General features: G+C 53.1%; 71 protein-coding genes and 1 pseudogene (1 of these 72 running past the window's edge). 54 read left to right on the forward strand and 18 right to left on the reverse strand.

Annotation, left to right across the window (positions count from 1 at the left end; all coding sequences use genetic code 11):
• Positions 1-207 precede the first annotated feature (207 nt).
• From ACXJJA_RS01140 to ACXJJA_RS01160, 5 genes are all read left to right on the forward strand, one after another.
• Entirely contained in the window at positions 208-618 is a 411-nt protein-coding gene (locus ACXJJA_RS01140) for an ABC transporter permease (protein ID WP_456486390.1), read from the forward strand.
• Positions 527-964: an ABC transporter permease gene (locus ACXJJA_RS01145; protein ID WP_456486391.1), complete on the forward strand. Its 438-nt coding sequence runs from the start codon at positions 527-529 to the stop codon at positions 962-964. The genes ACXJJA_RS01140 and ACXJJA_RS01145 overlap by 92 nt, the downstream gene beginning before the upstream one ends.
• Complete coding sequence (locus ACXJJA_RS01150) at positions 928-1,332, forward strand: ABC transporter permease (RefSeq protein ID WP_456486392.1); 405 nt, start codon at positions 928-930, stop codon at positions 1,330-1,332. The genes ACXJJA_RS01145 and ACXJJA_RS01150 overlap by 37 nt, the downstream gene beginning before the upstream one ends.
• Before the next feature lie 60 nt (positions 1,333-1,392).
• Positions 1,393-2,022 carry a methyl-coenzyme M reductase I operon protein C gene (mcrC, locus tag ACXJJA_RS01155; protein WP_456486393.1) on the forward strand — a complete coding sequence of 210 codons (630 nt, stop codon included), beginning with the start codon at positions 1,393-1,395 and terminating at the stop codon, positions 2,020-2,022.
• Between the two features lie 337 nt (positions 2,023-2,359).
• Positions 2,360-2,818 carry a hypothetical protein gene (locus tag ACXJJA_RS01160; protein WP_456486394.1) on the forward strand — a complete coding sequence of 153 codons (459 nt, stop codon included), beginning with the start codon at positions 2,360-2,362 and terminating at the stop codon, positions 2,816-2,818.
• Positions 2,819-2,836: 18 nt separating this feature from the next.
• On the opposite strand, the gene ACXJJA_RS01165 is transcribed toward ACXJJA_RS01160, so the two are convergent.
• Both ACXJJA_RS01165 and gyrB read right to left on the reverse strand, forming a co-directional pair.
• Positions 2,837-4,156 (reverse strand): NAD(P)-dependent malic enzyme, encoded by a 1,320-nt coding sequence (locus tag ACXJJA_RS01165; protein WP_456486395.1) that lies wholly within the window; start codon positions 4,154-4,156, stop codon positions 2,837-2,839.
• A gap of 302 nt (positions 4,157-4,458) precedes the next feature.
• Positions 4,459-6,375 carry a DNA topoisomerase (ATP-hydrolyzing) subunit B gene (gene gyrB / locus ACXJJA_RS01170; RefSeq protein ID WP_456486396.1) on the reverse strand — a complete coding sequence of 639 codons (1,917 nt, stop codon included), beginning with the start codon at positions 6,373-6,375 and terminating at the stop codon, positions 4,459-4,461.
• A 135-nt stretch (positions 6,376-6,510) separates the two neighbouring features.
• Here gyrB and ACXJJA_RS01175 point away from each other — a divergent pair, with 135 nt between their 5' ends.
• A complete protein-coding gene (locus ACXJJA_RS01175; RefSeq protein WP_456486397.1) occupies positions 6,511-7,161 on the forward strand; it encodes an acyltransferase in 651 nt (216 codons plus the stop codon).
• Here ACXJJA_RS01175 and ACXJJA_RS01180 read toward each other — a convergent pair.
• Positions 7,158-7,949 (reverse strand): LolA family protein, encoded by a 792-nt coding sequence (locus ACXJJA_RS01180; RefSeq protein ID WP_456486398.1) that lies wholly within the window; start codon positions 7,947-7,949, stop codon positions 7,158-7,160. The two genes, ACXJJA_RS01175 and ACXJJA_RS01180, sit on opposite strands and share 4 nt — an antisense overlap.
• Before the next feature lie 179 nt (positions 7,950-8,128).
• Here ACXJJA_RS01180 and ACXJJA_RS01185 point away from each other — a divergent pair, with 179 nt between their 5' ends.
• The 9 genes from ACXJJA_RS01185 (at position 8,129) to ACXJJA_RS01225 (ending at position 14,318) form a co-directional block, all read left to right on the forward strand.
• Positions 8,129-8,530: a hypothetical protein gene (locus tag ACXJJA_RS01185; RefSeq protein ID WP_456486399.1), complete on the forward strand. Its 402-nt coding sequence runs from the start codon at positions 8,129-8,131 to the stop codon at positions 8,528-8,530.
• Positions 8,527-8,802: a hypothetical protein gene (locus tag ACXJJA_RS01190; protein WP_456486400.1), complete on the forward strand. Its 276-nt coding sequence runs from the start codon at positions 8,527-8,529 to the stop codon at positions 8,800-8,802. The genes ACXJJA_RS01185 and ACXJJA_RS01190 overlap by 4 nt, the downstream gene beginning before the upstream one ends.
• 12 nt (positions 8,803-8,814) lie before the next feature.
• Complete coding sequence (locus ACXJJA_RS01195) at positions 8,815-11,316, forward strand: PKD domain-containing protein (protein WP_456486401.1); 2,502 nt, start codon at positions 8,815-8,817, stop codon at positions 11,314-11,316.
• Between the two features lie 77 nt (positions 11,317-11,393).
• Positions 11,394-12,044, forward strand: coding sequence for a DUF7287 family protein (locus tag ACXJJA_RS01200; protein WP_456486402.1), 651 nt, complete (start codon positions 11,394-11,396; stop codon positions 12,042-12,044).
• An 8-nt stretch (positions 12,045-12,052) separates the two neighbouring features.
• Complete coding sequence (locus ACXJJA_RS01205) at positions 12,053-12,556, forward strand: DUF7288 family protein (RefSeq protein ID WP_456486403.1); 504 nt, start codon at positions 12,053-12,055, stop codon at positions 12,554-12,556.
• Complete coding sequence (locus tag ACXJJA_RS01210) at positions 12,544-12,972, forward strand: hypothetical protein (protein ID WP_456486404.1); 429 nt, start codon at positions 12,544-12,546, stop codon at positions 12,970-12,972. The genes ACXJJA_RS01205 and ACXJJA_RS01210 overlap by 13 nt, the downstream gene beginning before the upstream one ends.
• Positions 12,944-13,405 carry a hypothetical protein gene (locus tag ACXJJA_RS01215; RefSeq protein ID WP_456486405.1) on the forward strand — a complete coding sequence of 154 codons (462 nt, stop codon included), beginning with the start codon at positions 12,944-12,946 and terminating at the stop codon, positions 13,403-13,405. The genes ACXJJA_RS01210 and ACXJJA_RS01215 overlap by 29 nt, the downstream gene beginning before the upstream one ends.
• A gap of 27 nt (positions 13,406-13,432) precedes the next feature.
• Positions 13,433-14,185: a DUF7289 family protein gene (locus tag ACXJJA_RS01220; RefSeq protein WP_456486406.1), complete on the forward strand. Its 753-nt coding sequence runs from the start codon at positions 13,433-13,435 to the stop codon at positions 14,183-14,185.
• A gap of 4 nt (positions 14,186-14,189) precedes the next feature.
• Entirely contained in the window at positions 14,190-14,318 is a 129-nt protein-coding gene (locus ACXJJA_RS01225) for a hypothetical protein (RefSeq protein ID WP_456486407.1), read from the forward strand.
• A gap of 101 nt (positions 14,319-14,419) precedes the next feature.
• Here ACXJJA_RS01225 and ACXJJA_RS01230 read toward each other — a convergent pair whose 3' ends face one another.
• Positions 14,420-14,956 carry a macro domain-containing protein gene (locus ACXJJA_RS01230; protein WP_456486408.1) on the reverse strand — a complete coding sequence of 179 codons (537 nt, stop codon included), beginning with the start codon at positions 14,954-14,956 and terminating at the stop codon, positions 14,420-14,422.
• 33 nt (positions 14,957-14,989) lie between these two features.
• Positions 14,990-16,195, reverse strand: coding sequence for an RNA-guided endonuclease InsQ/TnpB family protein (locus ACXJJA_RS01235; RefSeq protein ID WP_456486409.1), 1,206 nt, complete (start codon positions 16,193-16,195; stop codon positions 14,990-14,992).
• 92 nt (positions 16,196-16,287) lie between these two features.
• On the opposite strand from ACXJJA_RS01235, the pseudogene tnpA reads away from it, so the two are divergent.
• Positions 16,288-16,623, forward strand: a pseudogene (gene tnpA, locus ACXJJA_RS01240) (IS200/IS605 family transposase).
• Between the two features lie 71 nt (positions 16,624-16,694).
• On the forward strand, positions 16,695-16,940 hold the full coding sequence (locus ACXJJA_RS01245) for a hypothetical protein (protein WP_456486410.1): 246 nt from the start codon (positions 16,695-16,697) through the stop codon (positions 16,938-16,940).
• A gap of 141 nt (positions 16,941-17,081) precedes the next feature.
• Here ACXJJA_RS01245 and ACXJJA_RS01250 read toward each other — a convergent pair whose 3' ends face one another.
• The 4 genes from ACXJJA_RS01250 to ACXJJA_RS01265 form a co-directional block, all read right to left on the reverse strand.
• The gene (locus ACXJJA_RS01250; RefSeq protein WP_456486411.1) at positions 17,082-18,248 is read right to left on the reverse strand and encodes a potassium channel family protein; all 1,167 of its coding nucleotides are present in this window, start codon (positions 18,246-18,248) and stop codon (positions 17,082-17,084) included.
• Positions 18,249-18,337: 89 nt separating this feature from the next.
• On the reverse strand, positions 18,338-20,089 hold the full coding sequence (locus ACXJJA_RS01255; protein WP_456486412.1) for an ATP-dependent DNA ligase: 1,752 nt from the start codon (positions 20,087-20,089) through the stop codon (positions 18,338-18,340).
• Positions 20,090-20,103: 14 nt separating this feature from the next.
• A complete protein-coding gene (gene queC / locus ACXJJA_RS01260; protein WP_456486413.1) occupies positions 20,104-20,790 on the reverse strand; it encodes a 7-cyano-7-deazaguanine synthase QueC in 687 nt (228 codons plus the stop codon).
• Between the two features lie 5 nt (positions 20,791-20,795).
• Positions 20,796-21,629 (reverse strand): hypothetical protein, encoded by an 834-nt coding sequence (locus ACXJJA_RS01265; protein ID WP_456486414.1) that lies wholly within the window; start codon positions 21,627-21,629, stop codon positions 20,796-20,798.
• Positions 21,630-21,680: 51 nt separating this feature from the next.
• Between ACXJJA_RS01265 and ACXJJA_RS01270 the strand changes: the two genes are divergently transcribed.
• Together ACXJJA_RS01270 and ACXJJA_RS01275 are read left to right on the forward strand one after the other, a co-directional pair.
• Complete coding sequence (locus ACXJJA_RS01270) at positions 21,681-21,989, forward strand: hypothetical protein (RefSeq protein ID WP_456486415.1); 309 nt, start codon at positions 21,681-21,683, stop codon at positions 21,987-21,989.
• Complete coding sequence (locus ACXJJA_RS01275) at positions 21,898-22,356, forward strand: B3/B4 domain-containing protein (RefSeq protein WP_456486416.1); 459 nt, start codon at positions 21,898-21,900, stop codon at positions 22,354-22,356. The genes ACXJJA_RS01270 and ACXJJA_RS01275 overlap by 92 nt, the downstream gene beginning before the upstream one ends.
• A 76-nt stretch (positions 22,357-22,432) precedes the next feature.
• Here ACXJJA_RS01275 and ACXJJA_RS01280 read toward each other — a convergent pair whose 3' ends face one another.
• Together ACXJJA_RS01280 and ACXJJA_RS01285 are read right to left on the reverse strand one after the other, a co-directional pair.
• Entirely contained in the window at positions 22,433-22,684 is a 252-nt protein-coding gene (locus ACXJJA_RS01280; protein ID WP_456486417.1) for a rhodanese-like domain-containing protein, read from the reverse strand.
• A 255-nt stretch (positions 22,685-22,939) separates the two neighbouring features.
• The gene (locus ACXJJA_RS01285) at positions 22,940-23,065 is read right to left on the reverse strand and encodes a hypothetical protein (protein ID WP_456486418.1); all 126 of its coding nucleotides are present in this window, start codon (positions 23,063-23,065) and stop codon (positions 22,940-22,942) included.
• Positions 23,066-23,230: 165 nt separating this feature from the next.
• Between ACXJJA_RS01285 and ACXJJA_RS01290 the strand changes: the two genes are divergently transcribed.
• The 24 genes from ACXJJA_RS01290 to rplX all read left to right on the forward strand — a co-directional run bounded on the left by ACXJJA_RS01290 (position 23,231) and on the right by rplX (position 35,860).
• On the forward strand, positions 23,231-23,668 hold the full coding sequence (locus ACXJJA_RS01290; RefSeq protein WP_456486419.1) for a Fur family transcriptional regulator: 438 nt from the start codon (positions 23,231-23,233) through the stop codon (positions 23,666-23,668).
• 327 nt (positions 23,669-23,995) lie between these two features.
• Positions 23,996-24,643: a peroxiredoxin gene (locus ACXJJA_RS01295; RefSeq protein WP_456486420.1), complete on the forward strand. Its 648-nt coding sequence runs from the start codon at positions 23,996-23,998 to the stop codon at positions 24,641-24,643.
• A gap of 8 nt (positions 24,644-24,651) precedes the next feature.
• Positions 24,652-25,032: a desulfoferrodoxin gene (locus ACXJJA_RS01300; protein WP_456486421.1), complete on the forward strand. Its 381-nt coding sequence runs from the start codon at positions 24,652-24,654 to the stop codon at positions 25,030-25,032.
• 14 nt (positions 25,033-25,046) lie between these two features.
• Positions 25,047-25,484 carry a flavodoxin domain-containing protein gene (locus ACXJJA_RS01305; protein ID WP_456486422.1) on the forward strand — a complete coding sequence of 146 codons (438 nt, stop codon included), beginning with the start codon at positions 25,047-25,049 and terminating at the stop codon, positions 25,482-25,484.
• 7 nt (positions 25,485-25,491) lie between these two features.
• Positions 25,492-26,064: a rubrerythrin gene (gene rbr / locus ACXJJA_RS01310; protein ID WP_456486423.1), complete on the forward strand. Its 573-nt coding sequence runs from the start codon at positions 25,492-25,494 to the stop codon at positions 26,062-26,064.
• Positions 26,065-26,073: 9 nt separating this feature from the next.
• Positions 26,074-26,238 carry a rubredoxin gene (gene rd / locus ACXJJA_RS01315; protein WP_456486459.1) on the forward strand — a complete coding sequence of 55 codons (165 nt, stop codon included), beginning with the start codon at positions 26,074-26,076 and terminating at the stop codon, positions 26,236-26,238.
• Positions 26,239-26,244: 6 nt separating this feature from the next.
• The gene (locus ACXJJA_RS01320) at positions 26,245-27,435 is read left to right on the forward strand and encodes an FprA family A-type flavoprotein (RefSeq protein ID WP_456486424.1); all 1,191 of its coding nucleotides are present in this window, start codon (positions 26,245-26,247) and stop codon (positions 27,433-27,435) included.
• A complete protein-coding gene (locus ACXJJA_RS01325) occupies positions 27,432-28,016 on the forward strand; it encodes a flavodoxin family protein (protein ID WP_456486425.1) in 585 nt (194 codons plus the stop codon). Before ACXJJA_RS01320 ends, ACXJJA_RS01325 begins: the two co-directional genes overlap by 4 nt.
• Positions 28,017-28,019: 3 nt before the next feature.
• A complete protein-coding gene (gene afpA / locus ACXJJA_RS01330; protein WP_456486426.1) occupies positions 28,020-28,649 on the forward strand; it encodes an archaeoflavoprotein AfpA in 630 nt (209 codons plus the stop codon).
• 142 nt (positions 28,650-28,791) lie between these two features.
• Positions 28,792-28,938 (forward strand): hypothetical protein, encoded by a 147-nt coding sequence (locus ACXJJA_RS01335; RefSeq protein ID WP_456486427.1) that lies wholly within the window; start codon positions 28,792-28,794, stop codon positions 28,936-28,938.
• 65 nt (positions 28,939-29,003) lie between these two features.
• Entirely contained in the window at positions 29,004-29,345 is a 342-nt protein-coding gene (locus ACXJJA_RS01340) for a DUF134 domain-containing protein (protein WP_456486428.1), read from the forward strand.
• 12 nt (positions 29,346-29,357) lie between these two features.
• Positions 29,358-30,605, forward strand: a complete 1,248-nt coding sequence (locus ACXJJA_RS01345) for a P-loop NTPase (protein WP_456486460.1) — start codon at positions 29,358-29,360, stop codon at positions 30,603-30,605.
• 2 nt (positions 30,606-30,607) lie between these two features.
• Complete coding sequence (locus ACXJJA_RS01350) at positions 30,608-31,294, forward strand: MBL fold metallo-hydrolase (RefSeq protein WP_456486429.1); 687 nt, start codon at positions 30,608-30,610, stop codon at positions 31,292-31,294.
• Between the two features lie 92 nt (positions 31,295-31,386).
• Complete coding sequence (locus ACXJJA_RS01355) at positions 31,387-31,638, forward strand: 50S ribosomal protein L23 (protein WP_456486430.1); 252 nt, start codon at positions 31,387-31,389, stop codon at positions 31,636-31,638.
• Between the two features lie 9 nt (positions 31,639-31,647).
• Complete coding sequence (locus ACXJJA_RS01360; protein ID WP_456486431.1) at positions 31,648-32,367, forward strand: 50S ribosomal protein L2; 720 nt, start codon at positions 31,648-31,650, stop codon at positions 32,365-32,367.
• Positions 32,368-32,394: 27 nt separating this feature from the next.
• Positions 32,395-32,808 carry a 30S ribosomal protein S19 gene (locus ACXJJA_RS01365; protein WP_456486432.1) on the forward strand — a complete coding sequence of 138 codons (414 nt, stop codon included), beginning with the start codon at positions 32,395-32,397 and terminating at the stop codon, positions 32,806-32,808.
• A gap of 14 nt (positions 32,809-32,822) precedes the next feature.
• On the forward strand, positions 32,823-33,293 hold the full coding sequence (locus ACXJJA_RS01370) for a 50S ribosomal protein L22 (RefSeq protein ID WP_456486461.1): 471 nt from the start codon (positions 32,823-32,825) through the stop codon (positions 33,291-33,293).
• Entirely contained in the window at positions 33,290-33,925 is a 636-nt protein-coding gene (locus tag ACXJJA_RS01375) for a 30S ribosomal protein S3 (protein WP_456486433.1), read from the forward strand. The genes ACXJJA_RS01370 and ACXJJA_RS01375 overlap by 4 nt, the downstream gene beginning before the upstream one ends.
• Positions 33,926-33,931: 6 nt before the next feature.
• Positions 33,932-34,147 carry a 50S ribosomal protein L29 gene (gene rpmC, locus ACXJJA_RS01380; RefSeq protein WP_456486462.1) on the forward strand — a complete coding sequence of 72 codons (216 nt, stop codon included), beginning with the start codon at positions 33,932-33,934 and terminating at the stop codon, positions 34,145-34,147.
• Positions 34,134-34,427, forward strand: a complete 294-nt coding sequence (gene yciH / locus ACXJJA_RS01385; protein ID WP_456486434.1) for a stress response translation initiation inhibitor YciH — start codon at positions 34,134-34,136, stop codon at positions 34,425-34,427. Before rpmC ends, yciH begins: the two co-directional genes overlap by 14 nt.
• Positions 34,428-34,449: 22 nt before the next feature.
• Complete coding sequence (gene rnp1, locus ACXJJA_RS01390) at positions 34,450-34,731, forward strand: ribonuclease P protein component 1 (RefSeq protein ID WP_456486435.1); 282 nt, start codon at positions 34,450-34,452, stop codon at positions 34,729-34,731.
• Between the two features lie 5 nt (positions 34,732-34,736).
• A complete protein-coding gene (locus ACXJJA_RS01395) occupies positions 34,737-35,066 on the forward strand; it encodes a 30S ribosomal protein S17 (protein WP_456486436.1) in 330 nt (109 codons plus the stop codon).
• Positions 35,067-35,077: 11 nt separating this feature from the next.
• On the forward strand, positions 35,078-35,476 hold the full coding sequence (locus ACXJJA_RS01400; protein WP_456486437.1) for a 50S ribosomal protein L14: 399 nt from the start codon (positions 35,078-35,080) through the stop codon (positions 35,474-35,476).
• Between the two features lie 27 nt (positions 35,477-35,503).
• The gene (gene rplX, locus ACXJJA_RS01405) at positions 35,504-35,860 is read left to right on the forward strand and encodes a 50S ribosomal protein L24 (RefSeq protein ID WP_456486438.1); all 357 of its coding nucleotides are present in this window, start codon (positions 35,504-35,506) and stop codon (positions 35,858-35,860) included.
• Positions 35,861-35,985: 125 nt separating this feature from the next.
• Here the strand turns inward: rplX and ACXJJA_RS01410 are convergent, their stop codons facing one another.
• From ACXJJA_RS01410 to hypF, 4 genes are all read right to left on the reverse strand, one after another.
• Positions 35,986-36,360 carry an iron-sulfur cluster assembly scaffold protein gene (locus ACXJJA_RS01410; RefSeq protein WP_456486439.1) on the reverse strand — a complete coding sequence of 125 codons (375 nt, stop codon included), beginning with the start codon at positions 36,358-36,360 and terminating at the stop codon, positions 35,986-35,988.
• A gap of 9 nt (positions 36,361-36,369) precedes the next feature.
• Positions 36,370-37,416, reverse strand: a complete 1,047-nt coding sequence (locus ACXJJA_RS01415; protein WP_456486463.1) for a hydroxymethylglutaryl-CoA synthase — start codon at positions 37,414-37,416, stop codon at positions 36,370-36,372.
• A gap of 273 nt (positions 37,417-37,689) precedes the next feature.
• Entirely contained in the window at positions 37,690-38,754 is a 1,065-nt protein-coding gene (locus ACXJJA_RS01420) for an mRNA surveillance protein pelota (protein ID WP_456486440.1), read from the reverse strand.
• Positions 38,755-38,810: 56 nt separating this feature from the next.
• Positions 38,811-41,180: a carbamoyltransferase HypF gene (gene hypF, locus ACXJJA_RS01425; protein WP_456486441.1), complete on the reverse strand. Its 2,370-nt coding sequence runs from the start codon at positions 41,178-41,180 to the stop codon at positions 38,811-38,813.
• Between the two features lie 49 nt (positions 41,181-41,229).
• Between hypF and hisB the strand changes: the two genes are divergently transcribed.
• The 10 genes from hisB to cysC are packed head-to-tail and all read left to right on the forward strand — an operon-like array spanning position 41,230 to position 50,822.
• Positions 41,230-41,784, forward strand: coding sequence for an imidazoleglycerol-phosphate dehydratase HisB (gene hisB, locus ACXJJA_RS01430; protein ID WP_456486442.1), 555 nt, complete (start codon positions 41,230-41,232; stop codon positions 41,782-41,784).
• A 55-nt stretch (positions 41,785-41,839) separates the two neighbouring features.
• Entirely contained in the window at positions 41,840-43,006 is a 1,167-nt protein-coding gene (locus tag ACXJJA_RS01435) for an aminotransferase class I/II-fold pyridoxal phosphate-dependent enzyme (RefSeq protein WP_456486443.1), read from the forward strand.
• Positions 43,007-43,024: 18 nt separating this feature from the next.
• Complete coding sequence (locus tag ACXJJA_RS01440) at positions 43,025-43,570, forward strand: pyruvate ferredoxin oxidoreductase subunit gamma (RefSeq protein WP_456486464.1); 546 nt, start codon at positions 43,025-43,027, stop codon at positions 43,568-43,570.
• 44 nt (positions 43,571-43,614) lie between these two features.
• Positions 43,615-43,896, forward strand: a complete 282-nt coding sequence (locus tag ACXJJA_RS01445; RefSeq protein ID WP_456486444.1) for a 4Fe-4S binding protein — start codon at positions 43,615-43,617, stop codon at positions 43,894-43,896.
• A 14-nt stretch (positions 43,897-43,910) separates the two neighbouring features.
• A complete protein-coding gene (locus tag ACXJJA_RS01450; protein ID WP_456486465.1) occupies positions 43,911-45,089 on the forward strand; it encodes a transketolase C-terminal domain-containing protein in 1,179 nt (392 codons plus the stop codon).
• A gap of 15 nt (positions 45,090-45,104) precedes the next feature.
• Positions 45,105-46,055 (forward strand): pyruvate synthase subunit PorB, encoded by a 951-nt coding sequence (gene porB / locus ACXJJA_RS01455; protein ID WP_456486466.1) that lies wholly within the window; start codon positions 45,105-45,107, stop codon positions 46,053-46,055.
• Positions 46,056-46,068: 13 nt separating this feature from the next.
• Entirely contained in the window at positions 46,069-47,151 is a 1,083-nt protein-coding gene (locus ACXJJA_RS01460; RefSeq protein WP_456486445.1) for a Coenzyme F420 hydrogenase/dehydrogenase, beta subunit C-terminal domain, read from the forward strand.
• Between the two features lie 38 nt (positions 47,152-47,189).
• Positions 47,190-49,259, forward strand: a complete 2,070-nt coding sequence (locus tag ACXJJA_RS01465) for an acetate--CoA ligase family protein (RefSeq protein WP_456486446.1) — start codon at positions 47,190-47,192, stop codon at positions 49,257-49,259.
• On the forward strand, positions 49,256-50,248 hold the full coding sequence (locus tag ACXJJA_RS01470) for a DRTGG domain-containing protein (protein ID WP_456486447.1): 993 nt from the start codon (positions 49,256-49,258) through the stop codon (positions 50,246-50,248). The genes ACXJJA_RS01465 and ACXJJA_RS01470 overlap by 4 nt, the downstream gene beginning before the upstream one ends.
• Positions 50,249-50,276: 28 nt before the next feature.
• Entirely contained in the window at positions 50,277-50,822 is a 546-nt protein-coding gene (gene cysC, locus ACXJJA_RS01475; protein ID WP_456486448.1) for an adenylyl-sulfate kinase, read from the forward strand.
• Between the two features lie 57 nt (positions 50,823-50,879).
• On the opposite strand, the gene ACXJJA_RS01480 is transcribed toward cysC, so the two are convergent.
• From ACXJJA_RS01480 to ACXJJA_RS01490, 3 genes are read right to left on the reverse strand one after another with little or no spacing between them, the layout of a single operon-like run.
• Complete coding sequence (locus ACXJJA_RS01480) at positions 50,880-51,596, reverse strand: AAA family ATPase (RefSeq protein ID WP_456486449.1); 717 nt, start codon at positions 51,594-51,596, stop codon at positions 50,880-50,882.
• Positions 51,597-51,619: 23 nt separating this feature from the next.
• Positions 51,620-51,961, reverse strand: coding sequence for an ATP-binding protein (locus tag ACXJJA_RS01485; protein WP_456486450.1), 342 nt, complete (start codon positions 51,959-51,961; stop codon positions 51,620-51,622).
• Between the two features lie 19 nt (positions 51,962-51,980).
• Positions 51,981-52,904: a TIGR00269 family protein gene (locus tag ACXJJA_RS01490; protein WP_456486451.1), complete on the reverse strand. Its 924-nt coding sequence runs from the start codon at positions 52,902-52,904 to the stop codon at positions 51,981-51,983.
• 117 nt (positions 52,905-53,021) lie between these two features.
• Here ACXJJA_RS01490 and ACXJJA_RS01495 point away from each other — a divergent pair, with 117 nt between their 5' ends.
• Positions 53,022-53,243, forward strand: the 5' portion of a protein-coding gene (locus tag ACXJJA_RS01495; protein WP_456486452.1) for a DUF2325 domain-containing protein. The gene runs 108 nt beyond the window's last position; 222 of the gene's 330 nt are visible here — the first part of the coding sequence; the start codon lies at positions 53,022-53,024; the stop codon falls past the right edge of the window.

Genomic DNA, 53,243 nt, shown 5'->3' on the forward strand with positions numbered 1-53,243 from the left:
GTCGAGGGCTTCACTTCGGGTCGCCCGACCCTACGTCGATAAATAGTAAAGCGACATATATAAAACCACCCGCCTCCCCTGCTGCTACCTTTCAAAAGTAGGAATTAGCAGCAACGTCTTCTTAAAAATGCTGTCGAATCTCTTTGACTTCCTATTTTTGGCATTTCGGAACATGAGAGAGCGCAAACACGCTCAACTCTCACGATTTTGGGCATAGCCGTGGGAATTGCCGCCATCGTCTTCCTGTTAGCCGTTGGCTATGGCATGGAAGCGGCGGTGACCGGCGAGCTGAGTGAGATGGCAGACCTCATCATGGTAACTCCCGAAAAGTTTATCCCAGGGCGTGGCTATGTTGCCCTCGGCGGCTTCACCGAGCAGGACGTCAAGGACATCGAACGAATAAACGGCGTCAAGGACGTCGTCGCATTCGTCAGTGGCATTCGGGACGTGGCGTTCAGGGATGAGCGGGTTTTAGTAGAAATTGTGGGAACAGCGCCCAAGGATACAAGGGCGATGTTCGGCGAGATTGTGCGCATTCAGGAAGGGCGAGGGCTGGCTGAGGGAAGACGGCCGTGGCGTGTGCGTCGTCGGCTACCTCGTCGCCAACGAGTATTTTGACGAGCAGCTTGACGTGAACGACCGCATTGAAATAAACGGCAGCCGCTTCAGGGTCGTCGGCATAATCGAGGAGCAAGGCGGCTTCAGGGCGGAAATAGACACGCAGATTTTCGTCACCGTCCGAGATGCTAAGGACGTGCTTGGCACTGACGAGATTTCCTCGATGTTCGTGCGAGTGTATGACATTAGCAAGGCTGAAAACATCGCAGAAGAAATAGCCGAGCGAATAGACGAGAACCACAAGCTCGAAGACCTCACGCAGGCTGTTACCATGGGCAGCCTCATAGAACAGTTAGAAGACGTGTTCAAATGCTACAGGCAGTGCTCGTCGGTATTGCATCCATAGCCCTTCTTGTCGCCTCGATGGGCATAATGAACACAATGCTCATGTCCGTAATGGAAAGGACCCACGAAATAGGCGTAATGAAGGCGGTCGGCGCCACGGACGCCGCGGTCCTCCTGTTGTTCCTTTTGGAGTCCTGCGTCGTCAGTGTGCTCGGTGGCGTCCTCGGCAGCGCCATCGGCGTTCTTGGCGCAAAAGCCATAAGCGTCGGCGCTGGCGTATACTTCGGCATAGAAATCCCCGCAGTCGTGACGCTGGAAATCATTCTGGGGGGCATAGGTGTAGCCCTGCTCGTCGGCGTCCTTTCTGGGCTATACCCAGCAAGAAAAGCCTCCAAGATGAGACCGGTCGAAGCAGTCAGATATAAGTAAACTGCATGACGTAGCTACACTTTGGTTAATTATTTACGTGAGACCGCACGAAATAATGAGATGACAGTAGGAAGGAAGACGTTCGTTGTTGACTGTAGAGAAACACCCGGCATCGGGCTCGGCGGCGGGCTTGCGGCGAAGGGCACGCTTTCCGAAGCGGCGGAGCGGGACGTCATCATACTCTCAATGGGACCGCAACCGCGACACATCACAAAGCCCGTCTGCGAAATCACTTATGGACTCAGGGAAGCTGGGATAAACGCAAGCGTCCTCGTCCTCGAAGCCGGCACCGGACTCCCTTCTGAGCTCATCGAGAAGCACATGCACGGCAGAATGAGCACCTGCGGCATCAACCCGAAAGAAATCGTCCAGATGAACATGCACAAGCTCGTCCTAATCCACTCCGGCAATATCCCAGCGCACTTCATCTACAAGGTCAAAATCTTCATAAGGCATGTAGAACGCCCCGCAATTGTCGTCTGCCAGGCGCCAGTGACGCTCGAACGCTTTGCAGAGGCGGGCGTCAAGGTTAGAGGCTTCCCTAACGAAAACGCTGAGACAAAAGGCGAGGTCGTCGACATAGTAACCGGCGTCATCCGAGGGCATACTTGCCCCACGGAAAAGCTCGAGGAAATCATAGGCAAAGTTAAATACTGGCTTAACGTATATTACGGCGAGAAGAAAGGGTAGCTGGTGGGCGACATGCAGGTGACAGTCAGAATCCCCGACCACGCCTTGGAGTTTGCAGAATCGATGGAGAGGTTGCACCTTATGCTTTGGCTCCTTCCTGCAAAGGACCTTAAAGAAATTGTTGACTACCTGAGCACAAAAGGGTTGAAATTCGATCAGAGTTTGGTTAAAGCCTGTTTTGCAAGCTATGAAACAATTTGGAGGAGCTTGGTTGAGCAGCTTGGCTTAAAACGAGCTTTGGAGTTCTGCTTTTCCGAATTTGTGCGGCAGCATGACCCAGAGCGCGTAGGGCGTGTCCTTGAACTCATGAGGACGGCTGAAAGGCGTCCATTGAGCGATGCTGAGGTCAGCGAGCTGGCGGCTCTGGGAGCGACGCCCTTCGAGGGTGGGGTCGCCGGTGGAGTGCGATGTCTGGGCGTGGAAGAGCGTGACGGGCGGGCGCCTTTCGGTTTACGTCTCCTGCAAGGACTGGTGGAACAAGGCGGTAAATCGTCGGGTGATAAACGAGGAGTTCGGGCGGACGCAGAATCTCAAGGAGGTGCCGCAGCTCAAAATTCTAGTGGTGAGAAAACTTTCGGCGTCTGCGAGGGAGGTTGCGGCGGCGGACGGCTTCTTTGTTGTCGAGCTTGGCAGCCGTAACCTTGATGAGATGCGGGAGTTCATCAGGAGGACGCTCCGTGAACTTTTCACGGCAATCGCGCCGCCAGAGCTCCAGAAACTCGCATCGGAGACCAAGGAGCTAGCTGAAAAACTTAGGAACATAGCAAGCGAGCTTGAAAGGCTCGCGGCAGATTGATTGCGCACCGTAACAACATTACGGCAACCGCACGAGCCCTTCACGCATCAGCAGCTTCAAAATCTCCTGCGCTCTTTTTATCTTCGCAGCCGCCGCCTCTTCCAGTTCTTGCTTGCTGAGTTTCTTGCGGGCGACGCCCTGCTTCATCGCCTCTAAGCCCACAGCTACCGCCTCCCTTATGAAAACCTCCGTTTCCTCCAGTTTCGGAATGATGTAAGACTCGCTCAAGCCCCGCTCCTCCGCAAACTCCGCAATCGCTCTTGCTGCAGCCAAGCACATATCGTCCGTTATTTTGCGGGCGGCAACGTCCAAGGCGCCCCTGAAAACTGCGGGAAAGCCCAGTGCGTTATTTATTTGGTTTTCGAAGTCCGACCGCCCAGTTCCAACTATTTTAACGCCAGCTTCCTTTGCCTCCCATGGCCAGATTTCAGGGACGGGGTTTGCGCAGTTGAAGGAAACGGCGCCGTCGTTCATGCGGCGGAGCCACTCCTTCTTTATAACACCCGGACCTGGGCGTGCCATTGAAATACAAACGTCGGCACCCTCTAAGGCCTCGGCTATGCCGCCTGCCCCCTCAGGGCTCGTCAGCTCCGCCACTCTGCGCTTCTCGTCGCTTAAATCCTTCCTAGCGGGGTGCAAGATGCCCTTACTGTCGCACATCACGATGTTTTTGGGACGAGCGCCCGCCTTCACCACATATTTGAAACAAGAGATGCCGGCGGCGCCCGCTCCGACGAACGCAATCTTCACGTCCTTCAAGTCCTTGCCGACGACTTTCAAGGCGTTAATAAGCGCTGCGAGCGTCACTAAGGCTGTCCCCTGCTGGTCGTCGTGCCATACGGGAATCTCAAGTTTCTCCCTGAGTGTCTCCAGAATCCCAAAGCATTTCGGCGTCTCTATATCTTCGAGGTTGATGCCACCAAACGTCGGCGAGAGCCAGCGCACCGCCGAAATTATCTCGGCGGCATTCTTGGTGCCTAAGCATATCGGGATGGCGTCAACACCACCTAAATATTTGAAAAGTAATGCTTTGCCCTCCATGACAGGCAGCCCCGCCGCAGCCCCGATGTCGCCGAGCCCCAAGATTCTCGTGCCGTCAGTGACGATAGCGACGGTATTCCCTCGGTTTGTGTATTCAAAAACCGCATCTTCGTTTTCCTTAATCTCCAAGCAAGGCTCTGCGACGCCGGGCGTATACCAGATCGCAAAATCGTCGTAGCTGCGAACCGGCACTTTTAACGAAATCTCTATCTTTCCCTTGTAGAGACGGTGATATTCTTTAGCCCGCTGCTTCGGCAGCTCTGCCCGCCTTAAACGCTCGTCCTCTGAAAACTGCATAAAATCACGCCGCAGCCTACGCCGCTACAAGCCCTTTGCGCCCTTCATTATGTCGCCCATGTGCATGAACTCCTTTATTTTCGGCGTCACGTATTCCTTCTTTCCCTGACACTTCGATTTCTCCTTTTCTTCCATCATACACACCCCTATAATACGTCTCTACAACATGCCAATATCAATATCACTCTTCTCCATCATCTTTTCAAACCTTTCTCTCTCATAAATCCTTGGCGGGATGTATTTCTTCTTACCCCCGCACCTGCTTTCATCACCCATGTCTATCCCTACTTCACTTTAATATTTCATATATCTAAGTTCCTTACCTCCTTCGCATGCTCCTGTATGAACCTTCTGCGAGGCTCTACATCCTCGCCCATGAGTACCGAGAAAATCATGTTCGCCTCCTCGGCGTCTCGCAGCGTTACTTTCTTCAGGAATCTCGTCTCGGGGTTCATCGTCGTCTCCCAGAGCTGTTCGGGGTTCATTTCACCAAGACCTTTGTAGCGCTGCACTCGCACGCCGTCTTCGCCAAGAGTCTCAAGTATCCGCCTGTATTCTTCCTCAGAATATGCATACAACGTCTTCTTGCCCTTTCTCACGGCGTAGAGCGGTGGCATTGCTATGTAAACATGCCCCCCCTTGACCAAGTCCGGCATGTAGCGGTAAAAGAACGTGAGAAGCAGCGTCCGTATGTGCGCACCGTCAACGTCGGCGTCACTCATTATAATAACCTTATTATAGCGTAGCCGCTCTTTCGAGAAGTCCCCCCTTATACCAGTGCCGAGCGCCGTTATTAGCGACCGTATTTCTGCGTTTTTTAAAATCTTGTCAAGCCTCGCCTTCTCCACGTTTAGAATCTTGCCCCGAATAGGCAGAATCGCTTGGAAGTTTTTATCTCTTGCCTGTTTTGCGGAACCGCCGGCGGATTCACCTTCGACGATGTAAAGTTCTGCTTGTTCGCCATGCCTCACGCAGTCAGCAAGCTTTCCCGGCAGGAGGTCTAAGGAAGTTTCACGCCCTCTAACGAGCTCACGAGCGCGGCGTGCCGCCTCTCTGGCTCTCGCAGCCCTCACCGCCTTCTCCACTATGCGAACGGCGTCTTCGGGGTTTTCTTCGAAGAATTCCGAAACGTTCTCCCAGACGACGGACTCGACGATGCCCTTGACCTCACTGTTGCCGAGTTTTGTCTTTGTCTGCCCCTCGAACTGCGGCTCTCGGAGCATAACGCTCACGACTGCCGTTAATCCTTCACGGACATCATCGCCACTGAGCGTCATTTTTTTCAGCATTCCACGCCTCTTTCCGAAATCGTTTATCACTCTCGTGAGCGCAGACTTGAAACCGATGAGGTGCGTGCCCCCCTCTATCGTTTTTATGTTGTTTGCGAACGTGAGGATGTTCTCTTCGTAGGCAGTTGTGTATTGTATGCCTATTTCCACGATGATGCCCTCTTTTTCCCTTTTGAAGTAGATTGGCTTATGCAGAGGCGTTTTCCCCTCGCTCAGGAACTCTAAGAATGCAACGATGCCGCCGTCATATTTAAATACCTCCCGCCTACCGCTCCCCTCTTCGAATACTTCAATAGTTATGCCCCTGTTCAAGAAAGCAAGCTCCCTGAGTCTTGACACTATTATCTCGAAGTTCAAAGCGGTGGTCTGGAAGATCTCAGTGTCGGGCTTGAACCTTATCCTCGTGCCCGTCTCCGCCGGAGGCGAAACCAAAGATGAAGCGACTTCTGATATGACTTCAAGCTCGTAAACAGGCTTACCCCGCTCATACCTCTGGAAGTAACGTTTCCCGTCCCTGCGGACTTCGACTTCCAACCACTCCGAGAGCGCATTCACGACGGAAACGCCGACGCCGTGCAGCCCGCCCGCAACCTTGTATATTTTGCCGTCGAACTTCCCGCCGGCGTGCAGCTTCGTCATCACAAGCTCAAGCGCGGGCACCCCGTATCTCTCGTGTATGTCCACGGGGATGCCCCTGCCGTTATCATCGACGGTGACGCTGCCGTCCGCATGCAAGATGACGGTGATGCGGTCGCAGAAACCCGCAAGCGCCTCGTCAATGCTGTTGTCCACTACCTCAAAGACTAAATGGTGAAGCCCTCTTGGTCCAGTATCGCCAATATACATGCTGGGTCTTTTTCTGACCGCAGTTAGGTCTTCAAGCACTTGTATGTGCTCTGCGTTATACTCCACGCCCTCTTCTTCCGCCATGCTCAGAAATAAAGATACCAGCCACGATGTTATTATTTTCGGTTTTCGCCAGAAGGAATGTCAAGAAAAGAACGATGCCCCGTAGCCTACGCTGGCTGCCACAAAACTTTAAAGGCTCCCTTTAAACATTAAAAGATGATCCACGAGTCCGTAAGAATCTACGGAGACACGAAGATAGGAAAAAACGCAGTAATCCTCGAAAACGTAATAATCGGCTACCCGACGCCGAGGATATTAAAGGAAATTACTGAAAAGGGAATAAGCTTGGAAGAATACAAGTTTAGCGGCGTGAAAATCGGAGATAATGCCGTGATAAGGTCAAATACGGTGATTTACTGCGATGTGAAGATAGGTGATAATTTGCGAACTGGGCACAACGTCATGATAAGAGAGGAAACGACGATAGGGGACGACGTGCTCGTCGGCACAAACGCTGTCATCGAAGGAAAGACCCAAATCGGCAGCAACGTGAGCATACAATCCAACGTTTACATCCCCACGAACACCGTCGTCGAGAGTTTTGTGTTTTTGGGTCCGAACGTCGTGCTAACGAACGACAAGTATCCCATAAGAGAAGAATATCCCCTGAAAGGACCGATTATAAAGCGTGGCGCAACCGTGGGTTCAAACGCCGTTGTCCTTCCCGGCGTGGAAATCGGCGAGGGCGCTTTCGTCGCCGCCGGCGCCGTCGTCACGAGGGATGTCCCTGCTTGGAAGCTTGCGGTCGGCGTTCCTGCGAAGATTTTGGACCTTCCAGAGCGCCTAAAAACGCTGAATAGAATTTAATAACGCCTAACGACGAAAAGTCCTTCGGGGATCTCAAAATGTCCCGGCGGCACGCTCACGTCCTTTTCGTAGGATGTGCAGCCGAATTCAAGCGTGATGTCGGTGTTTTCGTATTTTGAGGTGACGACAACCCTAAGAGGGAGCCTGTCGGCGGCGGAGATCCATACCTTCACAACGGCTGCGGTCCGCCATGGGATAAGCGATGCCGGCAGGTCGAACTCGACAACATGTGCCTCAACAGAGTCATTCCCTATGTTTAATGGCTCGGTTCCCAAATATCTGGGATTCTCGGCAAAGCTGAAAAGTTCGGCAACGTCAAAGTGGAATATGGGCAAGAATTCGTATCTCAGCAAGCCGCTTCCAGTTTTATATTCGACGACGTGCTCCGCAACCGCAGGCGTGTATAACCAGTAATACTCTCCCTTCTCCAGAAGCCAAGCACCATCAAGCGTCTTCCCCAGTTCACCGCCCACCCTTTCCATCGTTTCTTCATTTTCTCCTTCATATTCGAACTTAAAGTCATTAAACGAAATCCTTGTGCCCAAATCGCTTGCAAACTCCACGCTAAAAACGTATTTAGCTCGCTCGTGTGCGGTGGGCGTTTTGACGTCCTTCGACGTGTAGGCTTCAGCTCTTAAAGTGTGAAGACTCTTGACGGCATCCTTTGACGAAATCAATAGCGCTTCAGCACTATTCTCCTGCTGTGACGTGAGCATAAGTATGCCTATAACCAAGATAGTGGCAATCGCTAAGCCTGCCACTGCCGCCAGCACTGTAAGCCGCCTCACATGAAGAAAATTTGGAAGCTTGAATATAAGGTTAATCATAACTTTTAACAGATTTTCAATATCCGAAAGCATATTATTTTAACATCAGATTATTTTAACATCACTTCAAAATAACAGTAATAAATTTTTATTCTTTGGAAACGGGCTTAAAATGGGCTTCTTAATATGTGAGCGAGGCTATGCGGGTGGAAACTGTAGCGGTTGTGGCGCTTGTAGTCTTTAGTTTCGGCGTTTTTGCGACGTGCAGTAGTGCAAACGATGCAGCGCTCTCGCTCATCTTCGTGGACGCCGACCACAACGGAATCCCGGACATCAAAGAGGCACAGCTTGGGAAGCTTCCAAATTTTGAGGCATCAGGGGCGGCGGCGCTGCTCACGGCTCTAACGGCTGCGGCAGTCGTCTTCCTTTTTTCTGAGGATGATGGCAAGGCGCTTACAGAGCTTAATGTCGAGCACAACCCGAAGACAGAGCTCTCGTTCAAACTCTACAAGAGCGCACGAGGTAAGAGCGGCGCATGCGGCATAGCCGATGACGTATGGCTTGTCGAACGCTTTTTAAAAACAGATGGGGGGATTTTATGAAGAAGATTTTCGCTGCGGTTTTCATTGCGGTTTTGGTGCTCTGTCTGTTCTCGCTGCTTTCAGTCTCGCTCGCTGACGAGTTTCCGGACTCGGACGGTGACGGCATCCCTGACGTCATAGACGTGGATTCCGACGGCGACGGGCTGCCTGACCTCGTGGAGTTCGTCGTCGGCACTGACCCGTTCGACGAGACAAGCGTCGTCTACATCGAAGATTTGGCGGAGTTCGTCCAGCAGATACTCGAAAACACGACGATTGAAACGACCAGTTAGAGGTGAGAAGCGATGAGAGACGCAAAGCTCTTAGCGATATTCGTCCTTGCGATACTTGTTGCGGCGACAGCGGCTACAGTGGCGCAAGGCGGCGTATATGTGATTGCTGACGCAAGCGTCAGCCCGGACGTCATACAACTCGGCGAGACCACGAGGGTAACAATCACGCTCACCGGAAACGGCACGCCTGAAATCTCGTTCCCACTCGACGTCGCTCTCGTCATGGACTGTTCTGGTTCGATGAACCGATACGGGACCATTATAACCGACCTGTCCGACGTAACGCTCACCACGAGCTACCAGAAGGTTGGAGAGTTCACCGTCTCCGAGCCAGAAGAGGTAGAAGTCATGCTTCAGACGCTCCCCGGTCGTGGCTATGGCGCCGATGTCTACTTCTATGACTATGACTACTATTACGCCTACCTAAAAAACAAAGATACAGGAGCGACAACGAGCACTAAAGGCGGATATTCGGTTGTCCGTTGGGGCGACCTACAACCGGGAACTTACGAGGTTTACGCGAAGCTCTACTATTACCACTCAGGCTACACCCAACCACAGAGGACGTTCTGTGCGGAGCTGCCACCTGTGAGAACAGAAGGAGCAAAAGACGCGGCTAATGAATTCGTTGACCTCCTGAAGAGTAATGACAGAGCGGCTCTCGTGAAATTCCATTCCAGCGGCTGGAGTTATTCCGCATACTGTACGGTCGTCCAGAGCCTGACGACGAACAAAAACGACGTCAAGAGTGCGATAAACGGGCTTTCTGCGAGCGGTGGCACACCCATGGGCGAAGGTCTTGACAGAGCGCTCGACCACCTCGAAGCTTACGGGAGAGAAGACGCCGTTAAGGCAATAATCCTGCTGACCGACGGCTGGTGGAACTTGGGCGTCAGCCCGCTCGACCAAGCTCAAAGGGCGGCTAACGACGGAATTCCGATATACGTCATTGGTTGGGGCGGCGTCAACTACGAGGAGCTGACACAGATTGCGGAAACGACAGGCGGTGTGCCCTTCTTCCCGGCAACCAGTGAAGACCTTCGCGACATCTATAGGGACTTGGCTGTCGAACTTTCCAACATTACTGCTAAAGACGTCGTCGTCACGTTCGAGCTCGCTGAAGACGTCGAATACGCCGGCGGAGCGACTGAAGAGCCGCAAATAGTGGGCAACCGGCTCGTCTGGAACGTCGGCGAGCTTTCTGCCAATGAGACTTGGAGCGTCTCCTTCGACGTTAAGCCGCTGGTTTCAGGAAGCGTCGTTCTGAATACAGGTGATTCGGAAGTAACCTACGAAGACGCTTTTGGCGAGGAACACGAAGTTCCACTGCCGCAGCTCAGCGTTGCAGTTACGGCGCCGCCCGTCGCAGTTGCGACTGCGAGCCCGAACGAGACCTACACTTATGCCGACATAACATTTGACGGTTCTGCGAGTTACGACGTTGACGGCGTCATCGTCGCTTACGAGTGGGATTTCGGCGACGGGAACACGGCAAGCGGCGGCGTCGTGACGCACCAGTATGCTGATGATGGCGTTTACACAGCGACCCTGACCGTCACCGATGACCTCGGAGCGACGAACAGCACAACCGTCACCGTGGAAATAAACAACAGAGCGCCAAGCGTGGGCATAGTTGGACCTGAGGTCACAAGCGAGGGCGATGAGGTGCAGTTCGAAGCGGATGCTTCAGACCTTGACGGCGAAATAATTGCTTACGAATGGAACTTCGGCGATGACGCTACGGGAGGTGGGCAGACGGTGACGCATACATACGCCACAGCGGGCAACTATACGGTGATTCTGACTGTCACTGACGACGACGGTGCAAAAATGAACGCAACGCATGAGATACGAGTTTTAGAGAATTTGCCGCCGGTTGCGGTGCTTCATGTGAGCAATACGACGCCACTTGCGAACCAGTCCATCACGCTCGATGCTTCCGGCAGCTACGACCCTGACGGTTACATCGCCGTTTACAGATGGGATTTCAACGGCGACGGCAATTGGGACGCAGAGGGCAACGTGGTTACGGTAAGTCACGCATACAGCCAGCCCGGAGGTTACACCGTAGTGCTTGAAGTTGAAGACAATTGCGGCAAGAGCTCTACAACCGAGAAGAATATAATCGTCAGCAGCGGCAGCAGCGCAGAGATGAGCGGCAACGTCACGTGGAACGGCGAACACGCCCTTAGCATCACTCCCGAAAGCCCGACAATAGGACAGCCTGTCACTATCGATGCATGTGCATTAACCATCAAGAACAACAAGAGCACCCCGGTTACAGTCAGAGTAAAACTCTGCGTTGACGGCATGCTCTTAGCCCAGAAGGATGCGACCTTAAATGCGGGAGAAGAGAAAGACGTAGAAATCAACGCCACATGGGTGCCGATGGCTAGCGGCATGCACGAGGTCTCGCTGCATGTGCGCGAGCTCGTCGACGGAGCGGAGGAATGGATAGGCCCAACCAACGACCCTGCCGCGGCGGTGAGAGTGCGCATAAAAGAAGTTAGTTAACATTTTTTCTTTATTTTTTATTTTTTTTCCAATTTTCCGCAATTTTTTAACTCTGCCTTCCAACTAATTTTGTAAGGATGGCAAAAGAGGCGCAGGTAAGCGTGGATTTCCTCACAGGACTTGGCGTTTTCATGCTCACATTAGTTCTCCTCATATCACTTTTACCAACACTTTTCACTCCACTTCAAACGAGAGCCACTGACCTCCAGCCCGTCGCCTTCCGCACGAGCACCGTTCTCGTCGAGGATGGCGGAATTTACGACATCGGTGGTTTCATAATTTCGGAATGGCATAAAAACCTTAATTTCAGCAACTTAACAGCGGTATGTGCGGTCTTAAATAATATCAAAAGAGTAGGGCTTGCGACAAGAGCCCCGATTTGGTCATCCTACGAGGATATAATCCCCAACAATCTTTCATGGGCGAAAATAGAGAAATTACAAGAATGGTGGAACAACCAGACTTATATCCCAGAAGAGCAGAATATACATAGAAAACTTGGACTCTTCATCGAGATGGGCGGCAGTGAGCTTGAATATAACTTCAACATCTCGCTCCTTGAATTCGGCGACTTGCCTATATTGCAAATTGGTGCCCCCGTGCCAAGCAGCGGCAACGTTAACGTTGAAAAGATAGAGCGGCTTGTTGCCATTGATGATGCGCCTCCAAACCTTGGCACTCAGCTTGGTGATGCGAAGTGCGTGAAGCTCGTCGTTTACGTATGGTAGGTGAGGACGTGGAAGAAAGATTAAGAAAACGACTGAAAAGAGGACAGATGCACACGATAGAGGCTTTGATGACAGCCTTGCTCATCATTAGCGTCGTAACCTTCGCCGCCCGCTCGGTTCCGACGACGAGCACGCAGCTCTCCGAAACCATGGCAGTCCAGCTAAAGCTTTACGCTGAAGACTTCCTCAACATCCTTGACATGGAGCGAGAAGACCACACAAGCTGGCTTTACCACCAGGTCAACGGCACCGTCAACGGCTCTTTTAACGGGGCTGACGAAATCATGGGACAATGGCTCAAAACCAACCTCTCAAACAAGGGTGTCTTCTGTAAAGTTGAAATTTTGAGGCTGAATGCCACGACGTTAACGTTCGAACGAGTCCCCAATGGCACGAACGACACTTTCGGCGAGCCGCCTGCGAACGCCGTCTCTGTTTGGAAACTTGTTACCGTATTGGATGGGGTTGTTCCTGAGGTTTATGAAGTGAGGTTGACGGCATGGCAAATTTGAGCGGCAGGGCGAGGAACAGCACAGCACGCAAAGGGCAATGGATAGTCCTCTCAGGGCTGATTCTCGCACTTGGCTTGCTCGTTGTCGTATTGCTCCTGAACCAAGCGCTTTCCGCAGGCTACCGAGTCTCGCAGGCAGAGATGCAATTCCCAAGCTACGAATTAAATGAGCTTTACGCGGAAACCGTGAGGGTCGCAAAGCTTGTTAGAACCAAAGGGGATTTCGGCGCGTTTAATGATTCAATGGCAGAGTATGCTGAGAACGTTTCAAAGATATACGCCGCTCATGGCTTTGTCGTAAATGTAAGCATGGTGAAAAAGGATGAAAAAAGTGCCAGCATCTGTATTTTGCTGTCGAACGAAAAAGTAAACTTTACGTTGGGTGTGTATGCGGAAAGAAGTATTCCTCTGGAGTGAGAAAAGCAGCATTATGAGAAGCGGTGCGGTGTCGCCAATCTCATTTATAATATTCGCAACAGCCGTTATTGTCTTCATAGCAAGCTTGTATCTCTATCATGATACGCTTCTCGCCTTCCCATCGAAAGTAACGACGGAGCAGCAGTTTAACGATTTAGGGAATGCGTTCAGCACCGAAATAATGGAGATGATAATCACGCTGCCACATGACGGTTCCGTTACCGTCACGGAGCGTTTGCCCTCGGAAATTGGTGGATATAGCTACCGTGTTTTCATCCCACCCGCCTCAGACCAGCTTCAGCTCTACTCATTCAAGGGCTTTTCCCTGAATTACACGCTTAGCGGAATGAGCGCAGAGGTCAACGCTTCTGCGAACACGACGACCGCTTACGGCGGCGTTAAGGAACTGACGTTGGGCTTTAGGAGGTGGTGAACCTTGGTTAGTAGCATTAGTAGCATTATGGACAAAAAGGGCGTATCCGAAGTTATCGGATACATTCTCACATTTTCAGCGGTCGTGACGGTCGTAACTATTGTTTATGTCGGCGGTATGCCGTTAATTAAGAGGACGCAGGAGAATTCGGTCTTCCAAAGCATGGAAACTGCTTTTTTTACTATCCAAAGCAACGTCGAAAAAGTAGCCTTGGGGCAATCCCCTGCCCGAACAGTCAAAGTTAGAGTGAGCCAAGGCTCCCTTTCCCTTTCCAACGGAAGTTGGATGAATATCTCTTGGACCGGCAATCCGCAAGGTAGGAATTTCACCTACCAGAGCCTTGTCTTCATGCTCGGCAACCGTGGAATCGCCTACGAGAACGGCGCCGTCATAGAATATTTCCCGAACAGCAGCATTATCGTTTCCAAGCCCAAAATCGTTTTCCTCAACGTCAGTGGCAAAAAATATCTGTATATTTCCATCATCAACGTCTCAGGCGCATTCTCGAAAGGTGGCAGCGTCGCCGAGCTGACAATACAACAATATCCCGACGAGATGAATGCGACATCTGTCTTAGTAGCTACTGGAAATGTAAGATACGTCAATATTTCAGTCGGCGGCTCTTACTCCCAAGCATGGATATATTATTTAGAAGAGGTCAATGCTAGTTTTAGTGACATGGACTTCTCTCCACCTTCGCCTCACAAGAATTATGTGAACGTCTCCAGTCCGTCGAATTTCACTCTCACACTTGTTGTGCATAATGTGACTATAGGGTGAGAAAATGAGCTTCGAAACCGAAGAGGGCAGAGTATTTTTCATGTGCGAGTGCGGCTATGTTTTCCAAGAAAGCCCCTACAAATTTCCGATACGCTGTCCGCAGTGCGGTAGTGAAAACGTCTCACGAACTTAGCAGAGTCCGATCTACGAGCTGCTTTGGCGGTGCTGAGCAGCTAAGCTTGTCTTGCGGGTTCAAGAGAAGGGTCGCCGCCTGTTGAGGCTCGTCCTTCACAGCTACGGCAGCAGCTCCTCAAGCGTTTTCCTGAAAGTTTCGAAGGCGTCCTTGCCGAAAAGGCAGAACACCACACGTTCGAGCTGCGTATTGCCTTGCAGGTATGAAATTGTGGCGGAGAGCATTATTTTTGCGCAGCGGTCCATGGGGAAGCCGAAAATGCCAGTGCTAATTGCTGGAAAGGCTATGCCTCTTAGCCCCCGCTCGTCCGCAAGCTTCAATGAGTTCAGGGTCGCATTCTTCAGCTTTTCATCCTCGTCGCCCTCGCCCCATTTAGGACCAACGGCATGTATTACGTATTTTGCCTTCAGCCGCCCGCCCGTTGTGATTATGGCGTCGCCGACCGGGCAATATCCAATGCGGTCGCACTCCTCTTGAATTTCGTAACCGCCTTTCCTAAGAATCGCCCCGGCTACACCGCCGCCCATCTTCAGCGAGGAATTCGCCGCATTCACAATTGCGTCGGCGTCGAGTTCCGTGATGTCGCCCTCTATAAGCTCTAAAGTGGAGTTGCCAACGCGCTTGTGCATATGCATCATGATTTTCCACCCTGTTTGTATTTCTACAAGACGTTACAGTGAACTACCACCCGTTAAAACGGGTGGCTTCCCCCCTCGCACACTGAATCGCCGATCGTACACTGCACTCTGGGGGAGTTTGGGTGGGGCTGGTTCACTCACGGCAGCCCTGCTCCCCAGCATGTAGCCGAGGAGCCTGTTACCTATATTCACGCTACTGTTTAAGTCACGATTGTATTCCAACCCACAGTCTTTGCACTTAAACATCCTCTTTCTGACAACCGTGTTCGTTGAATGGCATCTCCAGCATTGCTTTGATGTCCATGCCTCGTTCACAATAGCTACCGGTATTTCAGCCCACAGGGCTTTGTAAGTTAGCATGTGCTTTACCTTAAATGAGGGCATTGTGTGCACCTTGCGATTGTTTTTCCTGCACCTCACTTTACCCTTAACACGGGGTTTTCTGACTCTTTTGAGGTTACCAAATACTATGATTGGCTCAAAGCCCGATTGCTTTAACTCAATAGCTCTATCAACCATTGAACGAGTTGCCTTATGCAAAACGTCCGCTACCTTCCTCGACTCCTTGTGCTCCACATGCTCTTTAATCCATTTCACAGCGTGCTTAATCTTCTTTCTTCCTACCGATTTCTTAACCCAGTTGTAATGCTGTCTTATTGCCCTTACTTCTCTGCCAAGAAATCTCACGTTTTTCCTTTGCATTCCAAAACCCCATAACTCCACAGATGCTATAGGGTTTGCTTCTCCTATGTCGATTGCTATCACCACGGTTCTCTCACCAACGGTAAATGATGGGGGAGCATACAAGACATAATCAGATGTTTCAACCTTAATGAAGTCAATTTCCTTCTGGATGGTTAAATGCAAGTAGAAATCACTGCCTCGCCTAAAGAGCTTAGATTCACAAATCTCGACATCTGGTATATCTTGATGGGGCTTAATAGCAACCCAAACACCACCCCTCCTTCCCGCTACTGGTATGCGAGCCCAGTACTTGGCGATTTTGGTGTCTCTTTTCTCCACTTTTATCAAATCCTTACGGATTGACAAGGGGTACTCCTTATCGGGTTTAACTCTCTTGTAGAATCGCTCGGCTTGTTGCTTATTGGCAGAATACAGCTTGACAGAGTTGTCGCCACACAGGAATCTCTGGAGATTCTCATACTCCTGAATAAGCAGTTCACGCTTAACATTTGTGAGGCAAACAACCTTGCACTTTATGACCTTCTGTATCTTCACATCTATAGTAGAAAACCTTAAGTATTTAAAGTTAACTCCCCATAGGTAGGGGGAGGACGAGCTCAGCAGTATACGAGATTAACTATCACATTGTGTGGTGTCCAAAGTACAGGAAACCAGTTCTGGTTGGAGAAGTCAAGGAGTTTCTAGAAGACCAGATTAAAACAATAGCTGAAGCTAACGGTTGGGAGGTCATCAAGTTAGAAGTAATGCCTAACCGACCACATCCATCTATTCATCTCAACCCACCTTTCGAAGCTCCAATAAACATAGTTAAAATCTTAAAGGGCTGCAAAGAGATTGTTTGAGAAGTCTCCAGAGCTAAGAAAAAAGAGTTTTGGGGAGGACGTATATGGTCTCCAAGCTACTACGTTGGTACTGCTGGTCATGTTTCAGCAGAAACAATTAAAAATACATTGAGGGGGTGAAAAATCGTAGAAGCCGCAATTCATCCATCGGTTGAAACCGGTGGTCTTCTTGCGGCAAATTCTATAAATTAATGAGAAAGGGCTTACTGGCGCGTTCGTGGCGGAGCGGACTCAAAATACCGCGGGACTCCTGCTCACGACATGGGTTCATGCGGGATTGTGCCGAGAAATGTAATTTCCCATGGCACGGTCAGAGAGGGGGGCGTTGCGGACTGAGCACGCCCGACTTGAGACGGCTGAACCGGGTCGCACGGAGACAGCAAGGAGCACTGCTGCGGCTTGTGGTGAGAAGGGACAGCGATAATGGGGACGTGTAAGAGACTCCGATATGCGTTCTCAGCTGACGTATCTCCGTCGCAGCCGTCCCGCGACGCTCGACTATGGCAGGGCATGCCCCGGCTTCTTGAAGCCCCCGAATTTAGCCGGGAAGAAGGTCACTACTTCCCGCTCAGAGAGAATTAACTATAACCCTTTCCTAAAATATCCCGCAGCTTTCCCTCCCCCTCTTTAGGACCTCTCGCGACGACCCTATCTCCTATTTCTATCGTAACGTCAGCAGGCGGGTTATAAAGGCACCTGCCGTCCTTTTTGCAAACCGCAAGCACGAACATGCCCGTGCACCCTTCTATCTCAAGCTCGCCGAGCGTCCTTCCTGAGATGCCCTCGTTCTGGACTTCTATTTTTGAAATGACTTCATCAGATTCGCGCACAGACGCCATGAAAACGGGATGCAACTCCATGCCCCGGAGCACGACGTCCGCAATCTCGTAGGCGGCATCTGAGATTATCTCAGAAGACATTGCTATGTGCAGGAGCCCCCGAAGCTCGTTAAAGCGGCTCTCGCCTACTACCTTTGCGGCGCTCAGCACCAAAAACTCCAGCTCGTCCTTCATCCCGTCCATCTTTCTTTCTAAGTTCTGCACTTCCTTCGCAATCTCCTTGTCGTAGAAGAGCACGGCGGAATACGCCAGCCCGACTATCAGCTCCGAAAGGTTTTTCATCTCGACGAGCATGTCAATTGCTCTCTCCACGGCGGGCGGCCTCCTTCCTGCCTCTTTCGTCGCAGGCTCGCCTCTTGCTTCATGGAGCTTCAAGACGCATTCCGTCGGTCCCACCAGCAGTATCATATCGCCCGCCCGCAGCACCTCGCTCTCCTCGGGCGAATAAATCCAACGCCGCCCCCGCTTTATCGCAAATACTCGCATCCCCGTATCCGCTTCAACCTCTCTTAGCTTTTTCCCCCTGAACGGCGAGTCCTTTCCAACCTTTAAGCTCATAACCCCTTCTTCTAGGTCGCCAAGCTCGCCTCGAAGGTCTCGAGGCACGTCCTTTGCGAGAGCCACTTTTGCGATGTCGCCAGCTGCGTTTGAAATTTTCTCAGCAGCAGATGCTATCTGGAGCACACCCGAGAGCTTTTCGGCGTCTTCGACGTTGCGGGCGCCGAGCATTATCATGATCCTTGCGCTGTAAAGCAACGAATCCATCTGCCTTTCGAGCTTCAGCACCTCGCACGCTATCTCCTTGTTCTCGTAAATCACCGCAGAATACGAGAGGTCGAGCATCAACTCCGAAATGTCTTTCATTTCAGTAAGAAGCTCCTTTGCACTTTTCCGTTTCATGCCCATAACAATATTGGGAGCGTTGCTTTAATTTTTAACGGTGCGTCGTAACAAAACGACCGTGTTAGCTTTTTACTTTGCTTAACTTCAACTCTTCACTCTATTTTCTTAAGCTGCGCCTGATACATTTCTACTATTTCCTTGACGGTTGTGGCGTCCTCGGGCGCTTTATCCTCTCTGAAGCGTCCTGTAAAGCGAGGAAAGCGGACTGCGATGCCGGCGCCCTCCCGAATCTGCCCAAAGGCGCAGGTGTGGACTGGACTGAGCGTGAGTTCGTCCCCGATGATCTCGAGGACGACGGCGGGCGTGAACCAGATGTCCGCCTCTATTGAGCTTTCGACCCTTGGATGCTTGTGCCCTATTTTGTAAGGCTCTAAAATTTTGGGGAGGTTTTCCAAATCCTTGTCTGAGAAGCCGCTGCCGAGCTTGCAGACCGTCGGGAAGACGTCACGGTCGTCGTCATAAACAGCGACAAGCAGCGCTCCGTAGGTGCCAGCACGCCGCCCCTTGCCCATGAAGGTGCCGACGACCACCACGTCTATCGGCTCGGCCATCTTTGACTGATACGAGCGTTTCAGCTTTATCCAGAGCCAGCCACGAGCTCCCGCCTGATATACAGAATCTTCGGCGATAGACTTTAGCATAAGCCCCTCACAGCCGCTTTCGATTGCAAGCTCGAAGAATCTTTCTATTTCGTTTACGTCGTCGCTCGTAATCATTTCAGAGAGCCTGAAATTGTTTTCCTCCCTCACAATCGCCTCCAACCGTCGCCTCCGCTCTGGATAAGGCATCTGTGTCAAGTCTTCGCCGTCGTAAAGCGCATCGAACAAGAAAAAGCTGGCTGGAAACTCCTTGACCGCTCGTTCGATTCCGTATTTGCGACGGCGGTGCATCAGCTCTTGGAACGGGAGGAAGTCGCCGGTGTCGGGGTCGACAGCGACACACTCCCCCTCCACGATGGCGTCCTCCGCAAGAATACAGCGACGAGCCGCATCCACGACGTCCGGGTATTGCGCCGTTATATTTTCGAGGCGTCTTGAAAACAACAATATTTCGTCGCTCTTTTTGTGCAACTGTATTCGTTCGCCGTCGTATTTGAACTCGCAAGCAGCACGCCCGCCCAGCTTCTCTAAAGTTTCCTCGGCGCTGGTCAGCCGCTGCGCCAGCATCATCCTTATCGGACGTCCCACCGTGATCTTGCATCTCTTCAACCCTTCCAAGCCCTCCTCGGCAAGGAGCTTTGCGACGTAGCCGAGATCCGACGTGATGTTGTAAGCCCGTTCGACAAGCTCCCGCTGCTCCTTGCTTGCAAACGCTACTGCAAGAGCGTCTAAAATCGTCATGTCCGCAACGCCGAGTCTTAATCGTCCGGTGACCGTCCGCATCAAGTATTTTGCCTCTTTGGGGTTTGCGTCCGCCAGAAGCCCGGAAAGAAGCTTTATCTTAGCATCAACGCTCCCCTCACCCGTAGTTCTTGCGATTTTGTCGAGCGTGCTGTAAACTGTTTCGACATCAAGCCTGCCACTGAAAAGCGTCGCCTGCCTCTTCTTTTTCAAGATGTCCTCGGCTGCAAGCCCCACGTCGCCGACTCTTTTGGCTTCGCTCTCCACGTTTTTTACCGGAACGCCGGCGGCGTTCGCGACAGCTCGCAGCGCAAGCTTCTCAGCCAAGCCGAGTTCGATGCCCACGAACTCCGGGTAGAGACGCCCCTGCGTGAGGTAAACTACCTTGTCGAGTAGCTCGCTTGGCGTATTCTTAAAAAGCTCCACGAGGTAGTCCGTCATTTCGAGACGCTTCGTTGTCGCCTCTATTTTCTCGTAAGCCTCAACAAGCTCAGAATACCACATTTTACCACCGAGCGCTACCGCTCGTAGTCCGTCGGGTCTTCGACGCCTGCCGCTTTAAAGGCGTTTTTGCGGCGCACGCAGGACTCGCAAACACCGCAGTGGCGTTCGCCACCGAGGTAGCACGACCACGTAAGCTCGAGCGGGGCACCGACCTCCACTCCCAATCTCACGATTTGCGGCTTTAAAAGTTTGACGAGCGGCGCAACCACCGCAGGCGGCTTTGAAAACGAAGCCACTGCGGACTCCAACGTTGAATTAAAGCGTTTTACGAAGTCTTCTGAGTTGTCGGGATAGCTTTCTGCCTCTTCGGCATTGAAGCCTGTGAAGATCGCAGACGCTCTCAAAACCTCTGCGTATGCGCTCGCAAGCGACAGAAGAACTAAATTTCGGCAAGGAACCCACGTAGGCGGCGTCTCCGCCGCCGTAGCCGCCTCGGCGCTCAACAGGTCGAGCCTTTGCGGCACTTCCAAGGCGGCGTCGGTCAGGGCTGACACACCTAATTCTTTCAAGAACGGGAGTTCTACGAACTTAACCTCCACGTCGAAGAGCCTCGAAATTCTGAGAACGGCGTCCCGCTCCCGCTGCCATGCCTTCTGCCCGTAGTTTACATGCAGCAAGTAGACTTCGTATTCCTGTTTGGCGATGGTAGCCGCCACTGTCGAGTCTATCCCGCCGGAACACACGCACACAGCTCTTTTCATTCCAATCACAAGCTAAAATTATCGTCAAGTAAGCATCCTATGAACTCATCAAAATCTCTCGCACTTTCATAAGCCTTCCTCAGGCGGGCGGGGTTTTCGGCGTATGCCGTCACTATGGCGTCCGCCGCCCGCCTTGCGTTCTCGCTCGCCATCCTCTTATATTCGGAGATTCGGGCGAAGATGTCTTCAGCGGCTTCAATGTCCACGCCCTCATCGCTGCGAGGACGCCTGCCGACGAGCAGTGCGTCTCTGACGTATTCGCACGTCCGCTCGTCAAGCCTGCCGCGGACGTAGCCATCGAGGAGCAAAGCCTCCGCAATACGCTCGTCGTAACGCCAGATTCCAAAGTCGAAAGCCTCCACGATGCTCTCCCTCAGCCCTTCAGGGTCATCCTCAAGCATGCCCCACTCCCCATATGGCACGAAGCAGAACACGAGGAAGCAACACTCGTTTATCGGCATGTTCTCCAAGTAACCTCGTATCTTCTTAATCTTCACCTCGGCAAGTTCCATTTCCCGGTCCCTGTTCCCACGGACTACAACTTCTTCTTGTAGCTCGCGCTCCCGCTCGTTCAGCTCCAAAAATGACTCATTCAGCTTAGCCTCCAGTATGGAAACCCGCTCTATCTCCCGCCGCACCGCCTCCAAGTTTTCTTCCTCCTCCCCGCTCTGTGCGACATTCAGGAGGAGCAGACTTTTGCCCTCTTTCAAAAGGTAGCCAGTCGCAAACTGCGGTGTCTGGTAAATACCCACCTCCACATCCAAATCCGGAACGTAAATGCCAAGCTCCTCCCTCTCCTCTAACGCCTTTTTTACTAAATGTTCGAATGGACGGGTCATTATTACTATTTTGTTATCAACATAAACAACGCTTACTGCGAGGAGGGGTGGGTGATGCTTGTTGCTATAAATGGAGCGGTGAGGGAAAAATTCAGAATCTGTGTCGGAGTCGCGGAGATAAAGGGTGTGACGCAGGACAACGAGAGTAGAAAGAGAATAGACGCAGAGCTGCGACGGGTCGAGGTGTGGGCGAGGCAGCAGTTTGACCTGAAGGGTGTGAAGGATGCAGGAAAAATAAGGGCGCAGCGAGACTTCTTCTGGCGAATGGGTGTGGACCCTAAAGAGCCGCCCTGCTGCCGAAGCGTTATTAAGGCGTGTCCTTGCAGGGAAGTCGTTACCGAGGATTTTACCCGTCGTTGACGCTTATAACATTGCGTCGGTCCGTCTTCTAATGACGTTCAGCGCCTTCGACGCCCAGAAAGTTAAGGGCGAGTTGCGGGTGCGGTTCGCCGAAGACGGCGAAGAGGTGACGCTCATTGGTGGGCGTAAGAAGAAACTAAGTAGGAGGGCGGTGGTGCTGACCGACGACGAGAAAATCTTATGCGTGTATGCGCACGGCGACGTCGAAGCCACGAGAGTCACAGATGCGACAACGGACGTGCTGCTCGTAGCCTATGGGGTTCCGGGGATGCCCGCTGAGGAAGTGGCAAGGGACTTGAGAGCTGCGGCGTCCATGATTCTGGAGTTTTGCGGCGGCACGCTCATTAGTAGCGAGGTTTTCTATTGATTTGTCTTGGTGAGGTTTAGGGGCAGGTTTAGGGGCACGCCGCCCCCCAGCGTCCTTACTCCCGTCACTACGTAAACTATTGCATTTCAGAACGAACTACCGGGAGCCCCGCTTCTTCCCATGCGAGAATGCCGCCAAGCATGTTGTAGGCGTCGAATCCGTGCTCTGCGAGTATGGCACAGGCATCCGCACTCCGCCGCCCACTCCTGCAATATACGATGATTTTCTTGTCCTTATCCAACTCTTCGAGCCTGTTCTCCAGTTCGGAAAGTGGAATTAGAAGCGCCCCACCTATGTGCGACTCGTTGAATTCGGACGGCGTCCGCACGTCCTAATAGAATGATGTCTTTACACTCCAGCATTTGTTTTACGGCGTCGGGGGAGATGTCCATGTAGGGGACGCCCGATGGTTTTATCGTGACGATGCATGTTGCGTTTATGCACTCGTCGTCGTGAATCAGCGAGGCATTTATGAGATACACCCCATAGCCCAACACGCAACTGCACGCAGGCAACTTGTAACTGAAAGAGGTTGTTCTCGCCCCTCGTCAGGTTCACGGTCTCGTTAAAGTAAAGCAAGGTCTCACCCTGCACGCCTTTGAGTCCAGACAACAGGATGTTCAGCCAAGTGCCCGGTGAAATTCAAGGCGATTATCAGAAGTATAAGGGAGAAGACTGCTACTGCTACTACTATTGTCTTTGTTTTCATCACCTAATGGTTTCATGCCGAAGCTTTAAAAATCTGTTCCTTGCATGAGTATTCTGACACCATCATGTAAGCAAAGCCCAATCCTACTATGATGTAAATCAAATCGTAATTATAGCCTCTTCTCCGCTGGAGCGGCAAGTATAAAATTCGGAAGAAGTAAAAATTATGACAACTGCGGTGGTCATGGTGGAAAACGATACGTCAATGAACGAGCTCAGAAAATATTTGGAGAGCCGCGGCATCCAGCCGTCGTTCCACCGCCTCAAGATTCTGGAATATCTGACAACGCACAGGACGCACCCGACCGTCGAGAACATTCACAAAGCACTCTCCAGAGAAATACCGACACTCTCGAAGACGACGATTTACAACACCCTGAAGCTCTTTCTGAGCAAAGGGCTCGTGTGGGGGCTGACGATCGACGAGAACAAGGTGCGATATGACTTCAACACGGAGCCGCATGCGCACTTCAAATGCATCAAGTGCGGGCGGGTGCTCGACGTGAGCTTAGAACTCCCACCGCTCGGGAGCATAGAGGGGCATAAAGTTATGGAAACGCACCTTTACCTCAAGGGCATCTGCAAAGATTGTATGAAGAGCTGATTCTTGAGACGAGTTAAGTTTTTTCTCAGCAGCTTTGCAGAGCTCAGCGTCGAAGACACGACACCTACGTTGAAAGCGAGGCACTCTATGCAGCAGTTTCCTAAAGAGCCATAACTATAAATAAAGAAAACGCTGACTCTGCTCCTCTCCACCACAGTCATTGGCTCGAAGCCGCGTTGCTCCGGATTTCCTCGATCGAAATTCTCCATCCCAAGCAGCGAGGCTGAGACGACGCCATTTCTACAAAATCTGGAAGTTGAAACGTTTTTTGTCTGCTTTTGGATACGGGATATATATACCGAAAACAAATGTGTAATAGGTGTATGCATGGAAGGAGGAAAGATGCCCCTTCTTGGGGCGAGGTTTCCTGAAGTGGAAGTTCAGACGACGCACGGGAGGTTAAAGCTTCCTGATGCTTTTGCTGGGAAGTGGTTCGTCTTCTTCAGCCACCCCGCAGACTTCACGCCCGTCTGCACAACTGAGTTCGTCGCCTTCCAAAAAAGGTATGAAGAGTTCAAGAGGCTGAACTGCGAACTTATTGGTCTCAGCATCGACCAAGTCTTCTCTCACATCAAATGGATGGAATGGATTAAGGAAAGACTCGGCGTGGAAATACAATTTCCGGTTATCGCTGACGACACGGGCAGAGTAGCCTATATGCTCGGAATCATCCACCCCGGGAAGGGAACAAACACCGTCCGTGCCGTCTTCATCGTCGACCCTCAAGGAATAATAAGAGCCGTTCTTTACTACCCGCAAGAGCTTGGGAGAAACATGGACGAAATTCTGAGAATGGTGCGAGGTCTCCAAATTTCCGACGAAAAGAAAGTTGCTATGCCCGCTAACTGGCCGAATAACGAGCTTATCGGCGATAGAGTTATCATCCCTCCAGCGACAGACGTTAAAGAGGCGAAGAAGCGATTTGAACTGTATGAGTGCTACGATTGGTGGTTCTGCCACAAAAAGTTGGAGTAGTGGTTGGAATGACAGAAATAAGGCAAGTTTACAAATGTGAGGTTTGTGGGAACATCATCGAAGTTCTGCATGCTGGGAAGGGGGAGCTGGTTTGTTGCGGACAACCGATGAAACTTCTTGAGGAGAACGTGACGGACGCCGCTCGTGAGAAGCACGTCCCCGTCGTCGAAAGGACGGAAACCGGCGCCATAGTCAAGGTGGGGAGCGTCCCGCACCCGATGGAAAAGGAGCACTATATCGAGTGGATCGAAGTCGCTGCTGGCGATGGCATTCACCGACGGTTTCTGAAGCCCGGCGGCGCTCCTGAGGCGACGTTCGAGCTTAGGGCTGAGAAACTTATCGCAAGGGCTTACTGCAACATTCACGGGCTCTGGAAGGCGGAAGTTTAGCAAGAGGTGATGGAATGCCAAGAGTCCTTGTCCTCTACTATTCCAAGACTGGAGGCACGAAGAAAATGGCTGAGGCGGTTGCGGAAGGCATGAAAGAGGCAGGCGTCGAAGTGGAGCTAAAGGATAAAGCAACGCCAGAAGAGCTTGCCGGTTTTGATGCCATTGTCATCGGAACGGCGACGTATAACCATAACATGGTTCGAGGTTTGCAAAGCTTCCTTGAGGAGGTCGCTCTAAAAGGGATCGACTTGAAAGGGAAAATAGGAGCGGCTTTCGGCTCTTACGGCTGGAGCGGGGAAGGACCTCGCCTCGCCCTTGAGGTTCTAAAAAACAAGTTCGAAATGGACGTGCTCGAGCCACCGCTCCTCATTAAATACAAGCCGACCGCAGAAGGACTGAAGAAATGCAAGGAGTTCGGGAAGAAAGTTGCAGAGAAGGCATTAAAGGGGTGAAAGTGACTTGGAGACCCTTAAAAATCTTGTGAAGGCTTTCATCGGCGAGAGTGTAGCGAGAAACCGCTATTTCATCTTCGCAAAAGTCGCAAAGGAAGAGGGCTACATCTTCATTTCCAAAGTTTTTCTGGAGACCGCAGAAAACGAGAAGGAACATGCAGAAACGCTCTTTGAACTGATTCAGGAGTTGAAAGGGGATCAGGGAACGGTCGTCGTCGAGGCGGAGGCGCCTGTAGTCTGCGGGAGTACTGCTGAGAACCTGAGGGCAGCGGTCGAGGGCGAGCATTACGAGAACTCCGAGATGTATCCTTCATTTGCTGAGGTTGCAGAGAAGGAAGGGCTAAAGGACGTAGCTGAGAGGTTGAGGGCGATTGCGAGAGCCGAAAAGAGGCATGAAGAACGTTACAGCAAGCTACTTGAAGCCGTCGAGAAAGGAACGATGTTCAAGCGGGATGTGGAGACGGAGTGGGTCTGCCTTGAGTGCGGCTACGTCCACGTCGGGAAGGAGCCGCCTGAGAAGTGTCCATCTTGCGGGCATTCGAGGGCTTACTACGTGGCGAGAGATCTTCTGTGCATATAGGTGGTGAGGATGGCGAAGTACAGGTGCAAGATATGCGGCTACATTTACGACGAAGATGCGGGAGACCCTGAGGTGGGCATACCTCCAGGAACGAGGTGGGAAGACCTGCCTGAAGACTTCACCTGCCCGGTTTGCGGCGCCTCGAAGGAAGATTTTGAAAGGGTTGAGGGGTGAGCTTGAATGCACCATTTGAATCCTGTGGAAGTTAGAGATGGAATTTACTGGGTAGGGGCGTTAGACTGGATGGAAAGAGACTTCCACGACTTCGACATTTGGCGTGGGACGAGTTATAATGCCTACGTGCTCCTCGACGACCACATGACGCTTGTTGACACGGTTAAGGAGAACTTCTTCAAGGAAATGCTAGAGCGCATGCATAAGGTTGCAGACCCCTCAAAAATAGAATATATCATTGCGAATCACGTTGAGACGGACCACTCAGGAGCCCTGGCGAGGCTGAAGGAGGTCGCAAAGGACGCTGTTATCGTCTGCACCGAGAAGGGGAGAGAAGGGCTTTGTAAGCATTTCAGCTGTGAAAATTGGGAATTCAAGACCGTCAAGACGGGAGATGAATTGAAAATAGGGAAGAGAACTCTCGTCTTTCTTGAAATGCCAATGCTCCACTGGCCTGACAGCATGGCGACTTACGTGAAGGAGGAAAAGCTTTTGTTATCTAACGACGCTTTCGGGCAGCACGTCGCAAGTCTTGAGAGGTTCGATGAGGAGTTTGGCGTCGAGGAGGCGCTACGGTGGGCTAAAACATATTACGCGAACATCTTGATGCCCTTTGGGGAGCTGGTGAAAAGGAAGTTGAATGAAGTGGAAAAGCTCGGGCTGGAAATCGAGATGATTGCGCCGAGTCACGGCGTCATCTGGAGAGACCCTGCGAAAATCTTGGAGGCTTATCGAAAATGGGCGGATTTCGAGGCTGAGAACAAGCTCGTGGTCGTTTACGACACGATGTGGGGGAGCACCGAGAAGCTAGCGAGGGCGATTTCCGAGGGCGCAAGTTCGAGCGGCGTCGAAGTTAGACTTTTCCACCTGCGGAACGACTCTTGGAGCGAGATCATGACGGAGATTCTGGATGCGAAAGCGGTCGCCGTCGGCTCGCCGACGACGCACAACACGGTCTTCCCGCCTGTCGCAGGCTTCCTCGCTTACATGAGGGGCTTGAAGCCCAAACGGAAAATTGGTGTAGCCTTCGGCTCTTACGGCTGGAGTGGCGGCGCCGTCAAAGAAATCAGCAGGGCAATGGAGGAGCTGAAATTTGAGGTCTTGGAGCCTTTGCAGGTGAAGTTCAGACCAACCGCTGAGGAGCTTACAAGAGCCTTCGACCTCGGAGCACGACTCGCCGAGAAGATGCAACGATGATTGTGGGCATTTGCGGAAGCCCAAGGCGGAAAGCAACGGAGTTCGTGCTCAGGGAAGCTCTGAAGATGCTTGAGGAGCAGGGCTTCCCCACCAAATTTTTCACGGTCAGAGGTAAAGAAATCAACTTCTGCCAGCACTGCGACTTCTGCCTCAAAAATAAACGTTGTAAAATTGAAGATGACGTCCAAGAGCTTTACCGCTTGCTTAAAGAGGCTAAGGGGATTGTCATCGCGACGCCGGTTTACAATGGTGGGGTCAGCGCACATACGAAAGCTTTAATGGACAGGTGCAGGGCTTTAGTCGCCGCCGACGCCAACTTCTTCAGAGGAAAGGTTGGAATGGCGATCGCTGTTGGCGGAGACCGAATCGGCGGGCAGGAGCTCGCTTTGCAGCAAATTCTGACGTTTTACGTGCTTAATGGCGTGATGCCTGTAAGCGGCGGGGCGTTCGGAGCGAACCTCGGCGCAACTTTTTGGTCGAAAGATACGCTTGAGGGCGTGAAGGAGGACGAGGAGGGCTTCAGAAGCTTGAGGAAAACGGTAAGAAGGTTTGTTGAACTTTTGCGCGAGCTTGAGGGGTGAGGAATGGAAAAGAAAAAAGTAGCATGGGGCATCACGGGCAGTGGAGATAGGCTGATTGAAACGGTCGAGGTGATGAAAGAGGTCAAAAGGGAGTACGAGGATGAAGTCGAGGTTAAGGTATATCTCTCGAAGACGGGAGAGCTGGTTGTGAAATACTACAAACTTCTAAACGACTTAAACGAGAATTTTGGCAAGATTTTCGTCGAAAAGGGTCCGAACTCGCCGTTCTTGGCGGGACAGCTTCAGACTGGGAAGTTCGAGTTCTTGCTGATTGCTCCAGCGACGTCGAACTCCGTCGCAAAGATTTCTCTCGGCGTCGCCGACTCTCTGCTCTCTAACTCCACCATCATGGCGTTGAAAGCCTTCGTCCCTGTTTATATCATGCCCTCTGACTACCAAGAGGGCACCATCATCACAAAGCTCCCAGACGGCAGAGATCTTCGCCTTAGAATCCGAAAGGAAGACGTGGAGCACGTGCGGAAGCTTGCGGGCATGGACGGCGTTTTCATCCTTGAGAAACCGAAAGACATCCTCAAAGTTTTTGAAAAACGTTTCAAAAGCGAGAGGGCTAAACCCTACTCTCTATCGAGAGAAGAGGCTCCGTCTTTCTGGAGTTCGCATGAAACCCTCTGAGTGCTATGATGCGCTTTCCATTCAGCACACTAACGACACGAACAATACGTTAACGGCTACGTCATGCTTCGTTTCCACGAACGAAGCTGAACTGTTTATCTCCGACAATGGCATCATATGGAAATATCAAAACTTAAAAAGGATGAACGAGGCTGTTGAGTTTGAGCTGTGGGAAACGAACGGTCTCAACGCTACGAGAGGCGTCGTTGCTGAGAAGGTGGATTTCCTGAGGAGAAGTCTAAGCTTGACCGTGGGCGAAATGCGACGGTTCCAAGGATTAAAGAAATAAACAGTGAGAAGATAAAAGCAACCGGAAGTTTCATATATGATGAATATATATTCATTGGTGGGAAAATGCCAAGGCGGCGGTGCCGTTTCGTGGGCTTCCAGCCGGGTTTCAGCTACTTCCAGCCCGTCGGGGCTATGATGGGTGAGGTCGTATTGAAAGTAGAAGAGCTGGAGAGCTTACGACTAAAGGATTTGCTTGGGCTTGAGCAGAGTGAGGCTGCGAAGGAGATGGGCATCTCGCAGCCCACGTTCCATAGAATATTAAAAGAGGCTCGTAGGAAGGTTGCGGATGCCCTCGTCAACGGCAAAGCTCTTAGAATCGAGGGCGGCGACTACGTGCTCAAGACTGCGGCGTGGGGCGTTCCGCCGTGTAGACGCAGGAGACGAGGACCGCCGTGGCAGCCTTAGGTGGTGGTGGCGATGGAAGAAGCCCGTAAAGAAATAGAGAAAAAGATGGAGAAAATAAGGCATAAAATCGTAGTGATAAGCGGAAAGGGTGGCGTGGGTAAGACGACGGTTGCCGTTAATCTTGCGGTCTCACTTGCGAGGAAGGGTTTGCGGGTCGGGCTTCTCGACGCCGACTTGCATGGTCCGAACGTGCCAAAGATGCTTGGCGTCGAAGATGAACGTCCGACTGTGGAAAACAACGAGGTCGTCCCTGTGGAGTCGCAATACGGTGTCAAAGTCATGTCCGTAGGCTTTTTGCTCTCAAGTAAAGACTCGCCTGTAATCTGGCGGGGTCCCCTGAAAGCGACTGCAATTCGGCAGTTCCTCAGCGATGTTCGCTGGGGTGAGCTTGATTATCTCATCGTGGACCTGCCGCCGGGCTGCTTGTCCAGCAACACTCGAATACTCACGCCGCGCGGTCAATTCCGCATTTCTGAAGCCAAGGCTGGCGTCCCTGTATATTGCTTCGACGGCGAGCGTGTTATGAGCCGCCGAATTTTGGACGTCATCCCGCAGGGCGTCGCCACTATTTTCGAGCTTACGACCGAAAATCACAGCATTAAAGGCACAGCAAACCACCCCATCCTCGTCGCTGAGGATGGACACCTTTCTTGGAAGAAACTTCTGGAAGTCAAGCCCGGAAACGTCGTCCTCGTATTCGAGACGGACGCCGCCTTCGAGCGGCAACCCGCATCGCTGCCGCTGAGCTTTGAAACCGTTGTCAGCATCAGCGCTGCCGGCGTCGATGAGGTTTACGACCTTAGAGTCGAGGGGGGGAACTTCATTGCCAATGGCTTCGTCGTGCACAATACTGGCGACGAGCCGCTAAGCGTTGCGCAGCTCATCCCGAAAATCAGCGGTGCTATCATAGTCACGACGCCGCAGGACGTCGCCCTTCTGGATTCAAGGAAGGCTGTGGTCTTCGCCTCGCAGCTGAACATGCCGGTTGTGGGCATCGTAGAGAACATGAGCGGTTTCATCTGTCCGAACTGCGGCGCCCGCTTTTTCCCGTTTAAGGTCGGTGGCGGGCGTAGGGCGGCGGTGGAGCTCGGCGTCCCGTTCCTCGGAAGCATTCCCTTAGAGCCTCAAATCGTGGAATCTGGCGATGCCGGCGCCCCCTTCGTCGTGAAAAACGTTGAGGCTGCCAAGGCATTTGAGGAAATCGTAAAGAGAGTTAGAGAATTTTTGGGAGACGAGGAAAGCAGCTGTGTGAGCAAATAGAGATGCTGAGCATAACCGTTGTTTACGACAACCACAAGTGCGCAAGCGGATTGACGCCACGCTGGGGGTTCTCGTGCTTTTTAGTGGTTAAGGCGCATGGTGATGCCCGCAGGCTTCTTTTCGACACGGGCGGCGACGGTGCTACGCTTTTGGAAAACATGCAGAAGCTCGGAGTGGACGTAAAAAGCGTGGACGCCGTGGTCATCTCGCACGCGCACGGCGATCACACCGGCGGCTTGCATGCAGTCCTTGAAAAGAACCCCTTCGCTACTGTTTACAGCCCTTCAAAGTTCAGGTTGCGGGCTGTAGAGAAGGAAGTAAAGTTCATCATCGTTGAAGAGCGGACGGAGCTCTTCAACGCCGTTTACAGCACTGGCGCCCTCGGCGGCTTTATAAAAGAGCAAGCTTTGGTCATACAAACCGAAAAGGGCAACGTCGTTATAACAGGCTGTGCACATCCCGGCATCGTCAAGATTTTAAAAGTGGTAAAAAAGGGTTTTGGGGACGTGTATCTCGTGCTCGGCGGATTCCACATGCCGAAAAGCGGCGTGTCTGAGGAATTCAAGCAACTTGGCGTCGTCAAAGTTGCGCCGTGCCACTGCACAGGCATCGCAGCCTCCAAAGAACTTGAAACGGCGTTCGGCTCGAACTTTCTAAAATGTGGCGTCGGGGCGAGAATACAAATGTAAGGCGACAAATGTAAGGCGGAGACTCCGTATGTTACGGCTAAGCCGCATCGCAAGAAAATTTAAATTTAAATGCCCGCATTTCTATTTACAGCATGGTCATAAAGCATCTCGTAGCGAGTGAGAAAGCAGCCACCATGATAGAGGCGGAGAACAAGCTGCAGTTCATCGTTGACATTAATGCCAACAAAACGCAAATAAAAGAAGAGGTGGAGCAGAGATTCGGCGCGAGGGTCCGTAACGTAAGGACAATGGTAACCCCGAAAGGCGAGAAAAAGGCGATTGTACAATTTGAAGAAGAGGGGAAAGCGAGAGAGATAGCAACGACTCTTGGCATACTCAGTTGAGGTGTAGAAATGGGTAAGAGACTAATATCACAGAACAGAGGGAAGGGGACTCCCACATACAGGGCGCCGCCCCGCAGGAAAGCGGACTTAACGCATTTAAAAGTGGAAGCCGGACGGACGATAACGTGCGTGCTCACAGAAATCGTGCACGACTCTGCGAGGAACGCTCCGATTGGCAAGGTGAGAGTGGACAGCAAGGAAAAATACATTCTCATACCGGAGGGAGTTGCCATCGGCGATGAGCTCGCATACGGCGACGCCGCCGAGCCCAAGATAGGAAACACGCTGCCCCTCGGCAACATCCCTGAGGGGTTCCCTGTCTGCAATATAGAAATACGACGGGACGACGGCGGGAAGCTCGTGCGAGCCTCAGGGAGCTATGCGACTATCATCTCCCACGAGGGCGACAGAACGCTCGTCCAGCTGCCCAGCGGCGTGAAGAAGTGGTTCGACTCACGATGCTTAGCGACCGTCGGCGTCGTCGCCGGCGGCGGCAGGACCGAGAAGCCCTTCGTGAAGGCAGGCAAGAAATACCACAAGATGAAGGCGAAGGCTGCAAAGTGGCCACGCACGAGCGCTGTTGCGATGAACCCCATAGACCATCCCTTCGGCGGCGGCAAGCACCAGCACGTCGGACGCCCGAAGACCGTCGCTCGTGGAGCGCCGCCCGGACGCAAAGTCGGGAGCATCGCCGCACGCCGAACTGGGCGGGGGAAGCGTAAAAAGTAAAATAATGGTAACGAAAAGTGAAGTGAGATGGCGAAGAAGAGGAAGAAGAAAGTTAAACCGAAGAAGGTAGAGGAATTTGTTTATCGAGGCTATACGTTCGCAAAGCTCCGCAAGATGGGGTTTGAGGAGTTTGCGGAGTTGCTACCGGCAAGGCAACGCAGAAAGCTTCGGCGTGGACTTAGAGAGGAAGAGAAGAAGCTGCTGGAGAGATTAAAAAAGAGGAACACGGTGCGGACGCATCTTCGGGACATGATAGTGCTGCCGCAGATGGTAGGGAAGACTATCGGAATACACAACGGGAAGACGTTCCAGTATGTGGAGATAAAGCCGGAGATGGTAGGGCATTACCTCGGAGAGTTCGCACTCACACGCAAAAGAGTCGTGCATGGCACTGCAGGCGTCGGCGCCACGAGGTCTTCGAAATATGTGCCGCTGAAGTGACGTGAGTGAGGCGTATGGGACGGCTGAGGTTCTGCGTCGAAGCTGACGACGAGACGTCGGCGAAGGCGATGGCGTGCGAGCTTCACATCTCTCGAAAGCACGCTTACGAGATATGCAACGTCATCAGAGGAATGAAATTCGGCAACGCAAAGAAGTATCTGCAGGAAGTGATCGAGATGAAAAGGGCAGTGCCGTTCAAAAAGCACAAGCGCAAAGTCGGACACCGCCGAGGACTGAACAAATGGTATGCAGGACGTTATCCGGTGAAGGCTGCGGAGGCAATACTGCGGCTGTTAGAAGATGCCGCCGCAAACGCCTCTTATAAAGGGCTCGACCCTGAAGAGATGCGCATTTGGCACATCGCCACCAAAAAGGGGAGGGCGATACGAGGCATAATGCCACGAGCTTTTGGCAGGGCGACGCCGAAAAACACAGAAACCGTTACTGTTGAAGTTATATTAAAGGGAGGTGAGGGTGAGCATTGATAGAGCGGACGTTCGTAGAGGAAGGTTTGAAGAAGGTGAAACTCAATGAGTATTTCGTGAAAGAGCTGGACAGGGGCGGCTACGGCGGCATGGAGATCAAAAGAACGCCAATGGGCACGCAGATTACTGTCTATGTGGAGCGTCCGGGCATGGTGATCGGAAAGGATGGCAAGACGATACGGAGAATAACGAAAGAGGTCGTGGACGCTCATGACTTTGACAACCCGCAAATCGACGTGCAGCAGGTGGATTTATCGGAGCTGAACGCTCAGCTCATGGCATCAAAGCTCGCAAAGCTCATAGAGCGGGGCTGGCACTTCCGCCGTGCAGGACGCTCGACGCTCCGCCGCATCATGGACGCAGGAGCGCTGGGATGCGAAATTACAGTTTCGGGAAAGCTCACGGGACCGAGGTCGAGGACTGAGAAGTTCGTCGCCGGCTATATCAAGCACTGCGGCGAGCCTGCTCAGGAGATTGTGGACGAGGGGTTTGCGGTTGCGAAGAAGAAGGCGGGAGTCATCGGCGTTAAGGTGAGGCTAATACGCCCGGATGCCAAGATTCCGGATAGGTTCATGATGGTCAAGCCCGAGCCTGAAGAGCATGAAGAGGGCGTGAGTGCCGAGGAGGCTTGAGTGGACATGGCGCTCCTGAAGATGGACGAGATAAGGAAGATGAGCGATGCAGAGCTACGGGAGGAGCTGCGAGAGTTGGGCATAGACCTGCTGCGAGAGCGGACGAAAATAGCGGCGGGCGGCGCCCTCGAAAATCCCGGGCGTGTTAAAGAGATAAGAAGGACGATTGCGAGGATAAAAACGGTGCTAAGGGAGAGGAGAGGGGGACATGGAAGTCTGTGATAAATGTGGGCTTCCAAAAGACCTGTGCGTCTGTGAAGAGATAGTAAAAGAGCTGCAGCGGGTGAAAGTGAGCACGACGCGGCGGCGTTTCGGGAAGCTGATGACGGTCATTCAGGGAATAAACGCAAAGGACATCGACCTCTGGACGCTTTCTAAGGAGTTAAAAACGCGGTGTGCGTGTGGCGGCACTGTCAAGGACGGACGCATCGAACTGCAGGGCGACCAGACCGAGAAGGTGAAGAAGGTGCTGCGGGAGATGGGCTACACTGTCGAGGAGTAGCGCGATTCGGTGGGGGGTCAAGGTGAGAATAACACCGAAAAACCTGATACTTCATGAGCTTATCGGGCTTAAGGTTGAGGTATCGAACAGCACGAACAAGTGCATGCGAGGGCTGTGCGGCGTCGTCGTTGACGAAACGAAAAACATGCTCGTCGTCGAGAGAGCAGGCGTTAGGAAAAAAATACCGAAACGGGGGAACGTGTTCCTTTTTAAGTTGGGTGACGTTGCCGCCCTCGTGAAGGGTGATATATTAGCGGCGAGACCCGAGGACAGAATTAAAAAGCTTATGAAAATGGCAAGGTGAGTGGGATGGTGAGGGATATAGGGATAAACATAACATATCCCGAGAGGGAGTGTGATGATGAAAATTGCCCGTTCCACGGGAGGCTTCCCGTGCGTGGGCAAATATTCGTAGGCGAAGTTGTTAGCGATACTGCTCCTAAGACTGTCGTCGTGAAACGGGAATATCTGAAAAAGATAAGGAAGTATGAAAGGTATGAACGGCGGACCTCAAAGATTCACGCGCATAACCCGCCGTGTATAGATGCGCAAGTTGGCGACATCGTGAAAATAGCGGAGTGCCGCCCGATAAGCAAGACGAAAAGCTTCGTCGTCGTGGAGAGAATAAAGAAGGCGTAAAGGGGGAAGAAATGAAAGGAATTCGGTCGAAAGTCCCGAGAGCATTGCCGGTCGGCGCCCGTCTGGAGTGCGCAGACAACACAGGAGCGAAGGAACTGCAAATCATCATGGTGAAAGGCTACCGGGGCGTCCTCAAACGCTATCCGGCGGCGGGCGTCGGCGACATGGTGGTCGTTTCTGTGAAAAAGGGCACTCCAGAGATGCGGAAGCAGGTGCTGACCGCCGTAATCATACGGCAGAAGAAGGAAATAAGACGACCTTCGGGGCTGAGGGTAAAATTTGAAGACAACGCAGCCGTCATCACCGACGACAAAGGCGACCCGAAGGGCACGGAAATCCGAGGCCCCGTTGCCAAAGAGGCTATCGAACGCTTCTCCAAGATTGCGTCCGCCGCAAGCATCATTGTTTGATGAGGAAATAGCGTCTGAGGTGGTAATATGCGTTTGAAGTCCACACAGCCGAGAAAGCAGCGGCTCGCCAGATACGAGGCGCCGCCGCACGTCCGCCGTAAGTTTTTAAGCGCGCCGCTGAGCCGGGAGCTTCGTGAGAAATATGGGCGGCGGAACCTTCCTGTCCGCAAGGGGGACACCGTCCGCATCCTCCGTGGCGACTTTAGGGACAAAGAAGGCAAAGTAACCGCTGTTGACGTCAAGCGTGGCGTAATCTTCGTGGACGGCGTCGTTGTCGCAAAAGCGGACCTTTCCGAAGTGCCACGCCCCATACCCCCGTCGAACGTAATGATCACAAAATTGGAGCTGAAGGATAAGTGGCGAGCACGCATCCTCGAACGATAACCAAACGTGCGAAATTAAAAAATTAAGCTCCCGTAGCCTTTTAATTGGGTCAAAGGGGAGGGTTAAGAGCTCTTAAAGAACTCGGTTTCAGGAGTTTTCATACTCTATTCAGGAGCCTTTGCTTCCTATCTGCTCTTCTCACGCCGGTAGTAGTCGTGGATGGCAGCATGTAGCGCCTCGGCGAGTGCGGAGCAGTGCAGCTTTTCGGGCGGTAGCCCGCCCAGCTCTTTTACAACGTCGTCCTTAGTGATTTTGAGCGCCTCTTCGAGGCTTTTGCCCTTTGCGAGTTCGGTGACCATGCTACCGACCGCTATTGCGGCGGCGCAGCCGAACGTCCTAAACTTCACGTCAGAGATGCGCCCGTCCTCCACCTTTATGTAGATTTCAGTGACGTCACTGCACACGGGATTTCCGACACGCCCGACGCCGTCAGCGTCATCAAGCACGCCCACGTTCCTCGGATTCATGAAATGCTCCAGCACCTTCTCGCTGTATTCCATCGCTACCACCTAAAGGCGGATTTTCCGCTGGTGCTTGACGTAGGTCGCATAATCCAGATACCTAACGCTTTTCATAAAGTCCTTGACATCGGGCGCCTTGTCCCGATATTTTTCTATTTCCTCAGTGACGCGGAGGCTGAAGGCGTCGGAGCCAGCACCAGAGCCGAAACTCGTCATTAGAATGCGAGAGCCGGGCGCCGCCTCGTCGAGGATGGCAGCTAACCCTATTAAAACAGCGGCGGAATAGGTATTTCCGATCTTCGTGACGCAGAGCCCGGGGAGCACCTGTTCCTTCCTGAAGCCGAGCTTCGCCGCCGCGCGGAGCGGAAACTTCCCGTTCGGCTGGTGGAAGACCGCATAGTCGAAATAGTCGGCGGAGACGCCCATCTTCCTGAAAAGCCCCTCCGACGCCGAAATCACGTGCCGAAAATACGCAGGCTCCCCGGTAAAACGCCCGCCGTGCGATGGATACTTTTGCAGGTCTCGCCGCCAAAAGTCAGGGGTGTCCGTCGTGAAGGAGAAGAAATCTTCGATTTCCACGAGGACTTTGCGCTCGTCGTTCTTGCCTATGATAAAGGCGGCACCGCCGGCTGCCGTGGCGTATTCGAGGGCGTCGCCGGGCGACGACTGTGAAACGTCAGCGCCGATGGCAAGCCCGTATTTGACGCGGTCTGCAGAGATGAGCCCGTAACACGCTTGAATGGCGGCGGTGCCAGCTTTGCATGCGAATTCGAAATCTGCAGCGAAGATGGAGGAAGGCGCCCCGATGGCTTCTGCAACGATTGTGGCGGTCGGCTTCACAGCATACGGGTGGCTCTCCGAGCCCACGTAAACGGCGCCAATTTCCTTGCTGTCGAGCGCAACTCGCTGGAGTGCAAACCTCGCCGCCTCCACAGCAATCGTCGCTGTGTCCTCATCAAGGTCGGGCACACTCTTCTCCTCGACGAGCAGCCCTTTTTTTATGTCTTCTGGGTTCTCGCCCCACTGCCTCGCTATATCCTCAACTCTAATCCTGAACCTCGGGATATAAACCCCATACGATATTATTCCTATCAAGCTTTTACTCACCCGTGACCTCCTCCCCTCACTGAAAGGGGCATCCACCGGATGCGCGAGGTTGGGGAGTGTGCCTGTGGCGTGCTCCCCTTCGAGCTGGGTCACGGCAGCTCCTGACCGCAGGTTATACCCACAGCCTCGTTACTCATTCATTGAACGCAAGCTATAAATACTTTTCCCACCCTCCTCCCCTGCCCTCCTTTAAAGGGGATTAGCAGCAACATCTTCCTAAAAACCTTCCGAGGGAGCACTACTGCAACCGCATAACAGCCGCTAATCAATCTTGAATCTTAGAAGTGCGGCGATGCCTCCCAGCGCTTTTAGCATTTCTCCGGGCTCGAACTCCGTGCTGAATATCACAACTTCACCGCCTCGCCTCTCAGCCTCTTTTAATAGGGTCTCTACACTCTCTCTACCTGCGTCCCGCAGCCGCTCGTCGCACACCAGAAGCTTCTCAACGGCGCCATAGCTCAGAGCGCTCCTGACGGCAGTGTCCCCATATGCAGCGAGCCCGTCCTTGCTGACTTCTTCCATAAGCTTTTCGATGAGCTGCACTTCTTTGGCAATTCTCTCCTCCCTACATATCTCCTCGACGACGCCTCTTTTCAAAACCTCCCTGAAGCCAGAAAGCCCTATGGAAGAAACGCTTTCAATTTTCATTTTAGCAGCAAGCTCCGGCTCCCTTTCCCGCACGAACGCCAAAAAATCATCCTTCGTAAAGCCGGGACCCGCAACGATGACCGCATCCACGGGAAACTGCCTTAAGGCATTTTTTAACATGCTGAGAGCCTCTCCGAAGAAAGTCCTTCGCTCACCGGCGGAGTCGCTTGCTCCCTTGCCGGAGCCGGCTCTGACGTAAAAAACTTCATCAACGCCGTATTGGCGGACGATGCCGGCGACCGCGTCCCCTTCCTCTATCGTCAGGATAATAACCCTCGGTTGTGCCGCGGCCCGCTCGGCTTCCTCTACCCTTTTGAGCTGATGTTTTTTCCAAGCTTTAATTATGGAGAGCTCGACGCCGGGCTCGATGTTCAGCGTGTGGTAAGAGCCAACGGCGGTTTCCAAGCCGGCTTCAATCACCCCTCTCACTCGGAGACGATTTGCAAATTTGTGAAACTCCACGTTCTCAACTCTTATTCCAAGGCGAACTGTCTTCTTCTCTCCCTTTTCCGGTCGCAGCTTGTCCGTAGCCTTTTCGACACGCCGCTGCGTCGTCGCATACACGAGGTCGCCTGCCTCTAAAATGTGCTTCAGATGCCAAAGGTCGTCCAGCGTCTCCGGAACTACGGAAAGCTCGCCACGCCCGTCCGGCTTCAGCTCCCTTTTCGTCACCCGCATGCGTTTATATTGGGACAAGACAAATATGATGCCGAGTTCTCAGGCACGTTACTGGTTTAAGCCATGTCCCGGAAAAGCTTACAACCAGCAATCACGTTCTGCCCATAGGAGATACCGCCGTCGCCATTCGGAATTTCGTTGTGCGTCAGCAGTCGCACCTTAGCGTCGCCGTCAGCGCCACCGCAGTCACGCTGCCGCACTAAGCTTTCAGCGATTTTCGTGATGGGCTCGTTGTAAGAGACGCCACCCGTCAGCCCTATATTTAAACCATCCCTCTCGGCAAACTCCAAAGCAATGACGACAAGCTCCTCCAGCAAGGCGTAGACGAAGGAGTAAGCAAGAGCCGCCTTTTCAGCATCGCTCAGGCTGGCGGCGATGTGCGGCGGCGCCACCTCGAAGAGTTGCTCGAAAAGCTCTAGCGTCAGAACCTCACGAGCGCCGCCGTCCTTAAGCTTCGATGACGTTTTAAATTCGTGTTTCGGCGTCCCGTTGTTCTTGAGGGCACGCCGCAGCCCCGCATCTAAATACTTCTCAAGCTTCATCGCAGGCTCGCCTTCATAAGTCATGCGGCGACAAACACCGAAGTAGCATGAAAGGGCGTCAAGCACCCTGCCGAAGCTGCTCGTCAGCGGCGCCGCCCTCATAAGCTTCTTTAAAATCTCTTGCTCCCGCTCGCTAAGGTTGAGAGCATTGCCCGCCTCCTCGCCAAGCTTCAGCCTTTCGGCAATTGCAAACACGAACCTTCGGGGGTCTTTTATTGCGGCGTCGCCACCCGGCAGCGGTAGCTCCTGAAGGTGCGCCACCCGCCCGAAATCGCAGAAAGACGCAACGAGAAGCTCGCCGCCCCAGGCATTGCCGTCGCTGCCATAGCCCGTGCCGTCGAGCGTGAGCGCCACGATTCTTGCGTTACCGCCGTCGTTGCCGTTAGTGTTGAGCATGCCACTATCAAGCATTAGTGAAGCAGCGTGCGCCCAGTGATGCTGGATTTCAACGAGTTCCGCATTAAATTCTTCGGCAAGCTCCTGCCCCACTCTTCTCGTTGCGTATCTTGGATGTAAGTCTATGGCAACCGCCGAAATTCTTTCTATGCGTAGCATCTGGCGGAAGCGCTCCACGCCGCTCCGCAGGAATTCGATGACGCCGTAGTGTCTTGAATTCCCGACGAACTGCGACGAGAAGAGCTTGCCGCTGGTGGAGATGCAGAACGTCACGTCACGCTCCGCTCCGAGACTCAACACCGCCCCTTTGTAAGGAATGTCGAGGCTGAGTGGCACGAAGCCCCGGGAACGCCTCAAAAAAAAATTACGAGCGTCGTAGCATCGCACAACAGAATCATCAGTCCTGCTCACGATGCGGCGGTCATGCAGCAGATAAAAGTCGGCAGGCAGCGTGAAGGCGTCGGCGTTCTCTATGACCATCGGCTCACCGGGAAGGTTTGCTGACGTCATTATGATGCCATCCGCATCCAAATAACGGAACAGAACGTGCTGGAACGCTGAATATGGCACGTAAACTCCAATATTCCCCAAACCCGGTGACACAAGCTCGAAAACTTCCTTGACCTCCGGCGACACATCCTCAAGTTTTCTTAACAACACGATGGGGCGTTGTGGCGACCTCAACAAAACCTCCTCAAACTCGGAAATCTCTGCATACGTGCGTGCAGTTCGCAAGTCTCGGAACATTACAGCAAACGGCTTCGCCTTCCTCCTGTAATCCTGACGCAACCGCTTTATCAGCGGCGGCGAAAGCTTGCAAACGACGTGCATCCCACCCCAACCCTTCACGACGCCCACATTGCCCTCGTCAATGAGCCTCGCAAACTCTTTTATCGGCTCTTTCTCCTCCACAACCATTTTAGAGCGGTCATAAAGCTTGAACCTCGGACCACATTTCCAACAAGAAATCGTCTGCGCATGAAACCTGCGGTTTGTTGGATCCGAATATTCACGGAAGCAATCTTCGCACATTTTGAACGGACGCATCGCCGTCCGCTCTCTATCGTAGGGCAAATCTTCAATGAGCGAGAAGCGGGCGCCGCACGCAGTGCAATTGATAAAAGGATAAAGGTAGCGGCGGTTCGAACGGTCAAAAAGCTCTTTTATGCAGTCGTCGCAAACCGCTGTATCCACAGGGATGAGCGACGTCCGCACGCCGTCCTCGCTGTGCAAAATCTTGAAGTCACCAGAGTCAAACTCGACTTCGGGAGCCTCCTCGACGACGACCTCCTCAATGCGGGCGAGTTTCGGGAGTTCCCTCTTCAGACGCTTCAAAAAAACTTCAGGGTCGCCGTCTATGCAGATTTCAACGTTCGAGCCCTTGTTAAGAACGTAGCCTCGAAGATTGAGCGCGCTCGCCACTCTGTAAACGGTGGGGCGGAAGCCCACACCCTGCACGACGCCCCTGACGAATATTTTTGAAGGCATTCTCTCATTTTTTAAAAGCTTGAGCGAACAAATAACTTGCGGGATTAGGATGGGAATGGAGGCAAAAATTAAAAGGAAGACGAGCGAGACCGACGTGGAGGTTTCGTTAAGGTTAAGGGGCACGGGGGAAGCGTCAGTGCGCACAAGTGTGCGCTTCTTTGACCACATGCTCGAAACGCTCGCAAAGCATGGGCGTTTCGACTTGGAAGCTAAGGCGGAGGGGGACTTCGAGCACCATGTCGTTGAGGATGTGGGCATAGTCTTGGGAGAGGCGTTCAACAAGGCGCTCGGCGGCAAGGAGCGGCGAGAGAACATGCGGAGGTTCGGGTTCGCCGCCGTCCCCATGGACGATGCGCTTGCGTTCTGCGCCGTGGACATCGTCGGGCGGAGCTTCCTCGCGTTCGCTGCATCCTTCAAAGGCGAAAAGATAGAGGACTTGAGCGTCGAAAACGTTGAACACTTCCTCCGCTCCTTCGTCACGCACGCTCGGATAACGGTGCACATCAGGGCAGAGGGCAAAAACGACCACCACACCGTCGAAGCCGTCTTCAAAGCCTTGGCGCTTGCGTTGCGTGAGGCGGTTTCTGCACATCCGTCTCCGTAAATTATTTAATGCCAAGTCGTAAAAGCACCTTTAACACGCCCTAGGAGAGACTCTGATGAGAGACTTCGTGGCACAAAGAGTGCGTTCCGTCAAGAGTTCCGGCATCCGCCGCTTCTTCGACTTAGCGCAGAGCATCGAAGGCATCATCTCGCTTGGCGTTGGCGAGCCCGACTTTGTAACGCCTTGGAGCATCAGAGAAGCCTGCATTTTCGCCCTTGAGAAGGGAGTAACCTCCTACACCTCAAACTGGGGGCTGTTGGAGCTCAGAGAGGAAATCGCATGGCACCTTGAGGATAACTATGGCGTCAGCTACGACCCCGAAGGCGAGATTTTAGTGACGACGGGCGTGAGCGAGGGGCTTGACCTTGCTGTCCGAGCCGTCGTGAACCCCGGTGACGAAGTGCTGATTCACGAGCCTTCCTACGTCTCTTACGCGCCGTGCGTGGTCTTCGCCGGCGGGATGCCCGTGACCGTCGAGACGCGCGAGGCTGACGAGTTCAGGCTGACTGCCGAGAGCTTAGAGGCGAAAATAACTGAGAGGACGAAAGCTTTGATTCTGAATTATCCGAACAATCCAACAGGCGCCATAATGAAGAAAAAAGACTTGGAAGAGATTGCGGACGTTGTAAATGAGCATGATATCCTCGTCATTTCTGACGAGATTTACGGGCTTCTGACTTACGAAGGAAAGCACACGTGCTTCTCTTCGCTTGAAGGCATGAAGGAGCGCACGATCCTGCTGAACGGTTTCTCGAAGGCGTATGCGATGACTGGCTGGCGGCTGGGCTTCGCCGCCGGAAACGCTGACATCATAGAGGCGATGATGAAGATTCATCAATACACGATGCTCTGCGCGCCCGTGACTGCGCAGGTCGCCGCCATCGAAGCTCTAAGCGCCGGTGAGAAATACGTGCGTGAGATGGTAGAAGAATACGACAGAAGACGGCGTCTCATACTAAAAGGGCTTAGAGACGTTGGTTTAGACTGCTTTGAGCCGAAAGGGGCATTTTATATTTTCCCGTCCATAGAAGGCACGGGACTTTCTTCTGAAGAATTCGTGGAGCGCCTGCTTTTGAAGGAGGGTGTCGTCGTGGTTCCTGGAAATGTCTTCGGCGAGTGCGGCGAGGGCTATATAAGATGTTCTTACGCGACGTCGCAACAGAACATCAAGGAGGCGCTTGCAAGAATAGAGAGGTTTTTAAAAAACTTGGAAAGGAGCTAGGGGTGATGTAAAGTGGGGATTATCGAGGTGAGAATACACGGAAGGGGCGGGCAGGGCGGCGTGACGCTCGCAGAACTCGTAGCGCATGCCGCAATAAGCGAGGGTAAGTATGCGCAGTCCATGCCAAGCTTCGGACCTGAGCGGCGAGGCGCCCCTGTTCTCGCCTTTTTGCGGATAAGCGACAGCCCAATACGAGTGCGGACTGAAATAAAGGAGCCGGACGTGGTTGTCGTGCTTGACCCGACGCTCCTCGACATAGTGAACCCGACGAAGGACCTAAAAGAGGGGGGATTGGCGGTAGTGAACACGAAAAGGTCGGGAGAGGAGATAAAAGAGAAATATGAGGTCGAGCGGGTAGCGTTCGTGGACGCCTCAAGCATAGCAAAGGAAATTTTGGGCAGGAATATTGTGAATACAACGATGATAGGGGCGTTGTTGAAGGCGAGGGGCATAGTGAAGCTGGAATCGCTTGAGGAGCCGTTACAGGAGCGTTTCGGCGACGGGCTTGCTGAAAAAAACATGCGAGCGATGAGAGAGGCTTATGAGAGGACGAACGTCTTTTGATTTCTATCTTGGTTTTTCGGCTGCTTAATCTGGGAGGTGCCGTATTGAAGGGGGAATTGAGCTGGAAGGAGCTTGAGGTCGGAGCGATAGTCACGGAGCCGGGGAGCGCCGCCGAATACAGGACTGGGGACTGGCGCAGCGAGCGTCCAGTGCGGAAGCAGGAGCTTTGTATAATGTGCGGGAACTGCTATATTTATTGCCCGGAGGGCTGCGTCGTGTTCAAAGACGGGCGTTACGAGACCGAGCTCTACTACTGCAAGGGCTGCGGCATCTGCGCGCACGAGTGTCCGAGGGACGCCATCGAGATGGTTGAGGAGGGGGAGTGAACGAGGTGAGGGGCATGTCAAGAAAAGTGGCGCTGGAGGGCTCGCATGCAGTGTCAGAGGCTGTGCGCATGGCTGACGTTGACGTGGTCGCCGCATACCCAATCACGCCGCAGACGCACATCGTGGAGCGCATTGCGGAAATGGTGGCGAATGGTGAGCTCGATGCGGAGTTCATTTGTGTGGAGAGCGAGCACTCGGCGATGAGCGCCGTCGTCGGCGCGGCGGCGTGCGGCGCACGCGTTTTCACATGCACCGCCGGGCAGGGGCTTGAGCTGATGCACGAAGTTTTGTTCGTGCCGTCGGCGATGCGGCTTCCAGTGGTCGCTGCAATCGCAAACAGGGCACTCTCGGCACCTTTAAACGTCTGGGGTGACCACTCTGACGCCATGGCGGTTCGGGATTGCGGCTGGATTCAGATGTTTGCAGAAAACGCCCAACAGGCTTTTGACCTGATGCTTTGTGCATATCGTGTTGCGGAACGTCCTGACGTGCTGTTACCAGCCATGGTGCACCTTGACGGCTTCCACGTCTCGCACGTCGTCGAGCCTGTGCTTCTGCCTGAGGAGGGAGCGGTTCGGGAGTTCTTGCCGCTTTCGGAATATCCGTTCCCGCTCGACCCCGACCGCCCGGTGAGCATGGGCTGCTACGGTCCGCCTTACATATACACCGAGGTGAAGAAGGCGCAAGAAGTCGCTATCGAAAACGCCTACGAGAAGATTTTAGAGACTTTTAAGGAGTTTAAAGAAGTTTTTGGGAGAGAATACCGTCCTGTTGAGACTTACAGGGCGGAGGGTGCGGACATTTTGCTGCTGATGATGGGGAGTTACTCGGAGACGGCGGCGCTCGCTGTGGATGCATTGCGGGAGCATGGCGAGAGCGTCGGGCTTGTGAAGTTGCGGCTCTGGCGCCCTTTTCCGTTTGAGGAGGTTTGTAGGGCTCTGCGGGGCGTGGAGGTAGTTTGCGTCTTTGAGCGTGCGCTCTCCTTCGGGATGGGCGGTCCGCTGTGTTCGGAGGTGCGTGCTGCCCTCTACCATTTGCCCGAGGGAAAGCGTCCGAAGGTCGTAAGTTTTGTCGGCGGTCTCGGCGGCAGGGACGTTAGGACCGGGGAGTTTGAAAACGTGCTGCGACGGACAAAAGAGCGTGTTTCGAGCGGCGAGCTTGAGGGCTTTGAGTTTGTGGGGCTACGGGAGTGAGGCGATGAGTTGGAGGTGAAAGAGGTGGCTGTGAGGTTTGAAAACGAGATTCCGGCGGAAGAGTATTTTGCGCCCGGGCATCGTGCGTGCATGGGCTGTGGCGAGGCGCTTGCGGTGCGACTCGTCTGCAAGGCGCTCGGTAAAGACGTAATCATAGTTACAGCGACCGGCTGCGTGGAAATAATTTCGTCGGCATTGCCTTGGACGTCGTGGCGTGTTCCTTGGATCCACACCCTCTTCGAAAACGTGGGCGCCGTCGCTTCAGGGATAGAATCAGCTTATAAAGCGATGCTGCGGAAGGGCAGGAAAAAGTTGGAACCGGGGCGTAGGATAAAAGTTGTGGGCTTTGCGGGCGACGGCGGCACCGCTGACATCGGACTTCAAGCGCTCTCAGGGGCGATGGAGCGGGGGCACGACTTCCTCTACGTCTGCTTCGACAACGAGGCTTATATGAATACAGGCATTCAGCGTTCGGGTTCGACACCTTACGGGGCGTGGACGACGACGGCGCCGCACGGTGCGAAGAGCATCGGGCAGCGAACTTGGAAAAAGAATATGCCGGAAATCGCCGTGGCGCACGGAATTCCGTATGTAGCGACTGCGTGTCCTTCGTATCCTTACGACTTGATGCGGAAGGTGCGGAAGGCGGTCGAGACGCAAGGGCCGTCGTATTTGCACGTTTTAAGTCCGTGCTGCACTGGCTGGCGGTTCGAGCCGAGGCTGACGATAAAGCTGGGGCGGCTCGCCGTCGAAACAGGTGTATTCCCGCTTTATGAAGTGGAGAACGGTGTTTACAAGTTGAGCATTGACATGGACGTGGAGTCGTTGAAGCCGGTGCGTGAATATTTGATGCTGCAAGGGCGTTTCAGGCATCTACCTGAGAGTGAAATCGAAAAGATTCAAGAGCGTGTGGTTTCAGAATATAAGAAGCTAAGGAAAAAGGTTAGAATGTCGCAGGAAGACTGAGAGGTGGAGAGAAATGAGCACTGAGGGAGTTAAGCCAGAAATAAAATATGTAAGGTTGCCGAGGTTTCTGGAGTGCGGCTTTGCTGACCTAAAGGAGGCAGTTGTCGAGGTGGGGAGATGCAGCCTTTGCGGGACGTGTGCAGCGTTTTGCGGCTGGATAAGCATAAAAAGCGGCGAGACGGCGACGCCGAGCTTCGAGGCGGACTATGACGTGCTCTGCGGGCTTTGCTACACGCTTTGTCCACGAGTTTCGCTGGACGTTGAGGAAATTGAGCGAAAGGTATTCGGGCGGGCGAGAGGGGAGGAGGAGACGCTCGGCGTTTTCAGGAAGGCGTATGCAGTGCGGGCGACTGATGCGAAAATTTTGAAAAATGCACAAGACGGCGGCGCCGTGACAGCACTTCTCGCTTTTGCGCTGAGCGAGGGGGTGCTGGACTGCGCAGTGGTCACAAGCGCTAACGAGGCTTGGGAGAACGAAGTCAAAGTCGTCAACAACGCCGAAGAACTTATAAAGAGCGCCGGGACGAAATATGTAGCGTCGCCGAGCGTTCTCGGCGTTAGGGACGCTTTAGACGCTGGTTACGAGAGAATAGGATTTGTGGGGACGCCGTGCCAGATACAAGCGTTGAGAAAAGTGCAGACGCTGGACGAGCCTTATAGAATAGGACAGGAGAAAATAAAGCTACTTTTGGGACTTTTTTGCATGGAGGGCTTCAAGCCGTCGTTGATGGATTTTGTTGCGAAGCTTGTTGGCGACGTCAAGAAAGTTAAGAAACTTGAGGTGCGGAAAGGGCTCTTTTGGATTCACACGGCGGACGGCGGCGAGAGGGTTTTCGTGATGAAGCTCAGCGAGTTGGAGGGGCGTGCGATGCCAGGGTGCGCGGTCTGCACGGACTTCACAGCGGAGCTTGCGGATGTATCAGTAGGCTCAGTGGGGACACCGGAGGGCTTTTCGACGGTGCTTGTGCGCTCCAAGCTGGGCGAGCGGCTCGTAACTGCGGCGACGGAAGCTGGATATATTGAGGCGAAGGAGCTTGAAGAGTTAAAGCCTGTGGTGCGGCTTGCAGAGAGGAAACGGTTGCGCGGTCAGCGCTAACGGCTGATGACGGACAGGCAGGATGCATAAGGCGAAGAATGCTTAACAGAATCTTTAAACCGACTTCAGTTGCTGTCGTAGGAGCTTCTAGGAAAGAGGGCAAGGTCGGGCACTCGGTCTTGAAGAACATTATTGAGTATGGGTTCGAGGGCGAAATATTTCCCATAAATCCAGCCGCCGACGAGATTCTGGGCTTAAAGTGCTACAAGGACGTTTCTGAAGTGGGCGCTGTGGACTTAATAGTTGTGTGCGTGCCAAATGTCATCGTTCCCAAAGTCATAAGGCGAGCGAGCGCAAAGGGCGCCGTCGTCATCTCCGCAGGCTTTCGGGAGATTGGTAAGGAGGGCTTACAGCTTGAGCAGGAGCTCTTAGATGCTGCAAAGGGCAGGACGCGCATCATTGGTCCGAACTGCTTGGGCATCATAGCCGCATATTCGAAGCTCAACGCTTCCTTCTCGGCGAAGGCACCGGAGCCCGGGCACATCGCCTTCATCTCGCAAAGCGGAGCTCTATGCACGGCGGTCCTCGACCTCGCCGATAAGGAAGCCATCGGTTTCAGCTACTTCATAAGTCTTGGAAATAAGTGCGACGTGGACGAAGCCGACCTCTTAGAATTTCTCAAGGACGACGAGCACACCAAAGCCATCGCTCTCTACTTAGAAGGCGTGAAGGACGGCAAAAAACTTATGTGCGCTGCAGAAGCCTGTAACAAGCCAGTCGTCGCAATAAAGTCCGGAAGGACGGCGGAAGGCGCAAAAGCGGCGTCTTCGCACACCGGCGCTCTCGCAGGTTCCTACGAGGTTTTTAAGACCGCCGCACGACAGTCCGGCATCACCGTTGCGGATTCCCTTAAAGAGCTTTTTGACATCTGCACAGGCTTCAGCCTCCTAAAGATTCCAGAGACGAACAAAGTGGCGATAGTGACAAATGCAGGCGGTCCGGGAGTTCTTGCGGCGGACGCCTGCGCCGAATACGGGTTAGAACTTGTAAGGTTCAGCGACTGCACGATAAGAAAGCTGAAAGACGAGCTTCCGCCGCATGCAAGCATCTACAACCCCGTGGACGTTCTCGGGGATGCCACCGCCGACCGCTACGAGAAAGCTCTTGAGGCTGTCATCGCAGATGAAAACGTTGCGGCGCTCCTCGTAATCTTGACGCCGCAGGCGATGACCGAGGTCGAAAAGACTGCGGAGGTCGTTGCGAAGTTTCAGGACTTAAAACCCATAGTGGCGTCGTTCATGGGCGGCACTAACGTCGAGGCTGCTTTGCCTATTTTGAAGGCGCATGGCGTCCCTAACTACGATGAGCCGAGACGAGCGGTCCGTGTGCTCGGCGCACTAAACGAGTATAGAGGGCGCGAGCTTAAAATGGAAGAAAAGAGAGCCCGAAAAGGCATCAAAGTTGAAAGGAATGTGATGGTGGTGCGTAAGATAATAGAAGAGACAAGAGCGGCGGGCACTCTCGTGATAAACGAGCGGGAAGGGCGGCGAATATTGAAAGCTTACGGCATCCCCGTGCCCGAGGAGGACATAGCTTCGAGCCCGGATGAGGCTTTGGAGATAGCGAGAAGAATGGGCTTCCCGGTGGTTTTAAAGGCATTTTCGCCAGAGCTTTTACACAAAACAGACGTTGGTGGGGTGCAATTCGCAGATGACGAGGGAGAATTGAGGGACGCTTACCTCCGCATCTTGAGCAACATGCACCGCTTCAACATGAAAATAGAAGGCATCATCGTTCAGGAGAGAGTTGAGGGGGTTGAGGTTATTGTGGGCGTCACGAGAGACCCGCAATTTGGGCACGTTTTGACTTTCGGCTTAGGGGGCATTTACGTGGAAGTTCTGAAGGACGTTTCCCGCAGGATTTTGCCGATAGACGAGGATGAAGCAGAGGAGATGATAAGAGAGATTAAAGCGTATCCTTTATTGATGGGCTACCGTGGGAGCCCGAAGGCGGACATAAGCTGCATAAAAGATGTTATCCTAAAACTCTCCCAGATTCCCTTAGACTTCCCAGAAATAAACGAGCTTGAGGTAAACCCGCTGATAACGGGGGAACGGGGCTGTAAGGCGGTAGATGTTTTGATAACAATAAGAGAGGGGGGAGTATGAGGAGCTTTGTAATATGCTCCTTAGGTGAGAGGATTGGGAAGACGTTCTTATGTGTGGGCGTAGCAAGGAACCTGCGCGACGTCGGCTATTTCCGCCCAATAAAAGAGAACATTGTATATGTGGACGGGCGGTTTGTGGAGGAGGATGCCCGCCTCATGAAGAGCGTTTTAAGCTACGAGCTTCCGGAGGACGTGCTCAGCCCACTTGACTACTTTTCGGGCGAGTTTGACAAGGAAAAGATTTTGCGCTGCTTCGCCGAGGCGGGGCAGGGGAAGGACATCATGCTCATCGAGGCGCCGAAAGATTTTTTCACCGGCTTCTCGGCTGGGATTTCGGCTGTTGAGCTTGCATGCGAGCTGGACGCCGAGGTTATACTGCTCGCACGAGACGAGCTGCAAGACATTGACAGGCTCCTCTCCTACAAGTTCTTCATTGAAAAGGGCGGGGCGAAGTTCCGAGGTGTCATTTTGAACATGGTAAGAAGAGAGGACATTCTAAGACTCTTAGAAGGCGTAGGGGTCAAGGTTTTAGGCAGAATTCCTTACGAAAGCCGCTTGATCATGCTGAGGGTCTCAGAAATCGCAGAGCATCTCGACGCAAAGGTGGTGGCGGGAGAGGCGGGCATGAGTAACGTGGTGGAGAACGTCTTGGTCGGGGCGATGTCGCCAGAGAATGCAATCAAGTATTTCGGAAGGGCGCCGAGAAAGGCGGTGATCACCGGCGGGGACCGCCCCGACATTCAATTATGTGCACTTTCAACGCCGTGTTCTTGCCTCATTCTCACTGGCGGACGCTACCCGACGCCGCACGTCATTTCCACGGCGGAGGAACATAGCGTGCCGTTACTCTTGACGGAGCTTGACACGTTTTCAGCTGCGGAACGCATTGAAAACATGATCGCGCGGATACATCCTGAGGACGTTGAGAAGATAAAGCTTGCAGAGAAGCTGATAAAAGAAAACGTGAAGTTAGAGGAGACATTTCTTTAAAGCGGCGTGCTGCGAATGAGGTGGGAGCATGTGCGATGAGCGGGGTTTTACCTTGTGGTTCACGGGACTTCCGTGTTCGGGGAAGACGACGCTCGCTGACGCCGTCGCCGAAGAGCTGCGCAAGCGTGGTTTAAAGGTGGAGCGGTTGGACGGCGACGTCGTGCGGCGGACACTGAGCCGCGACCTTGGCTTTTCGAGAGAGGACAGGGAAGAGAACATAAGAAGGGTGGCGTTCGTGGCGAAGCTGCTGACGAGGAACGGCGTCGTCGTTCTCACGTCGTTCGTTTCGCCATACAGGAAAGTGCGGGAGGAGGCTCGTAAGGAAATTGGCGATTTCGTTGAAGTTTATGTGAAATGCCCGCTGGAGGTCTGCATGCAGCGGGACGTTAAAGGCATGTATAAGAAGGCGCTCGCCGGCGAGATTAAAGACTTCACAGGCGTCTCCGACCCCTATGAGGAGCCTTTGAACCCGGAAATAATCGTGGAAACGAGCAAAGAGAGCGTGGAGGCGTGTGTGAGCAAAATCCTGAAGGAATTGGAAGGGATGGGGTATTTACCGTCTGAGAGGTGTTAACAGTAGAGCGAGTTCGTGCGTTATGATAAGTGCCTCGCCCACTGAAGCAGCGCTAGGTTAAATTCGCCTCGTGAGCACCGCCTTACGCACAATCGGGTCAATTATACGGTAAAGTCCTTCTTCTTCGTCAAGAAGCATTGTTGCTTTCAACGAGCGGAGAGCGGCAGCGAGCCTTGCGCTGTTCACCACGCCAACTCTCGCCTCCACTGCTCTTTTCAAATCGCCCCACCTCGCTCCGTAAGCGGCGGCTCTCAGGACCGCGATGTAAAGCTCTTTGTTCCTGCTTGCCAGAAAATTTCTTAGCTCAGAGACTACTATTTTCTCAGCATCCTTCACGGCTTCCTCTAAGGCGGCAGCGTGTGGGAGTTTTTCCACGCCAGCCTTGCTCCCATAGAGCGTGAGCCAGCCTGGAATCCCGTCAAGCCTTTCTAAGACCTCTTCTATTTCCGTCTCCCCCATAGTCATTCCCAGCTCCAAAAAGCCGCATCGCAAAAATTCGGTGGCGGTCTTGGTATCGAAGGGTTGCAAGATGATTTTAGCTGGGGGTCTACCGTAGAGTGGAGATTCTGCTCCGGGTTCGAGGAGGGTGCGCATGAGTCCGAATTGTGAGCCTGTGAAGAGGAAAAGGAGGTTGCGATGTGTTGCGAAGAGCCTACCTAAGAGCTCAAGAAGCGGTCTGGAAACGCTTGAAAGCTCCTGAACTTCGTCCAATGCCACCACAATTCGCTCTTTCGTGCTTCCGAGCGCAGAGAAAATCTCAAATGCAGTCCGCACAGGTCTTTTTGCCCTCGGGACGGTCAGGGAGAGCCCACCGATGCCAATTCGGACACCCTCCCCACCAAGGAGAGAAAATCCTTTGCCTTGTCGAGAAGCGTTTTTGACCGGTTAATGGCATCAGCAATAGCGGAGATAAAACCGTCTATGCTCCTCACGCCAAGAAGATTCACATACATAAATCGGAAACTTTGTTTTGAGAGCTCAGTGCCAGCGGTCTTTATAATGCTGCTTTTCCCCGTCATTCTCGCTCCGAGCACCGCGACCCACCTTCCAGCCTCCAGCAACCTTAAAATCTCGGAAAGCTCGGCGTTTCGCCCGAAAAGCTCCTCTCGCTGCTCTTTGGGTCTGAGGTCGAAGAGCATGATTACCCCCCATAAGTAATTACGGGGCATAATTAATATTGATTTTGGAGAGCAACCGGCAGGCTTGGCAGATGTTGCCGGCGCACGGCTCGCCGCAGCGTTCGCAGCTCTTCGGCTCGAAGTGCCGCCGCTCGTCTTGAACCAGCCTTTCAAAGCCCCGCAGTATGGAATATCTCGTTCCCGGGTGGCGGCGCTCGAAGTCGTTGAGCCAGCTTAGGATTTTAAAGCGGAACGAGAGCCTCTTGTAAGGGCACTCTTCAAATTCGACCTTAAGCCCCCGAAGCATGCCGTAGAGCGCTACTTCCTCCTCAGGGACGTCTCGTAGCGGCTTCACCCTTGGCACGAACTTCTCGCTGCGTGCAGGCGCTCTTAAAAGGCGTGCGATGTCGCCTCTGATGTAGTTCATGAGGATGGTTTGCGCTTCGTCGTCGAGATTATGAGCGGTTGCGATTGCGGCAACGCCCAGCTCACGCCCGACACGGTTAAGGAGAGTCTTGCGGAGGACGCCGCAGAACGTGCACGGCGCTTTATCCCGCAGCTCTTCGTCAAGCCCCGCCGCCCGCACTATTTCATCAAGAGTCGCCCCAAATACTGCCTTGAACGAGAAGAGGAACAAATCTACGGAAAGCTCGTCAGCGAGCTTTTTCGCCTGCCGCACGTATTTCGGGCGGTAGCCCGCAATGCCCTCGTCCACTGTGATTGCCACGATGTTGATGTCGCGGCGACGTCCGAAAATCCCGCACAGCACGTAAAGTAGGACGGAGCTGTCCTTGCCGCCGCTGAGTGCCACTGCGAGCGTGTTGCCGCTTCGCAGCTTGATTTCCTTGCGCAGCCGTCGTTTCACCTTACGCTCCACGTCCTCCAAAAAATGCGTCTCGCAAAGCCGTAACCCCGAATACCGTTGTTGCACGACGGCGTCACGGCGGCACTTGCTGCACTGCATCCTCGAACTTTAATTTCTATTGTAAAAATACTGCTGCGAGGGGGCGCACCCCTCTTCGCGTGGCACGGTCACCTTTTCGCATAAAAACTTATATATTAGTAATACCAAAAACGCATTATGTCCGAAAAAAGTATTATCATAGTTGGGGGTATAGGGCGGCTCCGCCGTCATTACGAGCGGGCGGCTGCGGAGCTGGGCTTCAGGGCGAAAGTCTTCGAGACGCAGTCAACGAAGCTCGGAAATAACATACGTAATGCGAAAGCCGTAATAATATTCACGGATGTGAATTCAAAAAAGCTTGCAGAGACTGCGATAAGCACTGCAAGGGGAAGCGGCGTC

The organism is Candidatus Alkanophaga liquidiphilum, assembly GCF_053996935.1.

Coding starts and splice junctions, on each gene's coding strand:
- ACXJJA_RS01305 (WP_456486422.1), top strand. CDS start 25,047: ATGCCAAGAGTCCTTGTCCTCTACTATTCCAAGACTGGAGGCACGAAG.
- ACXJJA_RS01465 (WP_456486446.1), top strand. CDS start 47,190: ATGCTTAACAGAATCTTTAAACCGACTTCAGTTGCTGTCGTAGGAGCT.
- ACXJJA_RS01255 (WP_456486412.1), bottom strand. CDS start 20,089: ATGTGGTATTCTGAGCTTGTTGAGGCTTACGAGAAAATAGAGGCGACA.
- cysC (WP_456486448.1), top strand. CDS start 50,277: ATGTGCGATGAGCGGGGTTTTACCTTGTGGTTCACGGGACTTCCGTGT.
- ACXJJA_RS01225 (WP_456486407.1), top strand. CDS start 14,190: ATGAGCTTCGAAACCGAAGAGGGCAGAGTATTTTTCATGTGCGAGTGC.
- gyrB (WP_456486396.1), bottom strand. CDS start 6,375: ATGGCGGAAGAAGAGGGCGTGGAGTATAACGCAGAGCACATACAAGTG.
- ACXJJA_RS01485 (WP_456486450.1), bottom strand. CDS start 51,961: ATGCTCTTCGACCTCAGACCCAAAGAGCAGCGAGAGGAGCTTTTCGGG.
- ACXJJA_RS01200 (WP_456486402.1), top strand. CDS start 11,394: ATGGCAAAAGAGGCGCAGGTAAGCGTGGATTTCCTCACAGGACTTGGC.
- rpmC (WP_456486462.1), top strand. CDS start 33,932: ATGGCGCTCCTGAAGATGGACGAGATAAGGAAGATGAGCGATGCAGAG.
- ACXJJA_RS01230 (WP_456486408.1), bottom strand. CDS start 14,956: ATGATGCATATGCACAAGCGCGTTGGCAACTCCACTTTAGAGCTTATA.
- ACXJJA_RS01365 (WP_456486432.1), top strand. CDS start 32,395: ATGGCGAAGAAGAGGAAGAAGAAAGTTAAACCGAAGAAGGTAGAGGAA.
- ACXJJA_RS01190 (WP_456486400.1), top strand. CDS start 8,527: ATGAAGAAGATTTTCGCTGCGGTTTTCATTGCGGTTTTGGTGCTCTGT.
- ACXJJA_RS01340 (WP_456486428.1), top strand. CDS start 29,004: ATGCCAAGGCGGCGGTGCCGTTTCGTGGGCTTCCAGCCGGGTTTCAGC.
- ACXJJA_RS01215 (WP_456486405.1), top strand. CDS start 12,944: ATGCGGAAAGAAGTATTCCTCTGGAGTGAGAAAAGCAGCATTATGAGA.
- queC (WP_456486413.1), bottom strand. CDS start 20,790: ATGAAAAGAGCTGTGTGCGTGTGTTCCGGCGGGATAGACTCGACAGTG.
- yciH (WP_456486434.1), top strand. CDS start 34,134: ATGGAAGTCTGTGATAAATGTGGGCTTCCAAAAGACCTGTGCGTCTGT.
- ACXJJA_RS01245 (WP_456486410.1), top strand. CDS start 16,695: ATGAGAAAGGGCTTACTGGCGCGTTCGTGGCGGAGCGGACTCAAAATA.
- afpA (WP_456486426.1), top strand. CDS start 28,020: ATGGAAAAGAAAAAAGTAGCATGGGGCATCACGGGCAGTGGAGATAGG.
- ACXJJA_RS01490 (WP_456486451.1), bottom strand. CDS start 52,904: ATGCAGTGCAGCAAGTGCCGCCGTGACGCCGTCGTGCAACAACGGTAT.
- ACXJJA_RS01290 (WP_456486419.1), top strand. CDS start 23,231: ATGACAACTGCGGTGGTCATGGTGGAAAACGATACGTCAATGAACGAG.
- mcrC (WP_456486393.1), top strand. CDS start 1,393: ATGACAGTAGGAAGGAAGACGTTCGTTGTTGACTGTAGAGAAACACCC.
- ACXJJA_RS01400 (WP_456486437.1), top strand. CDS start 35,078: ATGAAAGGAATTCGGTCGAAAGTCCCGAGAGCATTGCCGGTCGGCGCC.
- hypF (WP_456486441.1), bottom strand. CDS start 41,180: ATGCCTTCAAAAATATTCGTCAGGGGCGTCGTGCAGGGTGTGGGCTTC.
- ACXJJA_RS01150 (WP_456486392.1), top strand. CDS start 928: ATGCTACAGGCAGTGCTCGTCGGTATTGCATCCATAGCCCTTCTTGTC.
- ACXJJA_RS01250 (WP_456486411.1), bottom strand. CDS start 18,248: ATGGGCATGAAACGGAAAAGTGCAAAGGAGCTTCTTACTGAAATGAAA.
- ACXJJA_RS01295 (WP_456486420.1), top strand. CDS start 23,996: ATGGAAGGAGGAAAGATGCCCCTTCTTGGGGCGAGGTTTCCTGAAGTG.
- ACXJJA_RS01175 (WP_456486397.1), top strand. CDS start 6,511: ATGATCCACGAGTCCGTAAGAATCTACGGAGACACGAAGATAGGAAAA.
- ACXJJA_RS01370 (WP_456486461.1), top strand. CDS start 32,823: ATGGGACGGCTGAGGTTCTGCGTCGAAGCTGACGACGAGACGTCGGCG.
- ACXJJA_RS01320 (WP_456486424.1), top strand. CDS start 26,245: ATGCACCATTTGAATCCTGTGGAAGTTAGAGATGGAATTTACTGGGTA.
- ACXJJA_RS01410 (WP_456486439.1), bottom strand. CDS start 36,360: ATGGAATACAGCGAGAAGGTGCTGGAGCATTTCATGAATCCGAGGAAC.
- ACXJJA_RS01185 (WP_456486399.1), top strand. CDS start 8,129: ATGCGGGTGGAAACTGTAGCGGTTGTGGCGCTTGTAGTCTTTAGTTTC.
- ACXJJA_RS01460 (WP_456486445.1), top strand. CDS start 46,069: ATGAGCACTGAGGGAGTTAAGCCAGAAATAAAATATGTAAGGTTGCCG.
- rd (WP_456486459.1), top strand. CDS start 26,074: ATGGCGAAGTACAGGTGCAAGATATGCGGCTACATTTACGACGAAGAT.
- ACXJJA_RS01470 (WP_456486447.1), top strand. CDS start 49,256: ATGAGGAGCTTTGTAATATGCTCCTTAGGTGAGAGGATTGGGAAGACG.
- ACXJJA_RS01220 (WP_456486406.1), top strand. CDS start 13,433: ATGGACAAAAAGGGCGTATCCGAAGTTATCGGATACATTCTCACATTT.
- rplX (WP_456486438.1), top strand. CDS start 35,504: ATGCGTTTGAAGTCCACACAGCCGAGAAAGCAGCGGCTCGCCAGATAC.
- ACXJJA_RS01355 (WP_456486430.1), top strand. CDS start 31,387: ATGGTCATAAAGCATCTCGTAGCGAGTGAGAAAGCAGCCACCATGATA.
- ACXJJA_RS01360 (WP_456486431.1), top strand. CDS start 31,648: ATGGGTAAGAGACTAATATCACAGAACAGAGGGAAGGGGACTCCCACA.
- ACXJJA_RS01165 (WP_456486395.1), bottom strand. CDS start 4,156: ATGCAGTTTTCAGAGGACGAGCGTTTAAGGCGGGCAGAGCTGCCGAAG.
- ACXJJA_RS01345 (WP_456486460.1), top strand. CDS start 29,358: ATGGAAGAAGCCCGTAAAGAAATAGAGAAAAAGATGGAGAAAATAAGG.
- ACXJJA_RS01325 (WP_456486425.1), top strand. CDS start 27,432: ATGATTGTGGGCATTTGCGGAAGCCCAAGGCGGAAAGCAACGGAGTTC.
- ACXJJA_RS01435 (WP_456486443.1), top strand. CDS start 41,840: ATGAGAGACTTCGTGGCACAAAGAGTGCGTTCCGTCAAGAGTTCCGGC.
- ACXJJA_RS01335 (WP_456486427.1), top strand. CDS start 28,792: ATGAACGAGGCTGTTGAGTTTGAGCTGTGGGAAACGAACGGTCTCAAC.
- ACXJJA_RS01285 (WP_456486418.1), bottom strand. CDS start 23,065: ATGAAAACAAAGACAATAGTAGTAGCAGTAGCAGTCTTCTCCCTTATA.
- ACXJJA_RS01195 (WP_456486401.1), top strand. CDS start 8,815: ATGAGAGACGCAAAGCTCTTAGCGATATTCGTCCTTGCGATACTTGTT.
- ACXJJA_RS01450 (WP_456486465.1), top strand. CDS start 43,911: ATGTCAAGAAAAGTGGCGCTGGAGGGCTCGCATGCAGTGTCAGAGGCT.
- ACXJJA_RS01350 (WP_456486429.1), top strand. CDS start 30,608: ATGCTGAGCATAACCGTTGTTTACGACAACCACAAGTGCGCAAGCGGA.
- ACXJJA_RS01395 (WP_456486436.1), top strand. CDS start 34,737: ATGGTGAGGGATATAGGGATAAACATAACATATCCCGAGAGGGAGTGT.
- ACXJJA_RS01300 (WP_456486421.1), top strand. CDS start 24,652: ATGACAGAAATAAGGCAAGTTTACAAATGTGAGGTTTGTGGGAACATC.
- ACXJJA_RS01160 (WP_456486394.1), top strand. CDS start 2,360: ATGCTGAGGTCAGCGAGCTGGCGGCTCTGGGAGCGACGCCCTTCGAGG.
- ACXJJA_RS01210 (WP_456486404.1), top strand. CDS start 12,544: ATGGCAAATTTGAGCGGCAGGGCGAGGAACAGCACAGCACGCAAAGGG.
- hisB (WP_456486442.1), top strand. CDS start 41,230: ATGGGAATGGAGGCAAAAATTAAAAGGAAGACGAGCGAGACCGACGTG.
- ACXJJA_RS01420 (WP_456486440.1), bottom strand. CDS start 38,754: ATGCGGGTGACGAAAAGGGAGCTGAAGCCGGACGGGCGTGGCGAGCTT.
- ACXJJA_RS01265 (WP_456486414.1), bottom strand. CDS start 21,629: ATGACCCGTCCATTCGAACATTTAGTAAAAAAGGCGTTAGAGGAGAGG.